The following is a 56,482-nucleotide window of genomic DNA, read 5'->3' on the forward strand; positions in this document are numbered from 1 at the left end:
TCGTCGGCCGCGCGTTGCTGTGCGGTGACGAGGACGAGGCGCTCGTCGGAGAGGCCTACGTCGACGACACCCGCCTGTTCTCCGGCACCGTGCCCGGCATCCGCGTCGAACCCACCCCGGCGATGCCCGGTCTTCGGGCCGCGATCGACCGGCCTCGCTGGTTCGGCGGATACAAGTGGCTGACGGGCCGGGCGATGCAGCTGGGTTCCCCCGCCACGGTCGTCACCCGCGACGGGGTAGCGAACCCCAGGGCCCTCAAGCGGTCGACCTTCTACCGGCACGACAAGAAGTGGAAGCTCGTCCGCTGAACCCTTCTCAGCCGACGTTCACGCCGTAATCCCGCGCGATGCCCGCCAGGCCCGACGCGTAGCCCTGGCCGATGGCGCGGAACTTCCACTCCCCACCGTGGCGGTACAGCTCGCCGAAGACCATCGCGGTCTCGGTGGACGCGTCCTCGGTGAGGTCGTAGCGGGCGAGCTCCCGGTTGTCGGCACGGTCGACGACGCGGATGAACGCGTTGCGCACCTGGCCGAACGACTGGCCGCGCGCGTCGGCATCGTGGATCGACACCGGGAAGACGATCGACTTGACCTCCGCCGGAACGGCGACGAGGTCGACGTTCACGCTCTCGTCGTCGCCCTCACCCTCCCCGGTGAGGTTGTCGCCGGTGTGCTCGACCGAGCCGTCGGGCGAACGCAGGTTGTTGTAGAAGACGAAATGCTGGTCGGACAGGACCTTGCCGTTCTCACTCGTCAGCAACGCGCTGGCGTCGAGGTCGAAATCCACGCCGGTCGTCGCCCGCACATCCCAGCCGAGACCCACCGTCACCGCCGTCAGGTTCGGCGCCTCCTTCGACAGCGAGACGTTGCCGCCCTTGGCCAAGCTGACACCCATACCGAATCCTTTCGCTCGATGGTCCTTCTGCCGCCACCCTAGTGAAGATCGGACGAGTCGGGCAGCGACGTGTGAAGGCCGCCGCCCCCGGGTATGCGCCGAGCACCGGACGACGGCCGGGGACGGCGTTCCCGGCCATTCGGTGTGTACAGCGGATGTCGCGCGAGTGAGAAGAGGGTCGGCTGTGGTGATTCGGGTCGCGTCGGTTCCTGCATCACACGTCTACGTCCGGCATCTCGCGTGCCCGGAGGGTGACGACGTGATCCGGTTGGCGGACCCGATTCCGGCCGACGGCCGCAAGGTGCCCGGTGGCTGGTGGCCGCCGTTGATGCTCGAACCGGGCTGGGTGAGCGACCACCACGAGGAATTCGACGTCTTCCACGTCCATTTCGGCTTCGACGCGATCGGCGCGGAACAATTGCAGGACGTCGTCGCCGAACTCGCCGAGCATCACAAGCCACTCGTGTACACAGTCCACGATCTGCGCAATCCGCACCACCCGGAGCCGGGCGAGCACCACAAGCAGCTCGACGTGCTGATTCCCGCTGCGGACGAACTGATCACCCTCACACCGGGCGCCGCCGAGCAGATCCGTCTGCGCTGGGGGCGGAAGGCGACGGTCCTGCCGCACCCGCACGTCGTCGAGCAGCCCTGGCTCGAGCGACCGCGCCGTAACGACGGACCGTTCGTCGTCGGGGTCCACGCGAAGAGCCTGCGGGCGAACATGGATCTGTTCCCCGTACTCGACACGCTCGCCGAGACGATGCGATCCCTGCCGGGCGCCGTACTGCAGATCGACGTGCACGACGAGGTCTTCGATCCCGACAACGCGTACTGGTACAACCCGGAAGCCGGGTCGCGCATCCTGCGGTACGGCGAGCAACCCCACGTGGACGTGCGTGTCCATCCGTACTTCTCCGACGACGAACTGTGGCAGTACCTCTCGGACCTGTCGGTGTCGGTGCTGCCCTACCGCTTCGGCACTCACTCGGGCTGGCTCGAGGCGTGCTACGACCTCGGCACCGCGGTGATCGCCCCGAGCTGCGGCTTCTACGGTGAGCAGCGCCGGTGCGGCGTGTACACCTTCGACGAGAACACCTTCGACGCCGACTCCCTCGACCGTTGCGTGCGTGACTTGTACGAGACCAGGGATTTTCCGCGAGCCGCCTGGCCGCAACGCATGGATGAGCGTCGTGCACTCGCCCGTGCGCACCGCGACATCTACCTACGCGCGACGGGAGGGCGGAACGGATGACGTCGCCCTCGTTGCGTGTAGCCCTCATCGCGTCCAACAGGTATCCGATTCGCCAGCCCTTCGCGGGCGGACTCGAAGCACACGTGTGGCACCTCGCGCACGCGCTCGGCAAGGACGGGCACGAGGTGACGCTCTTCGCCGCACCGGGCTCCGACCCCACACTTCCGGCCGAGTTCCTCGAAGTGCCCTCGTTCGAGGTCGGCGAACTCGCGCGAAGCGACGTGTCGATGCCGCCGGCAGACGGTTTCCTCGGCGACCACCACGCCTACCTGTCGCTGATGCTCGATCTCGCCGGACCGTCCGCCGATGCCTTCGACGTCGTGCACAACCACAGCCTGCACTACCTGCCGATCGCGATGGCCCGGACACTGCGTACCCCGCTGCTGTGCACCCTGCACACGCCGCCGACGCCCTGGCTCGAGTCGGCGATGGCCACACCGGGTGGATGTCCGGGCACATTCGTCGCGGTCAGCCGCCACACCGCGGCGGCGTGGGAACACGCCACCCCCGGTCCGGTCGCGGTCGTGCCCAACGGCGTCGACCTCGGGGCATGGCCCGTCGGCCCGGGGGGTGACGACCTGATCTGGTTCGGCCGCCTCGTACCGGAGAAGGGTGCACACCTTGCGATCGAGGCCGCGCGGCGAGCCGGCTACCGAGTGCGGATCGCCGGGCCGATCAGCAACCGCGAGTACTTCTCCCGACACGTCGAACCGTTCCTCGGCCCCGACGTGACCTACCTCGGTCACCTGTCCCAACCCGATCTCGCTGCAGCGGTCGGCAATTCGGCGGCATCTCTCATCACCCCGCAGTGGGACGAGCCGTACGGGCTCGTCGTCGCCGAGTCCCTCGCGTGCGGGACACCCGTGGTGGCCTTCGCTCGCGGCGGGATCCCGGAGGTGGTGGACGAGAGCAGCGGATGCCTCGTCGCGCCGGACGACATCGACGGCCTCGCTGCGGCGGTGCCCTGCGCGGTCGGCCTCTCCCGTTCCTCCGCCCGGGCCTGCGCGGAGGAGCGCTGTTCGGAACGCACGATGGTCGACGCGTACGTCTCGCTGTATCGGGAGCTCGCAGGAGCGGCATGATCGGCTACTACATCCATCATCACGGGCACGGGCACCGTACCCGCGCGAGCAGCATCTGCGCGCATCTGCAGGCGCCGGTGACGGCGTTGTCGTCGGCACCGCTCGGCAGCGCGTCGGATGCCTTCGACGACGTGGTGCTGCTCCCCCGCGACGACCTCGCCGTCGGACCCGACGGCCCACGACGTCCTGCACTGGGTTCCCAGCCATGACGACGGTCTCCGCGAACGCATGCACGCGCTGGGTTCGTGGATCGCCGCGACGCGGCCGAGCCTGCTGGTGGTGGACGTATCGGTGGAAGTGACGCTCCTCGCCCGGCTGTACGGCATCCCCGTGGTGGTGCTGGCGATGCCGGGCGAACGCACCGATACCGCGCACACACTCGCGTACCGCATCGCCGACCACATCGTCGCGCCGTGGGCACAGGAGATCTACGACCCGCACTGGCTGCGCCCGTATATGGACAGGACATCGTATGTCGGGGGCATCAGCCGGTTCGACGGTCGTCCGGCACCCACCCGGCCGTCCGCCGAGAAGCCGCGGGTGCTCGTGATGAGCGGCAGCGGCGGGTCGTCGATCACGGTCGACGATCTGCTCCGCTTCTCGGCCCGCTTCCCGGAGTACACGTGGGAAGGTCTCGGGGTCGCCGGGGGTCCGTGGGTCGACGACCCGTGGCCCGTCCTCGCGGGAGCCGATGTCGTGATCGGGCACGCGGGACAGAACACCGTCGCCGACATCGCGGCCGCCGCACGACCTGCAGTCGTCATCGCCGAACCCCGTCCGTTCGACGAACAGCACTCCACCGCAAAGGCTCTCGAGAAGTCCGGCCTGGCAGTGGGACTCGACGGCTGGCCCGAGCCCGGACGTTGGCCCGAACTGATCGAATGGGCACGCGGTCTCGACCCGATCGAGTGGAAACGCTGGCAGGTCGATGGCGCTGCGGCGCGGGCCGCCGCAATCCTGGACGAGCTCGCGGGGGCGCCGTGACCGTCTCGGTCGTCACCGTCGCCGCCGGTCGCAGCACGCATCTGCGGCGGCAACTCGACGGCCTCGCGCGCAGCACCCGAACACCCGACGAGCACATCGTCGTCGCGATGGGTGATCCGGAGGTCGCCGATGTGGTCGCTGCTGCGAAATCGCCGGCGCGGGTGGTGCCGATGGATGTCGGTTCCGGGCGCCTACCGGTCGCGGAAGCGCGGAATCTCGGAGCCCGTGCGGCGTCGTCCGACCTGCTGGTCTTTCTCGACGTCGACTGCATCCCGTCCCCCGAGCTGCTCGAACGGTACATCGACGCAGCCGTGCGCCATCCCGCCGCGCTTCACTGCGGTCCCGTCACCTACCTGCCCGAGCCGGGACCCGGCGGCTACGACCTCGCCCGACTCGGTGACTCCGTCGATCCGCACCCGGCCCGCCCGTTTCCACCCGACGACGAGATCGTGCTGAACGACGCACACGAGATGTTCTGGTCGCTCTCGTTCGCAGCCCGGCCACTCGTATGGGACCGTATCGGCGGCTTCTGCACCGCGTACCGGGGGTACGGCGGGGAGGACACCGATTTCGGTCAGAAGGCCGCGCGCGCCGGAGTCCCCATGGCATGGGTCGGGGGCGCCCACGCCTTCCACCAGTACCACCCGGTGTCGAATCCGCCGGTCGAACATCTCGACGACATTCTCGTCAATGCCACACTGTTCCAGCAGCGTTGGGGCTGGTGGCCGATGCGGGGCTGGCTCGACGAATTCGAGCGGACGGGACTCGTCTCCTTCGACCCCGACACGCAGCGGTGGACGAAGGTGCGGACGACCGGCCCGTGAAGACTTCTCGTGCCGTGTGCTAATTTCGGCACCGTCATTGCGACGACGCACGAGGAAGCCGGTGTGATTCCGGCGCGGTCCCGCCACTGTGACCGGTAGAGCGATCTCCGGGAGCCAGATACTCACGTCGCCGTACCTCCTTGCCCGGGGCGGACTTCCCCGAGAGAGGGTGTCATCGCCATGCGTGTACGCGCAGCCTTTCCGACGCTCCTTGTCGCGCTGACCTCCGCAAGTCTTCTGCTCGCCGGATGTTCGACGGCGCCGTCCGATGCCGAGAACGCTGCCCCGGACGGGTGTATCACCGACTTCGACCCCTCGGTCGACTATTTTCCCGACAAGTCCGAGATCGTCGACGCCGAGAACTTCTCGATCACCTACGAGAAGAGCTACCAGGTGCTTACCGTCGACGAGCCGTTCACGGGTGCACAGCCGGAGTCGTACGTGCTGGTCAAGTGCGGTGCACCTGCCCCGGAGCTGTCGGGCGATCTGGCCACGGCCCAGCAGATCCAGGTGCCGATCACGAGCCTGTACTCCGGCTCGACCACCCACCTACCACTGGTGACCGAACTCGACGAGCTCGATGTGCTCACCGGCGTCTCGAACGGTTCGTATGTCTCCGACACCACCGTGATCGAACGCATCGAGTCCGGTGACATCGCCGAATACGCAGCGGGCGGCACGATCGACACCGAAGCCGTCGTGCTGGCCATGCCCGACGTGGTGATGACCGGTGGCACCGACGACCCCGCCTACACGCAGCTGCGCGAGGCCGGGATCGGCGTGGTCGCCAACGCCGAATGGCTCGAGGCATCGCCGTTGGGGCGGGCCGAGTGGATCAAGGTCGTGGCTGCACTCACCGGCAAGGAGGCCCGGGCCGCCGAGGTCTACGACGGCATCCGCGACCGGTATCTCGACGTCGCGGCGAAGGCCGCGGGCGTCGAGACCGTGCCCGTGCTGCCCGGCGGGATGTCGCAGGGCACCTGGTACATGTCCTCCGGCGGCAGTTACATGGGCCGGTTGTTCAGCGATGCCGGTGCCCGCTGGCCGTGGCAGGACGTAACGACCACCGGCTCGCTTCCCCTCGACTTCGAAGCCGTGGTCGCGCAGGCCGCCGACGCTCCGACCTGGCTCGTGGTCGACAACAACTGGACCTCCATCGGTGATGCCCTCGCCGATGACGAGCGCTACGGATCGCTCGCCGCGGTCGACACCGGCCGGGTCTGGAACGCGAACAAGGCACTCGGACCGAACGGCGGCAACGACTTCTACGAGCGCGGCGTACTGCGTCCCGATCTGATCCTGGCGGATCTCGTCGCGATCCTGCATCCCGATCTTCTACCCGACCACGAGTTCACGTTCTATCGGCAACTGCCGGCATGACCGCAGTGCTGAGGACACCCGAGCCGACGGTCGGTCGACGGCTGGAAGTACCCCCTCGGGTAGGTCGTGTCACCGTCGTGTTCGTGACTCTCGCGGTCGCAGTCGCCGTCGCGACGGTGCTGTCGGTGACCCTGGGGTCGGTGACGGTACCGCTCGACGAGACCGTGCGGGTGTTGGTCGGCGGTTCCGCGACGGATGACCGCTGGGACATGGTGGTTCGCGACCTGCGTCTGCCGCGCACCGTCACCGCGATCGCGGTCGGCGCCGCCCTGGGCATCGCGGGTCTGCAGATGCAGACGTTGTTCCGCAACGCTCTCGCCGACCCGTTCGTTCTCGGTGCGAGTTCCGGCGCCGGTCTCGGTGTCGCCGTCGTGGTGGTGGCCGGGGGTGGCGGCGCCGGCGGGTTCACCGCGGGGCTGGCCGGCCTCGGCCGTGCCGGTGTGGTGGTCGCCGCGGCGCTCGGGGCGGCCGCAGTGCTCCTACTGATCGTGGTGCTGGCGCGATGGGTGACATCCGCGGTGACGCTGCTGCTGATCGGGGTGATGCTGGGGTCGGCGACCACCGCGGTGGTTTCCGTCCTCCTGGTCTACGCGGATCCGCAACGGAGCCAGCAGTTCCTGGTGTGGGGGCTGGGCAGTTTCACGGCGACGACCTGGTCCGACCTGAAATTGCTCGTACCCGTGGTACTCGGGGGAATCGCCGTCGCCCTGGTGACGGTGCGTGCCTTGAACGCTCTGCTCCTCGGCGAGGGTTATGCCCGTTCGATGGGCATCGACATCCGCACCGTCCGGTTGACGACGGTGGTCTCGGCAGCATTGCTGGCCGGAGCCACCACGGCCTTCTGCGGCCCCATCGGGTTTCTCGGCCTCATCGTTCCCCACCTGGCGCGCATGGCGTTCGGCACCTCGGACCACCGGGTTCTTCTGCCGGGTGTGGCGCTGCTCGGCGGGGTACTGGCACTGATCTGCGGGATAGTGAGCCAGATGCCGGGCACCGATACCGTCCTCCCACTCAACGCCGTCACGGCGATCGTGGGCGCGCCCGTGGTCATCGCCGTGCTGATCCGCTCACGTCGTGGAGCACTGGGGGCGGCGCTGTGACCCCCGGCGTAGAACTGCGTGATCTGACCGTCGGCTACACCCATCGCCGTGCCTTCCGTAAGAGGACGGTCACGGAGATCGCGGCGAAGGTGAACGCCGTTGCTCGACGGGGTGAACTGACCGCGCTCGTCGGACCGAACGGCGCGGGCAAATCGACTCTGTTGCGCACACTGTGCGGACTGCAACCCCCGTTGCACGGCCGGGTACTCGTCGACGGTGAGGACCTCGCCACGGTACGCCCCGCCGATCTCGCGACCCGCATCTCCGTGGTCCTCACCGACCGCATCGACCCGGGCCTGCTGACCGTGCGCGAACTCGTCGCCCTGGGCCGGACTCCCCACCTGCCGACCGGCGCCCGGTTGTCCTCCGAGGACCGGGCTGCGGTGGACCGGGCCCTCGACGCTGTGGGAGCTGCGTTGCTGGCGTCCCGGCAGTTCGGCGAATTGTCCGACGGCCAGCGCCAGCGGAGTCTCACCGCCCGGGCGCTCGCCCAGGATCCGTCGTTGCTGGTGCTCGACGAACCCACCTCGTTCCTCGACGTTCCGTCCCGGGTCGAGCTCGTCGACGTGCTGGGACGCCTGGCGCGCGAGCAGAATCTGGCGGTCGTGATGTCCACCCACGAACTCGAACTCGCACTACGGGTGTCCGACCGGATGTGGCTGCTCGACGCAGACCGCACACTGACATGCGGCACCCCCGTTGCCCTGGCCGAATCCGGCCGTATCGGAGCGGCGTTCGATCGCGGACGCATGCGGTTCGATCCTCGTAGGATGGTGTTCGACCTGGAAGCGGAGGACAGCCGTGTCTGATGCGATCGGGGTTCTCGAGCGAATCGCCGTATGGAGCCCGTACTTCCGCGTGAGTACCGGACCTGCCGACGACAGATGGCGTCCCACCGCAGATCTGGCCGACCCCGCGACCCGCGACGCTCTGGTGGCCGATACTGCCGCGCGGATGGGCACCGACGAACCGCGCGTGGCGGCATCGACCCTCTTCTTCGGATACGTCGCACGCGTGTGGTCGGTGGCGATCGGTTCCGTCGTCGACTCCGGACGATGCATCCGGCTCGATCCCGGGCAACTCCTGTGGCGCAACGACGCCGGACTGCACCTGCACATCACAGAACCCGGATTCGGCGACGACGTCGTGACGGAAGTCCTCGACCGCCAGATCGAACCCCTCGTCCATGCGTGGCGCGACGTGGTGGCAGGCGGCCTGTTGTGGGGCAACACGGCATCCGCCCTGATCGGCGCCGGGCGGATGATCGGTTCGGCTGCACAACCTCTCGTCGGTGCTGCACTGTCCGATCCGCGTCTCGCCGAAGCCCTCGACCCGGCGACCGGCCGACGTCGCAGCTGCTGCCTGTACTACCGCACACCCACCGGCGGGGTGTGTGGCGACTGCGTCTTTCCCACCCCGCCGAAGGACCGCTCGAAGGAGATTCCGTGACAGTCGTTTTCGATCCCGAGATCATCGATACCGAGGACGGCGGGCGCGAACAGCGCTGGCCCCTGCCGACCGACGAGGACAGCCTGCTGCGCCTGATCCGGCTGTTGTTCGAGAACTACTGGAACGACATGTGGTTCGGTCTGCTCATCGAAGGTTCGGCACTGGAGGTCGCGGCCCCCGACGCGCCGAAGAAGATCGGCATGTACGACGGGTACGTCACCGTCGATTTCGGCCGGTGGCATTTCCATCTGTGCATCGGCGAACACACCGCGAGTGGGCCGGAACTCGGCCGGATCCGCCGCTGCGGCCGCGCCGAGCTGTACCGCAGGATCGGCAAAGACGACACCGTCACCTCCTGGGGTCTGCGCATGTTCAACGGCCGGGACGAGCAGATGCTCACGATCATGCTGCCCACCCCGTTTCTCACCAACACCCAGCAACTGACGGAGGAACCGGTCTGGGAGCACCTCGAGGCGTGGGACCGCATCCGCGCGGAGTTTCTGGGATTGGACCCCGATCCGCGCGACCGCACAGGCAGGGGGTTCCGGCACACATGAGAGGCACGCCCGCTCCTGCTGCGGCGGCCTCCAGCTCCCCGCAGGCATCGACCTCGCGGATACATGCCGGCCGGAACACACCCGGTCACCGGGCGGCCTCGATGCCGACCGAGCGGTGGGGCAGGACCAGCGGAGTGCCTGCGACGGGATCGGTGATCACGGTGGCCTCCACACCGAAGACCTCGCGCACCATCTCGGGAGTGATGACGTCGCTGGGAGGTCCGGCGGTCACCAGCGTCCCCGCTCGCATCGCCACAAGGTGATGGGCGTAGCGACTGGCCATGTTGAGGTCGTGCAACACCAGCACGATGGTGCGCCCGAGGCGGTGGTTCAGGGAAGCGAGCAGGTCGAGCACCTCGATCTGATGGGCCAGGTCGAGGAAGGTCGTGGGCTCGTCGAGCAGCATGATCTCGGGATCCTGGGCCAACGCCAGCGCGATCCACACGCGCTGGCGTTGGCCACCCGACAATTCGTCGATCGGGCTCTCGGCCAGATGGTCGACGCCGGTCGCCGCCAGTGCGACAGCCACCGCCCGGTCGTCTTCGGCACTCCACTGACGGAACCACCGTTGATGGGGATGCCGGCCCCGGCCGACGAGATCGGCGACGGTGATGCCGTCCGGGGCGAGGGGCTGCTGCGGCAGCAGACCGAGGGTGCGGGCCAGCGTGCGCGCCGGCATCTCGGTGAGCTCGGTACCGTCCAGAAGGACTCTGCCGTGCTGCGGCGACAGCAGACGGGCCAGGCCCCGCAACAGCGTCGATTTGCCGCACCCGTTGGGTCCGACGATCGCTGTGATACGGCCGGCAGGCAGGCTCGTGGTCACCTGGTCGACGATCAGCGAGGAGCCGTAGCCAAGGCTGAGCTGCTCGGTCGTCAACGAGACCGACCGGGTCGTGTGTGCCGGCTGCGGTGTCATCCGGCGGCTCCGATGCGGTGGGCGCGGGCGAGGAGGTAGAGCAGGACCGGCGCTCCGAGGATCGCCGTGAGGACTCCGACGGGCATCTCCGACGGCGCGAAGATCGAGCGGCCGGCCAGATCGGCGCCGACCACCAGGAGGGCGCCGACGGCAGCAGAGGGCGCAAGGCCGACCTGCCGCTCGGCGAGGATGCGGCGGGTGATCTGCGGCGCCACCAGGGCGACGAATCCGATGGGGCCGGCAGCTGCGGTCGCCATCGCGGCGAGAACTACTGCAATCAGCAGCAACAGCACCTTGCGGCCTCGACCTGCTCCGCTCAGGGTACGGGTGAGGTCGTCGCCGAGCTCGAGCAGCCGCAGGTGCCGCGACCCCACGATCAGGGCCGGGACCGTCGCCGCCAGCGCGATGACGATGATGGTCACGTGCAGCCCGCTGCGATCGGCCAGGCTGCCGGTCAGCCAGGCGGCGGCACTCATGGCTCGGTGGATGTCGGAACGGGTGAGCAGATAGGAGACAGCCGAGGAGAGCATCGCTGCGACACCGATGCCGACCAGCACCAGCCGGAAGCCGTGCAGACCGCGACGGTAGGCGATGAGCACGATCATCAACGCAGCCAGAAGCGCGCCGGCCAGCGCACCGAACACGAGCTGCAGACCGCTGCCTCCCACGACGAGCAGCACGGTCAGTGCGCCCATCGCGGCCCCGGAGTTGATGCCGATGATGTCGGGGCTGACGAGCGGATTGGCGGCAATGCGCTGCAATATGGCCCCCGAGAGCGCAAAAGCCGCGCCGACACCGAGCCCGGTCGATGCCCGGGGCAGGCGGTCGCCCAGCACGACATCGCGCTCGATGAGGGTGCCTCCGCCGCCCACGATGGTGATGGCGTCGGAAACCGAGATCGGGTACACGCCGAGGACCAAGGAAGCCGTGGCGACCGCAACGGCAGCCACGCCGGCGAGGACGGTGAGCAGCACCGAGGAGCGGCTGACCCGAAAGGAGACCGAGGTACCTCGCGGGGTCACCGAGAGCGTGTCGCGGGTCGGACCGCGGCGCACCAGCGAACTCATGTGCCGACCACCTTGCGGTTGCGGACCAGGTAGAGGAAGAACGGGGCGCCGACCAGGCCGGTGATGATTCCGACCTGCAGCTGTTCGGGCCGGACCAGGACACGTCCGAGGATGTCGGCGATCAGCAGCAGCATGGGCGCGAGCACGATGGTCCAGGCGAGCACCCAGCGGTAGTCCGGGCCCGTGATCATCCGTGCGATGTGGGGTACCACGAGCCCGATGAACCCGACCGGACCCGCGATAGCGGTGGCGCCGCCCGCAAGCAGGACTACGGCGAGAGCACCTGCGGTGCGGTCGATCCACATACGGGCACCGAGGCTGCGGGCGAGATCGTCACCCAGAGCCAGAGCATTCAGCGCGCGGGTCAGGCCCACGGCAAGGACGACGCCGGCAGCGATGAACGGCGCCACCGCGGCCAGAGTTTCACTGTCCGAACGGGTCAACGATCCCACGACCCAATAACGGAAGTCCTCCATCGTGGAGGCGTCCTGGAGCGTGATCATCGTGGTGACCGCGCCCAGGAGCGCGGTGAACGCCGACCCGGCCAGCGCGAGCTTCACCGGTGTGGCACCACCCGGCCCGAGCGAGCCGAGCAGGTAGACGAAAACGGCGGCCACCGCGGCTCCTGCGAAGGCGAACCACACGTAACCGGCAGCGCTCATGATGCCGAGACCGACCATCGCCGAGACCACCGCCAGTGCCGCACCGGCGTTGATGCCCAACAGGCCGGGACCCGCCAAGGGGTTGCGGGTCAGACCTTGCATCACCGCGCCGGCGACACCGAGCGCCATCCCGGCCAGCAGCCCGGTCACGGTCCGCGGGATGCGGATATATCGCACCACACGCTCGACGTCACTGTCCGCTGATCCTGTCACGGCCCCGGCCACGTCGGAGAGACCGACCGGCAGGGTGCCGAACAGGACCGAGCCGAGGGTCGCGGCCACCAGGACAATCGTGGCCACCGCGAGGCCGAGCAGACGAGTACGGTTGCCGCTCAGCAGGCCGGAACGCACGACAGGCGCGCCGGCAGCCGTGGCCGGACCGTCCGCAGATCGCTCTGGGGTGGTTGCCGCCGTCGTCACCGCCTACCTCACTCGCCCCCGTCTTGTCCGGTCTCGTCCGGGACGGCCGGGAACAGGTCGGGGTGCAGCAGCGAGGCCAGCAGCTCGATTGCATGGGCGATCCGGACTCCGGCGGCGCGGTCCGCGAACAGGAACGGATGCACGGCACCGTTCCGCACGGCCGACAGGCCCGCGAGCGCCGGGTTCTGCATGATCGTCTGCGCCTCCTCGGCGCCGTCCTGGCGGGTATAGGAGGCATCGCAGCAGGTGCTGGTCACGATGACATCGGGGTCGCGACGGATCAGCTCTTCGAGGTCGATCGCGACGTGGCGTCGCTCGACAAGGTCGGCAAAGGCGTTCACACCCCCGGCCTGCGCGATGATCCGGTTACCGAAGTCGATGCCACCGGCGACGCGGATGCCACCGCCCTCGTCGAGCAGGACGATCGCGACGCTCGGGCGGTCCGCCCCCGCCAGCACCTGGTCGACCGCCGCGATGCGCTGCTGTTGGTCGGCAATGACCTCCTCGGCGCGCTCCTCGACGTCGAACAGGGCCCCGAGGTCGCGCAGGTCGTCATAGATCGTCTCGACGCTCACGGTGGCGGGGTCGATCGCCTCGTCGGACAGTCCGTCCGCGCTGGGGCACAGCGGGCTGAGGATCCAGCTCCGAATGCCGAGCCGGGCCAGACTTGCCCGCGTGCCGAAGCTCTCGTCGCCGGCGCCGTCCTCGGTGAACACGTTGTTGTAGCCCGACAGGACGAAGTCGGGCCCGGTGGCCAGAAGCGCCTCACGGCTGGGGAGCTTCTCGACGTACGGCACCTGCTCCTGGGCATCTGCGTACTCGGGCAGCACCTGAGCGTCGAGGAAGGCGGTCTCGATCAGACGATCGCTGATCCCCAGCGCATGCGCGATCTCGATGGCCGGCTGGTAGGCGGCATACACGCGCTCCGGTGGCGCTTCCACGGTGACGTCGATCCCGCAGTTCTCGACGGTCCTGGAGTCGGCCGACGCGGCGATCTCCTTCTCGTCTGCGCTACATGCGCTCACGCTGATCAGTGTCAGACATGCGGCGGCGACGGTCAGTGTCCGACAGTTCAGCGAAGTCACGCGACGGCCTCCCTCTCGATGTGCTGGGGGATTCGGCACTCGGGCAGCATCGAGGCAGGGAGGGCGCGGGTCGCAGCGACCCGATCACTGATTTCCGGTGCGTGGGCGATAGCGATAGCGATAGCGCGCCCTCCGGGAGGAGCCGGACGCCGAGGAGGCACAGCGGAGACAGAATGAGAGAGAGATGGGTGCACGGCTTCGCGCAGCCTTTCTCGGGGTATGCCGCCCCGATGCCGAAAGGTACGAATGGGGTGAGTATCTGGCTCGCAGACGCTTGTCGAAGCGCCGCTCACAGTGGCGGTACCGCGCCGGATTCACACCGGCTTCCTCGAATCCCATTGCGATGGACGCACCGAGGCTAGCAGGAGCCGGCCATGCCCGATCTTCCGGCTCGTCCGAAGCGGGAGCCGGGCGCGGCGCAGGTCGGTGGTGGTGCAACGCCACTCGAACGGCGTAGCGGTCGTGTCCTGTTCGTCGTCGGTACCACCGCGGTGCGGGAGACCGACATCATCGCCATGCCCTGTCCGGAACCGGAGAACAGACCCGAGGGGCATCACCGTTATCCTCGCGGGGTGGACTCACGGATGCCGGTGCTTGCGCAGGTGCGCGGTGCTGCCGTGGCGTCGGTGTCGGGAGCGGTGAGTATCGCTGCCCACGGCATGGCCGGTGGCGGCATGCCGCCGAGCCAATCAGCAGTGGTGCTGCTGCTGGCCGCGTGCGCGGGTGTCGGTGCCGCGGTCGCCGCCTTCGACGTGCGCGACCGGAACCGGACGTTTCTCCTCGCGGCGCTGACCGCCGGACAGGTGGTCGGGCACACCACCCTCACGGTGGTCGACGACCACGCGCACGATCTGGGACTGTCGTCCGCGATGTTCGCCACCCACCTTGCCGCTGTTGCGGTTTCCGCGGCTCTGGTGCGCGCCGTCGAAGGTGCGTGCCTGCACGTACTGGCGGCCTTCACCCGCGTGCTGCTGGTGCTCGTTTCTGTCCCGCCGGTGCAGACCGTCGTGTGGTCGGCGACGCCGATCCATCGGGCGACGCTGTCGCTGTGGTTGTCGGCCGGCACCGCCGCCGGTACGCGCGGACCGCCGACCGCGGCGTAGTCGGTTTCCCTCCCGATCACTCTGCTGCGCCCGTCACCGGCGCGGGAGAACACGCGATCGCCGGCGGCAGGGCCGACCTCCCTCTCTTTCCGCCGTCCCGCCTCCGCCCTCCACCGGAGGGTCGAACGCAGGGCGTGCGTGCCCTCAGCGGCATCGACCGGATTCGATCTGCCCGAGTCCCCTGATGCCCGCTTTCCTGACGGCGGCTTCGTCGACCGCATCTCCCGTGGCACACGTACTTCCACGTGAACCCACACGGGAAACGCGCAGACGGCGACCGCCCTACGACAACCGAATCGAGACACACTCATGTCCGTTCCCGAACTCGACCGCGGTACAGACGCCGCGGACGACACCGCCGCGGCACACGCCCGGCCTACAACGAAGAACCCTCCGCCGCTTCGCAGCATGCGGCCGCTGATCATGCGACTCCACTTCTATGCCGGGGTTCTGATCGCCCCGTTCCTGCTCATCGCGACGATCAGCGGTGGCCTCTATGCGATCGCTCCGACTCTCGAACAGGTGCTCTACCGCGACCTTCTGCACGCGGACACCTCCGGTCCGGCATTGCCGGTCGCCGATCAGGTACGGGCAGCTCGACAACTACGGCCGGATCTGACCGTCTCGGCGGTGCGCCCGGCCTCCGAAGCCGGTGAGACCACCCGGGTGCTGTTCACCGACCCGTCGTTGGGGGAATCCGAACGCACCGCGGTGTTCATCGATCCGGTGACCGCATCGTCGACGGGCGAATCGGTGGTCTACGGCAGCAGCAGTGCACTGCCGGTACGCACCTGGATCTCCCAGCTGCACCGGCATCTCCATCTGGGAGAGCCCGGCCGGCTCTACAGCGAACTCGCCGCATCCTGGCTCTGGGTGGTTGCCCTCGGCGGGATGTATCTGTGGGTGCAGCGCTATCGGACACAGCGCATGCGGGACATGGAATCTGCCCGTCTGCTGACCGTCGACCGCAACGCGCAAGGACGGAAGCGCACTCTCGGTCGGCACGGTGCTACCGGCATGTGGATCGTCATCGGATTGATCTTCCTCTCCGCCACCGGGTTGACCTGGTCGAAGTACGCCGGTGAGAACATCGGTGAGCTGCGCACCACGTTGAGTTGGACCACCCCGTCCACAGATGCCGCACTCGGTGCCTCCGCTGCCGCCGGGTCGGGGGGACACGACGATCATGGTGGACACGGCGTCGCGTCCGCCGACCCTCGGACACTCGACCGCACCATCGACTTCCTCGACGCGGCGCTCATTCTCGCGGCCGAGAACGAATTCGGCGGCCGAGTCGAGATGAGCATCCCGGCCGATGAGCACACCGCCGTCACCGTCACCGAGACACGCCAGCCCTGGCAGTTCGTCACCGATGCCGTTGCCGTGGACCCCGCCACCGGCGCGGTGACCGACGTGAACCGGTTCGCCGACTGGCCCCTGGCGGCCAAACTCACCGCCTGGGGTATCGGACTGCACATGGGCATTCTGTTCGGCCTGCTCAATCAGGTGGTGCTGCTCGGTCTCGCGATCGCCTTGGCCACGGTCATCGTGTACGGCTACCTGATGTGGTGGGAGCGCCGCCCTGCGCGCGGATCGCGCCGGATCCCCCGTCCCCCGCTGCGCGGTGCGTGGAGGCGTGTCCCTCCGGCCGCGGCAATCGCAGTGGTGGCTGCGACAGTAGTCGTCGGCTGGTTCGTCCCGCTGCTCGGTCTGAGCCTGCTCGCCTTCCTCGTCGTCGACGTCGTCGTCGGCCTCCTGCAGCGCCGACGCTCGCCCGAGTCCTCCCACGAGGCGACCTCCGCGACCGGCTGAGTCTCGTCGTCCCGGCTCGTCGGCTCGGACCCTGCCACGGGGTCCGAGCCGACCCGGCGGTCCGACTCTTCCGAATTCGTTCACGGAAGACTGCATTCCGGTCTCGGAGGTCGTCGTCGAGTCCACACGTCCCGACAGTGGGGACGATCCTTGTATAGTCGGCGCTGCGATCGGTTCGCCGCATGTCGTCGTGAGGAGCCCCGAAGACCTCGTGTGCGCGCCGAAGCACCCGATGCCGACAGGTACCGGGTGTGAGAGGGAACCCGGTGGGAATCCGGGACTGTCCCGCAGCGGTATGCAGGAACGACCGCCGTCACCCAGCACTGGACACCGAGTCCGGGAAGCGACGGCCACTAGGTCCATCTCGACGGAATCGGGATGGGTGCCTGCAAGTCCGAAGACCTGCCGATCGTGTCGGGCACGCCGTGCCCGGCGGTATGCCGCCTCGTGGAATGGGCGCGTGCACCGATCGGCAACACCTCGACCACGGGTCGAGATCACGGGGCTCGTTTCGGGATGCGCGTACGTCGGGCGGTAGACCACCAACGACGAACACCGGAGAAAACCTGATGTCTGCTCCGACAGCATCCCCGTTCACCGCCACCGTGCTCGGATCCGCGCGAATCGGACCGAACCGCGAACTGAAGAAGGCCACCGAGGCCTACTGGGCCGGGCGCCTCGACCGCGGCGGCCTGGAATCGGTTGCCGCGCAACTCCGCGCCGATACGTGGTCCCGTCAGCACACGGCCGGGCTGGACTCGATCCCGGTCGGGACGTTCTCGTACTACGACCACGTCCTCGACACAGCAATCATGCTCGGGGCGTTGCCTCCCCGGGTCGCGGGTATCGCCGACGACCTCGACCGCTGTTTCGCCGCAGCGCGCGGGACCGACGATATCGCCCCGCTCGAGATGACCAAGTGGTTCGACACCAACTACCACTACCTCGTCCCCGAGATCGGACCCGGCACAGTCTTCGAACTCGACGCCACAAAGATCCTGGGTGAGATTGCGGAGGCACGCGAGCTCGGTGTGCCGGCCCGCCCCGTCGTCCTGGGCCCACTGACCTTCCTGCTGTTGTCGAAGCCCGTCGACGGGCAAGGACCGCTGCTCGATCGGGTCGACGAGCTCGTTCCCCACTATCTGGACCTGTTGGCGCAGATCGCCGACACAGGGGTCGACTGGGTGCAGCTCGACGAACCGGCGTTGGTCCGCGACCTCGACAGACCCGCTCTCGATGCGATCGGACGGGTGTACGACGCCCTGGCGCAAGCACAGAAGCGGCCGGCGATTCTCGTCGCGTCGTACTTCGGCAGCCTCGGTCCGGCGCTGGAGCGACTCGCACACACCGGAGTCGAAGGCCTCGCCGTCGACCTGGTCGCCGGTACCACCACCGGAATCGCAGGTCTGCCCGAGCTCGCCGACAAGCTCGTGGTCGCCGGTGTCGTCGACGGCAGGAACGTATGGCGCACCGACCTCGAACAGGCCTTGTCGACGCTGGCCACACTGCTCGGTTCCGCAGCGGCCGTTGCGGTGTCGTCGTCGTGCTCACTACTGCACGTGCCGTACACGATCGATACGGAACCGGATCTCGACGAGTCGCTGCGCACGTGGTTGGCCTTCGGCAACGAGAAGGTCTCGGAGATCGTCACTCTCGCCACCGCTCTGCGTACGGGACGCGACGCCGTCACCGACGAACTCGACGCTGCCCGTACCGCCGCACAGGTGCGGGCCTCGGATCCGCGCCTGCGCAACGATCGGGTGCGCGGTGTCCTCGCATCGATCTCCACCGATCGCACCCGCACACCCGCCGACCGTCGGCGCGAGATCCAGCGTCGCCATCTCGATCTGCCGTTGTTGCCGACGACCACGATCGGCTCGTACCCGCAGACGACCCGCATCCGGGTGACCCGCGCAGCGCTGCGCGCAGGCGAGATCGACCACGGCGAGTATGTGCGGCGGATGCGGGACGAGATTTCCGAAGTGGTTGCGCTGCAGGAGGAACTGGGACTCGACGTTGTGGTGCACGGCGAACCGGAGCGCAACGACATGGTGCAGTACTTCGCCGAGCAGCTCGACGGGTTCTTCGCCACCGCCAACGGCTGGGTGCAGTCCTACGGCACGCGGTGTGTGCGGCCGCCGATCCTCTACGGTGACGTCGCACGCCGCGCGCCGATGACCGTCGAGTGGATCGTCTACGCCCAATCCCTCACCGACAAGCCGGTCAAAGGCATGCTCACGGGCCCCGTCACGATCCTGGCGTGGTCGTTCGTCCGCGACGATCAGCCGCTCGCCGAGACCGCCGACCAGATCGCGCTCGCCATCCGCGACGAGACCGTGGACCTGCAGGCCGCCGGGGTGCGCATCATCCAGGTCGACGAACCTGCACTTCGTGAACTCCTGCCGCTGCGCGCGTCGGAACAGCCCGACTACCTGAAGTGGGCGGTCGGTGCATTCCGGTTGGCGACATCCGGTGTCGCCGACTCCACGCAGATCCACACCCACCTGTGCTATTCGGAGTTCGGAGAGGTGATCGAGGCGATCGCCGGACTCGACGCCGATGTCACGTCCATCGAGGCGGCCCGCTCGCACATGGAGGTCCTCGACGATCTCGACGCCGCCGGGTTCGACCTCGGTGTGGGCCCCGGCGTGTACGACATCCATTCGCCGCGGGTACCGAGCGAGGACGAGATCACAGCACTGCTGCGCACGGCTCTGCAGGCAGTGCCCGCCGACCGACTGTGGGTCAACCCGGACTGTGGGCTCAAGACCCGCGGTACGACGGAGGTCACGGCCTCACTGGCGAATCTCGTCGCCGCTGCCGCCACCGTGCGTGCCGAGCTGAACAGATAGCTACCGCACCAGAAGGAGGTCCTCGACGATGTCCGCCCATCGCACACTCGAATCCCTTGACCAGGGAGCAGAACTGGCGGGTACACACTGCGGATGACATGACCACGAACGACCACGGTCCGCAGCTGTCGTGAACGTGCCGCCGAGCCTCCGTTGTGATCGCGGTGCTCGTCGTCGCCCGAACTGCTCGACATGCAGTCCTTGTGAACTCGGAAGCGCGAAATGGTCATCGGTGCGCGCTGTTACGCGCTCCGATGACCGTTTCGCGCTCCGACCCTCAGGTGAACGGAACACCCCCGGTGACGGCGACGGTCTCGCCGGTGATGTAACTCGACTCCTGGGAGGCGAGGAAGACGTAGGCGGGCGCGAGTTCGGCGGGCTGGCCGGGACGTCCGAGCGGGGTGTCCTTGCCGAACTGCCCGTAGGCGTCCTTCGGCATCGTCGCAGGGATGAGGGGGGTCCAGATCGGTCCGGGTGCAACGGCATTGACACGGATGCCCTTGCTCGCCACGTCCGAGGCGAGGCCCTTGGTGAAGTCGACGATGCCGGCCTTCGTGGTCGCGTAGTCGAGCAGTCCGGGCGACGGGCTCACCGCCTGGATGGACGTGGTGTTGACGATCGTCGAACCCGGCTGCATCGCGGCGACCGCGAACTTCGACAACCAGAACAGAGCGTAGAGGTTCGTCTTCATCACGCGGTCGAACTGCTCGGTGGAGATGTCGCCGATGCCGCCGGGTTCGAGATGCTGGTAGGCCGCGTTGTTGACGAGGATGTCGATGCCGCCGAGTTCGGACACCGTCGTGTCCACGAGCCGCCGGCAGAATTCCTCCTCCCGGATGTCCCCGGGCATACGCACCGCCCGTCGGCCGGCGCGCTCGACGAGTTCGGCGGTCCGCCGCCCGTCCGCGTCCTCGTCGTCGAGGTAGGCCAGCACGACGTCGGCGCCCTCCCGGGCGAAGGCGATCGCGACCGCCCGACCGATACCGGAATCGCCTCCGGTGATCAGTGCGCGCCGACCTTCGAGTCGTTTGCTCCCCCGGTACGTCTCCTCACCGTGGTCGGGAGCGGAGACGAGATCGGCGGTCGCCCCGGGGTAGGCGATCTCCGGTTGTTCCTCGAGCGGTGGGACGGGATGCTGCTCTCCCGGGTGCTGCATGCTGTATTGGTCCTTCTCCGGCATTCTCGCCCTCCCTCGATCGAGTTCGTGAACGGCAATACCCGGTCCTCGACGGCATCACACCGGAGCCGGCCCCGACGGGGTGCGTCGGGATCCGATTGCAGGTGAACGGCATGAGCGAGGTCACATCGGCGTCCGGCGCATAATGGCCACTCATGTGTCGGAACGGAGAGGCTGAGGCATGAGCGCGGACCTGTCGGCTTATCGGAACGACTTCGCCCGAATCGAGAACAAGGTCGCCGGTGAGTTCGACGCCGGTCGCCATGGCCGGGTCCTGGCGGGCTGCGTCGTCGTCCTGACGGTGTGCCTGTTGCTGCCGCAGACGTCGTCGGCGTGGTCGTGGACGGTCTTCGGCAGCTGGTTCGGCGACACCGCCCCCGTGGCTGTGCCGCTGCGGATCTTCGCGGTACTGGCCCTGGTGTTCGGTGTGGTGATCTCCACGCTGGCGTTGTGGTTGCGGCGGTGGAAGCTGGCGTCGCTCGCGATGCTCGGCTCCGGCCTGTCGTCGTTCTTCGGGTTGCTCGCCTACTGGTCGCAGGCAGGGATGATCACGAACGCACCGCATCATCCGACCGTCGCGTTGATCGCCGAATGGCTGGTGATGATCGTGATGACGTGCCAGTGGCTGCCGGTCGTGCTGAGCCGGTCGCCCACGGACGTGCCGCCGCGACCGCATCCACTCCAGGCCGGTCGGCGGTAGGTCAGCGGTCGACGAGCGAACCCATCTTCTTCGCCAGGAACTCGATGCTGCGGCGCGGCATGAATCTGGCAAGCAGGTCGAGCATCGTCGCGTCCTTGCCGATACACACGCGGAAAGCGCCCTTCTCGATCGCATCGGCGATCCGGCGGGCGGCTTCGGCGGACGACGTGATCTTGACGGACGCATCGGTGCTGCGTCCCGGGATCGCGGCGCCGGAGTTCTCGGCGATCCCCGTGCGGACGGCTCCGGGGAACACGAGCGTCACCGCGACCTTCGTGGTGCGGAGTTCGGCGTAGAGACCTTCGGTGAGAAGTTTGACGGCGGCCTTGCTCGCGCCGTAGACCGACTGGCCCGGCACGGGCACGAAGGCTCCCATGCTCGAGACATTGAGCAGGCTCGCTTCGGGCCGGGTGAGCAGTGCGGGCAGGAACGCCTTGCACATGTGCACGACACCCCAGTAGTTGACGTCGAGGACCTTGTTCATCTCGTCGTACGGCAGCTCCGCGAACGGGACGAACTTCTGGATGATGCCGGCGACGTTGGCGACGCCGTCGACCCGTCCGTGCGCAGTGGTCACCTCGGTCACCAGCGCTTCGACGGCAGCGCGGTCGGAGACGTCGACCGTATGGGTGGTGAGACGGTCGTCGTACGCAACCGCCAATGCACGGGTGCCGTCGAGCGCCTCGGTGCGGAGATCGACCGCCGCGACCCGCGCACCACGCACGAGTAGTTCGAGGACGACGTCGCGTCCGATCCCGTTGCCTCCCCCGGTGACGACGAAAACCTTGTCACGGATCTGCATGCTGCCTCCTCGTGTCGTTGGATCCAGTCGATCCGGCCCGTCGCACCGTCGCCACCCGAGGTGTGCGGGCCGATATCTGCGGGTACCCCTTCGGACACGAGTCTGCCCAGCGTACGGAGGTGGAAATGACGACGTCGAAGAAGAAGGACGACGAGGTGCTCGAGGACCCGCCGGGTCCGGTCGATCACGGCCGCGACGGCGGCATGGCGACCCGGGAGAACGCTCCGGATGTGGTGGAACGCTCGGACGAGAAGGACGACCGCCCGACACCCGATACGACGTGAACGGCCACGAGGACGCCGTTCGGACCGATAGGTTGGGTACATGCAGTTCGCCGCACCTGCAGATCAGTACGACCGATTCATGGGCAGGTACGCCCCGACGCTCGCGCCGGCGTTGGCGGATGCCGCCGGGGTGACGGCGGGACGGCGGGTCTGCGATGTGGGCTGCGGGCCGGGTGGACTCGCCCGGGAACTCGTCGCGCGGGTCGGTGCCGCGAACGTCGCAGCGATCGACCCTGCACCTCAGTTCGCGGCCGCATGCCGGGACATCGCACCGGAGATCGACGTACGTGTCGGTGTGGCCGAACACCTTCCCTGGACGGAAGGAGAGTTCGACTCCACGATGGCCTGTCTGGTCCTCGGGTTCATGAGCGATCCCGAGGAAGGTGTGCGGGAGATGGCGCGGGTGACACGCCCCGGGGGCACCGTGGCCGCATGTATGTGGGACACCACGGCGGGCGGAATGACGATGCTTCGTATCTTCTGGACCGCGGTGGGAACGGTCGATCCCCACGCTCCCGGTGAGACGACGATGGCCGGAACTGCCGAGGGCGACATAGCCGAGCGATTTCGCCGGGCAGGCCTGACCGAGACGGTCGACGGCGCGCTCTCTGCACGCGCCGAGTACGCCGACTTCGACGACTTCTGGGAGCCGTTCACGTTCGGCATCGGACCGGCAGGCCGATATCTGGCGACGCTTCCCGACCGGCAACGCCTCGCGGTCCGTGACGCGTGCCGGGCAGCCCTTCCTTCCGGCTCCTTCTCGCTCGACGCCCGAGCCTGGTATGCACGGGCCACGGTCCCGGAAAGCCCTTCTACTGCGGTCTGATCCCGTCCGTTCGGGCGAGCCGACGGCCACCACGAGAGGAAGTGCATGGGACGCATCCGGAAACGCCGGTTCGCAGCACTCACACTGGTCGGTCTCGTTCCTACGACTCTGCTCGGTGCGGGCATCGCACGCGGCGACCTGCCGATGAATCTGGCCATCTCCGGTCAGGACATCTCCGGGACCATCGGACTGGTCGAAGCCGAAGGGATCCAGGTGTTTCCCCGTCGCGTCAGCAGTTCGGCAGGCGACCTTCCCACAGCTGCGCTCCGGGTCGAGTCGTCGGTGCTGTCCGACGTCTGCCTGGCCACCATCGCTCACGGCGTGCCGGTCCTGGGTGACGTGACGATGACGATCCGCGTTCCGGGACCCAACACCACCGCGAGGAGCGTGGTGCTCGACGCCGTCTCCGTCGGCGGGTCGATAGATGCCGCCGACGTCCGTCTGGGTGTCGACGTCTCGAATCTCGCCGAGGTGGAGACCTCCCTGACGCCGGGCATGGCGATGGGCGGCTCGGTGATGACCGAGGCGCGAGTCCGCGCGGTATCCATGACCGCGACCTCCATGAGCGTGCAGGGCCTGCAGATGGACGTCCGGACCGGAGCCCACGAGTGCTGACGACCGCTACCGGCACTCGGCGGGAACGGTTCCGCGAGTGGCGACACGAACGCCCCTTCACCGGCGCGACGCTGCTGTGTGTCTCGGCGGTGCTCCTGCTGTTGCCCGCCTACACCACCTTCCGCGTCGGAGACGTCCTGGTGTCGATCAGCACCATCTCGGGCGTCTCCACCCTGTTCCTCGGAGCGCTCATGGCGTTGTGCGGCGTGGGAGTGCTGGTGCGGCCGGGCCTCCGTGTTCCCGCAGGCGTCATCGCGATGCTGGTCGCGCTCGTGGCGCTACCCGCGGCCAATTTCGGAGGGTTCCTGCTGGGCACCCTGTTCGGAGTGGTGGGAAGCAGTGCGGTCCTGGCGTGGACCGCTCAATCCCGGCGCAGCAGGTAGGTGTCCATCACCCATCCGCGCGCCCGTTTCGCGCGGATGCGGGCCTCACGAATGACGGGGAGTGTCTCGGCGAGCGGACCGTCGACGAGTTCTTCGTCGCTCGTCCCGAGATTCGCACCCCACCAGATGTTCCACCGGCCTTCGAGGTCTGCACAGGCAAGGCCGCCGTCGAGCATCACCACGACGTTCGCGGCACCCCCTGCGACATCCCGCATCAGCCTGCGTCCGGTGGTGACGGTGATCGGCCCGCCGATGGTGTTGAGCACCAGACGATGCCGGGCCGCCAGCAGTTGCACACTGCTGACTCCGGGAACGACGTCGTAATCGAACCGCACGTTCCCTCGCCCGAGGATGCGGTCGACGACACGAATCGTGCTGTCGTACAGGCTCGGGTCTCCCCATACGAGGAATCCGACGGTTTCGTCGTCCCGAACCTGTTCGAGCAGAACGGATTCGTAGGCTGCGGCGCGGGCGGCGTGCCAGTCGCGCACCTCGTCGCCGTACCGGTCCGGATTCCGGTCGCGGGGCGGGTCGGCCACCACGATCACCCGATGCGCACCGGAGGTGTGGCGGCGCAGGATGTCCTCGCGTACCTCGACGAGATCGTCCACGCCCCGGTTCTTGTCGGCCACCAGGAAGACGTCGACGCTTTCGAGGGCGCGCACCGCCGCCACCGTGAGATCGTCCGGTCCTCCGGGTCCGATACCGATGAGCCGAACTCTCAAGCGCGGTCCTCGAGATCACCTTCGACGTCGAGATAGGCCTGCTGCAGGCTGTTCACCGTCTCGGGGTCCGGTTCGGCCCACAACCCTCGATCGGCTGCCTCGGTGAGGCGTTCGATGATGCCGCGCAACGCCCACGGATTCGCTTCGCGGAGGAACTCCTGGTTCTCCGGGTCGAGTGCATAGTTCTGTGCGAGCGATTCGTACATCCAGTCCTCGACCACGCCGGCGGTGGCGTCGTAACCGAACAGGTAGTCGACGGTGGCGGCGAGTTCGAACGCGCCCTTGTAGCCGTGCCGGCGCATCGCGCCGATCCACCTCGGGTTGACGACCCGCGCCCGGAAGACCCGCGCGGTCTCCTCCGCCAGTGAGCGTGTCCGCACCGCGTCGGGTGTGGTGGAGTCGCCGATGTACGCCTTCGGGTCGGTGCCCGTCAGTGCCCGCACCGTCGCGACCATGCCGCCGTGGTACTGGAAGTAATCGTCCGAGTCGGCGATGTCGTGTTCACGGGTATCGGTGTTCTTGGCCGCCACCGCGATCCGGCGGTAGTTCGTGCGCATGTCGTCGGCGGCCGCAACTCCGTGCACACCGCGCCCGTAGGCGAATCCGCCCCACGCCGTGTAGACCTCGGCGAGATCGGCGTCGGTGCGCCAGTTGCCGGAGTCGATGAGCTGCAGGATGCCCGCACCGTACGAGCCGGGCTTCGACCCGAAGATGCGGCGCACCGCACGATCGGCGTCGCCGTGCTCGGCTTCGTCGCGCCGGGCATGCGCTCGCACATAGTTCTGTTCGTCGGGTTCGTCGAGGGCGGCGACCATGCGGATCGCGTCGTCGAGCATGCCGATGACGTGCGGGAACGCATCGCGGAAGAAACCGGAGATACGGACGGTCACGTCGATGCGCGGCCGGTCGAGTTCCTCGAGCGGAATCACGGTCAGTTCACGGACCCGGCGCGACTCGGCGTCCCATTCGGGACGCACTCCGATCAGTGCGAGCACCTCGGCGATGTCGTCGCCGGCGGTGCGCATCGCGGATGTCCCCCACACCGACAGGCCCACCGACTGCGGGTACTCCCCCGTATCGGCGAGATACCGCTCGATCAGGTTGTTCGCGAGTGCGACGCCGGTGTCGTACGCGAGCCGGCTCGGCACGGCCTTCGGGTCGACGGTGTAGAAGTTGCGGCCCGTCGGCAGCACGTTGACCAGGCCACGGAGCGGCGAGCCGGACGGTCCGGCAGGGACGTACCCGCCGTCGAGGGCGTGCAGGACGGCGTCGAGTTCGGCGGTCGTGCCCGCGAGGCGAGGCACCACCTCCTCGGTGGCGAAGGCGAGTACGCGAGCGACCTCGGTATCAGGATGGCCGAGGACGGATTCGACGATGCGCGAAGCGGACTCGGTACGCCAGTCGTCGTCCTCCATGGCCTGCACGAGCGACCGCGCAACGCCTTCGATTCCGTCGACCTCGGCCAGTGGGGCCTCGGGCTTCAGTCCGAGTGCCGTGCGCAGACCGGGCACGGCGTTGCTCTTACCGCCCCATACCTGCGCGGCACGCAGGATCGACAGCACCAGATTCACCCGCGCCTCCCCGACCGGCGCGGCGCCCAGGACGTGCAGGCCGTCGCGGATCTGGGCGTCCTTGACCTCGCACAGCCAGCCGTCGACGTGCAGCAGGAAGTCGTCGAACTCGGCGTCGTGCGGGCGGTCGTCGAGCCCGAGATCGTGATCGAGTTTCGCGGCCTGGATCAGCGTCCAGATCTGAGCCCGGATCGCGGGCAGCTTGGCCGGGTCCATCGCCGCGATATTGGAGTACTCGTCGAGCAGTTGCTCCAAACGCGCGATGTCACCGTACGATTCGGCGCGCGCCATCGGCGGGATCAGGTGATCGACGATGATCGCGTGGGCACGGCGCTTCGCCTGTGCGCCTTCGCCGGGATCGTTGACGAGGAACGGATAGATCAGCGGCAGATTGCCGATGGCCGCGTCGGTCGCGCACGCCGCGGACAGGCCCGCGTTCTTCCCGGGCAACCATTCCATCGAACCGTGTTTGCCCAGGTGAACCACGGCATCGGCACCGAAGCCGTGCTCGACCCACTTGTACGCGGCGAGGTAATGATGCGACGGCGCCATGTCGGGATCGTGGTAGATCGCCACCGGGTTCTCGCCGAAACCGCGCGGCGGCTGGATCATCAGCACCACGTTGCCGGCCTGCAGGGTCGCCAGCACGATTGCCTGGTCGTCACCGCTGCCGTCGACGAACAGCGACCCGGGGGCCGGCCCCCACGTCTCGGCGATGGCGTCGGTGAGCTCGGCCGGAAGATCGCCGGTCCACGCGAGATAGTCGGACGTGGTCACGCGCACCGGGTTTCCGGCCAGCTGGTCGGCGGTGAGCCATTCCTCGTCCTGTCCACCGGCATCGATCAGGGCGTGGATGAGGGTGTTGCCGGCCTCGGTGTCGTCCTCGAGGTCCATGCCGGGAAATCCGTCGCCGAGGTCGTATCCGGCATCGCGTAGAGCGCGCAGCATGTGGATCGCCGACACCGGGGTGTCGAGACCGACGGCGTTGCCGACCCGGGAATGTTTGGTCGGGTAGGCGGACAGCATGATGGCTATCCGGCGCTGCGGCGGCGGTACGTGTCGCAGTCGTGCGTGCGCCACCGCGATACCGGCGACGCGACGGCACCGTTCCGGGTCGGTGACGTAGCGGGGCAGTCCGTCGGCGTCGAGTTCCTTGAACGAGAACGGCACCGTGATGATGCGGCCGTCGAACTCGGGGACCGCGATCTGCGTGGCCGAATCCAGCGGCGACACACCGTCGTCCGACTCCGCCCAATCCTCGCGACTCCAGGTCAGGCACAGGGCCTGCAGGATCGGGATGTCGAGCGCGGCGAGCGCCCCGACGTCCCATGCCTCGTCCTCACCGCCGGCACTCACCGTGGCGGGTTTGGTTCCACCGGCTGCCAGCACCGTCACGACGAGCGCGTCGAGGGTACCGAGTTCGGCGAGGAGATCGGTGGGTGCTCCGCGCAGCGACGCGCAGTGGATCACGACGCCGCGGGCCGTGCCGGTGGCGTCGATGGCGTCGGCGAGATCGTGCGCGAACTGGACGTTTCCGCTGGTGTGGTGGGCGCGGTAGAACAACACGCCCACGCGGGGCAACTCTTCGCCCGCCGGCCTCGCAGGCCGGTCGAGCACGCCCCATTCGGGCAGTTCGGCAGGCGGTTCGAAGCCTTCACCGCCGAGCAGCACGGTGTCGGTCAGGAAGGCGTGCAACTGATCGAGATTGGTGGGTCCGCCGTGCGCGAGATAGCGATGTGCCTCGGCCGCAACGCCGATCGGAACCGTCGAATACTCCATGAGTTCGGCGTCGGGTGTTTGTTCACCGCCCAGGACGACGACCGGCACCCCGGTTGCCAGCACGGTGTCGAGTCCGTCCCGCCAGCTGCGTGCGGAACCCAGTATCCGCACGACGACCAGGCCCGAACCGTCGAGCAGCGCGGGAAGTTCGGTGGGCACGTCGAGGCGCGACGGGTTGCCGAGCACCCAGTCGGCACCGCTCGACCGGGCCGACAGCAGGTCGGTGTCGGACGTCGACAACAAAGTCAGGCGCGTCACGACGCAACCCGAAAACACAGGCGTACAGCCATGTTCAGTCTCCAAAACCCTCGTGGACCTCACGTGCCGTGGCCGGTCTCCTGGCTGACGGGTCGTCGCTGCTGCGCCGACCTTCCCGGACCGAGATCCAGTGGCCTCCGTACCGGCGGACCGGTACGGACGAGGGCGAGCAACTATCCGCTCACAGTGGCGAGGGCCGCGCCGGTTTCTCACCGGCTTCCCGAGCACCACGGCAAACCGAGAGTAGCGCACGTTGCCGGGAAGGTGTGCAAGCATGTGCGTCCGTGGATGCTCTCCCACCCTCTCTTCCTCCCGATCGGTGTCCCGGAATCCTCCGCCCGCACGTCGCTGCGGACGGGGCGCTGGTGCGCCTGCGTGTGCCCGGAGGACAACTCCCCGACGGCGCGCTTCGGGCATTGTCCGCGGTCTCGGTTGCCTGTGCGGACGGCGACGTGCACCTGACGTCGCGTGGAAACCTGCAGATCAGAGGTATCGAACTCGACGAGTGCGGAGGCGTGCCGTCGGCCCTGTCCGAGGCTGTGACCGCGACGGGTCTGTTGCCCTCGGCGAGTCACGAACGGGTGCGCAACATCGTCGCGTCTCCCCTCACGGGGCTCTGCGGAGGACTCGCGGATGTACGTCCGCTCGTCCGTGAACTCGATGCCGGGTTGTGTGCCGATCCGGCGCTCGCCGACCTGCCGGGACGGTTCCTGTTCGGCATCGACGACGGTCGCGGGGATATCGCCGCGATGCGCTGCGATCTGACCGCAATCCTCCGCGACCCCGCCGTGTCGACGATCGTGATCGGCGACCTCCGAGGACCGACGGTGCCGCTCGCGCAGGTGCCGGCGACACTGATCCGGCTGGCCCGGCACTTCGCCGGGATCCGGGATTCGGTGTGGCATGTGCGCCAACTCCCGCGTGCCGGAGCCGAGATCGGGGGCCGGGATCCAGCGCCCCGTCCACCGGCCTGCACGATGCCGTACGGCACACTCGGCGGCGCGGTATCGGTGCTGGTCCCGCTCGGAATTCTCACCCCGGGCATGGTGGCCGCCCTGCCGGATCGGGGTGTCGTCGTCACACCCTGGCGAGGACTGGTTCTTCCGGCGGAATCGAATCCTGTTGCGCTACGGGAAGCCGGCTTCGAGACCGCTGCCGAATCGTCGTGGCAGCGGGTGACCGCATGCACGGGAGCACCCGGGTGTAGCCTCGCCGAGGGTGACACCCGAGCGCTGGCTCGCCGGCTCGTCGCCGGAAACACAATCGATTCCCGAATTCATGTCGTCGGCTGCGAACGCGCCTGCGGCGCGCCGCACTCGCCTCATCGCCTTGCCTTCGCCAGGAGCACACCGTGACTCTTCCACCGCCGCACCCTGCCCACGCGTCCGCGCCGCCTCGCCGGTACGACTACATCACCGACGGTGCCGAGATCTACGTCCGGTCGTTCGCGACGATCCGCGCCGAATCGGATCTGACCGCGATCCCCGCGACGGCGGAGAAGGTCGCGGTCCGGATGATCCACGCGAGCGGACAGACCGATCTGGCACGGGATCTCGTGATCCATCCCGATCTTGTTCCGGCCGCACGCGCTGCGCTGAACGCGGGCGCTCCGATCCTCACCGACGCGAACATGGTGGCGTCGGGAGTCACCCGCACACGACTGCCCGCCGGCAACGACGTGGTGTGTCTGCTCGCCGATCCGCGTGTCCCCGAACTCGCCGAGCGCTGGGGCACGACCCGCTCCGCTGCGGCGGTGTCCCTGTGGGCCGACCGCCTCGAGGGTGCAGTCGTCGCGATCGGTAATGCCCCGACGGCCTTGTTCCATCTCCTCGAGATGCTCGACGCCGGCGCCCCCCGGCCGGCCGCGATCGTCGGGGTGCCCGTCGGGTTCATCGGCGCCGCCGAATCCAAGGAAGCGCTGCTCGACCATCGGCTGCAGATACCCCATCTGGTGGTGCGGGGCCGCCGCGGCGGGTCGGCGATGGCGTCGTCCGCGATCAATGCACTCGCGCAGGAGAAGGAATGAACGACACGGTGTCCGGCAGGTTCTACGGAGTGGGCCTCGGCCCCGGCGATCCCGAACTCATCACGCGTAAGGCCGCGCGGTTGATCGCCGAGGCGGACGTCCTCGCCTACTATTCCGGCACGCACGGCCGGTCCATCGCCCGGTCGATCGCCGCCGACCTCATCCCGGACGGGATGATCGAGGAACTGCTGGTGTACCCGGTGACGACGGGCACCACCGATCACCCGGGCGGGTACGACGGCGCGATCGCCGATTTCTACGACGAGTCCGCCGCCCGGCTGGCCGCCCATCTCGACGCGGGACGCACCGTGGTGGTGCTGTGCGAGGGCGACCCGTTGTTCTACGGCTCGTACATGTATCTGCACGACCGCCTCGCGCCGCGATACCCGACGGAGGTGGTACCGGGTGTGACGTCGGTGTCCGCTGCTGCGGCTGCCGCAGCCGAGCCGATGGTCCGCCGCACCGACGTGCTCACCATCCTGCCGGGCACGCTTCCCACTCCGGAGCTGGCACGTCGGCTCGCCGACACCGACGGTGCGGCGATCATGAAGCTGGGCAGGACGTTCCCCGCCGTCCGGGAGGCGCTCGCCCAGTCCGGTCGACTCGACGACGCGGTCTACATCGAACGCGCATCGATGGACCGGCAACGCATCCTGCCGGTCGCCGAGGTCGACGCGGACGCGGTGCCGTACTTCTCGGTGATCCTCACCGCCGGTGACCGTGCGCCGAAGAACCGCGAGATCGGCGACCGGTCCCGGCCGGTCGCCGTGGAGTCGCCGGAAGCGGATGTGACGAACGAGTTGCTCGTCGTCGGGCTGGGACCGGCCGACGAGAAGTGGCTGACACCCGAAGCGGCGGACGCGCTCGCGCAGGTCGATCACGTCGTCGGTTACGGACCGTACGTCGACCGCGTTCCGGTTCGCACCGGGCTGCACCGTCATTCGAGTGGCAACACCGTGGAGGTGGACCGCGCGCGATTCGCGCTCGATCTCGCCCTGTCCGGCGAGAAGGTCGCCGTGGTCTCCGGTGGTGACGCCGGGGTCTTCGGCATGGCGTCGGCGGTCTTCGAGGCCGCGCAGGACGAGAAGTACGCGTCCGTACCGATTCGCGTCCTGCCGGGTGTCTCCGCGGTGCAGGCCGTGGCAGCGCGCGCCGGCGCCCCGATCGGTGGTGACTTCGCGGTGATGAGCCTGTCGGATCGCCTCAAGCCGTGGAACGTGATCGAGAAACGACTGGCGGCGGTCGCCGAGGCCGATCTCGTCCTGGGTATCTACAACCCGGCGTCGCGCTCGCGCACCACGCAGGTCGCCGATGCGAAAGCGGTACTGCTGAAACATCGTCCGGCCGATACCGTCGTCGTGATCGGGTGCGATGTGGGACGGCCCGGCGAGTCGCTCGAGGTCACGACGCTCGAGAAACTGGATCCGGCGAGCGTCGACATGAAGTGCCTGCTCATCGTCGGCGCGGCGGGTACGTCGGTGACGTCGACCGGTGCCGTGTGGACGAAACGGTCGGTCGACGTTCGGATTCCGGAATCGTCCACCACCGCGTGACGTGCGGTGTCCACCCCGGATCGTCGACAGGTTCGCTCTCCGAAACGGGGTTCGCCCCTGCTGCGACCGTGGCGAACCCCGCTTCGGTGCGCGCGGATGAAACGCTATCCGAGTCCGTGGCGTTCGCGGGCGGGGTCGTAGAGGTGCGAGCAGGCGACGTCGGGTTGCTCCCGTACCCCGAGTGCCCGTCCGACGACGATCACCGCGGTGTGCTTCAGCCCCGCTGCCTCGACGCTGTCGGCGATGTCCGCGAGGGTGCCGCGCAGCACGATCTGGTTCGGGCGTGATGCGAACGCGACCACCGCGACGGGGCAGTCGGCACCGTACTCCACCGTGAGTTCCTCGGCTAGGACGCGGATGCGCGTGATCGCCAGGTGCAGGACGAGACTTGCCCGGAGCCCGGCGACCCGCGCGAGCGCCTCGGTGTCGGGCATGGCGGTGGAGCGGGCCTGGGTGCGGGTCAGCACGACCGTCTGTACGAGTTCGGGGACGGTCAGTTCGGTACCGAGCGCCGCGGCCGCCGCGGCGTAGGCCGGAACACCGGGCGTGACGTTCCAGGGCACACCTGCGGCGTCGAGTCGTCGCGTCTGTTCGGTGAGCGCGGAGTACAGTGACGGGTCGCCGGAGCACAGCCGCACCGCATCGAGCCCGCGCCGGTGTGCGTCGACGAGGTGGGCGGTGATCTCGTCGAGGTCCAGATGTTGCGTGTCGATCAGTTCGGCGTCGTCACGGCAGTGCGAGAGGGTCTCGGCATCGAGATAGGTACCGGCGTACAGAACGACCGGGACCTCGCGGAGCAGGTTCACCGCTCGTAGCGTGAGCAGGTCTGCCGCTCCCGGTCCGGAGCCTACGAAATGGACTGTCATCGTTCACCTTTCACTGCACTCCATTGCACCACGGGCCGTTGCGCGCGCCAGCCGGTGAATGTTCCGATCGGATCGGCGTGTTCGACGGACAGGCGCACGAGTTCACCGCCGTGCACCTTCCACCACCGCACCAGGACGGCCTCGGTCTCCAGGGTCACCGCGTGCGCGACGAGCCGTCCGCCGGGAGTCAGTGCGTCCCAGCACGCGTCGAGCACGCCGTCGCGGCTTCCTCCCCCGCCGACGAAGATCGCGTCGGGTGCTTCGAGACCGGCGAGCGCAGCAGGGGCGGGCCCGCGGACGACGCGGACGGCGGACGGCACACCCAACGCGGCGGCATTGCGTTCGATCGCGTCGGCGCGACCCGCATTGCTCTCCACCGAGATCGTGTGGCAACGGGGATCGGTGCGTGCCCATTCGATTCCGACGGAACCGGCACCGGCACCGACGTCCCACAGCAGCTCCCCCGGACGCGGCGCGAGAGCACACACGGCGGCGAGACGCACGGTCCGCTTGCTGAGCTGGCCGTCGTGTTCGAACAGCTCGTCGGCGAGACCGGGCGCTGCCGACAGCCCTGCGGAACCGTCGGCCTCGATGCACAGCAGACTCAACGACGGAACCGATGCGTTCACGAGATCGTCTGCTGTCGAATCGATCCGGGATTCTGCATCCGCTCCGAGATTCGACAGCACCGAGACACGGGAGTTGCCGAACCCGCCGTCGGACAGCAGCGCCGCGACGTCCGGCACCCGCGCTCCGTCGACGAGAACCACGAGCCGCCGGCCGCGGGTGAGAAACCTTCGCAGTGAGTCGATCTCGCGTCCCACCACGGTGACCGTCTCACATTCCTCCGCAGACCAGCCCATGCGGGCGCGGGCGAGCGCCACCGAGGACACGGCGGGGATCACCCGCACGGCGTCGCGGCCCAGTCGACGGATCAGGGTGGTGCCGATCCCGGAGACCAGCGGATCGCCCGACGCGAGGGCGACGACATCCCTGCCTGCGTGCCGCTCGAGGAGATCGTCGAGGCCCGGCAGCAGCGGCGACGGCCACTGCTCGCGCATCGCACGCCCGGCGGGGACCAGGTCGAGGTGCCGCCGGCCGCCGAGCAGAACGTCGGCGGCGAGTATTCGTTCCCGGACGGCCGAGGGCACGCCCGGCCACCCCTCCGCCCCGATACCGACGACGGTGATGCGTGAACCCATGGCGGTGAACCCTAACCGACGGCCTGCGGCTACACTCGGCCGCGGCAAGACAATCGAAGGTGCCCCTCACGGGGATAATCGGGAAGCCGGTGAGAATCCGGCACAGGCCCGCTGCGGTGACCCGGGAGTCGTCGATCATGCGCGTACGCGCAGCCACTGGACCACACGTCCGGGAAGGCGATCGCACGGCGTCCGACCGGGAAGTCCGAATACCGGCCTTCGAACAGCTTGCCGTGGAGAACATCCCAGCGGGAGCCTGTGGAGGTCGAAGTGCACGTGTATCCGTTCGGTGCGGTGGTCGGTTCCGACGACCTCGCGCTGGCCCTGACCCTGTGTGCGGTGTCGCCGTCGATCGGCGGTGTGCTGGTACGCGGCGAGAAGGGCACCGCGAAATCGACGACGGTGCGTGCGCACGCCGCACTGTTGCCGCCGGTCACCGTCGTCGAGGGATGTCGGTTCTCGTGCGATCCGACCGCACCCGATCCGTCCTGTCCGGACGGCCCTCACCCTGCCGATGCGGCCGCGCATCTCCGGCCGGTGCGGCTCGTGGAACTACCCGTCGGGGCGGCGGAGGATCGCGTCACCGGCTCGCTGCATCTCGGCAAGGCGCTGTCCGAACGCAGGGCCGAGTACGAACCCGGTCTCCTGGCCCTCGCCCATCGGGGTGTGCTGTACGTCGACGAGGTCAACCTCCTGCACGACCACCTGGTGGACCTGCTGCTCGACGCCGCCGCGATGGGCCGCTCCACCGTCGAACGTGACGGTGTGTCCGTCGAACACGCTTCCCGGTTCGTGCTGGTCGGAACGATGAATCCCGAAGAAGGCGAACTGCGTCCGCAACTCCTCGACCGTTTCGGGCTCGCCGTCGACGTGGCCGCGCCCCGCGACCCGCAGGTGCGTGCCGAGATCGTGCGGCGGCGGATGGCCTTCGACGCCGATCCCGCCGGATTCACCGCCCGGTGGGCGGATCGGGACGCCGAATGGTCACGAGGCATCGTCGCCGCGCGCGAACTCGTCCCGCAGGTCGTGCTGAGCGACGACGCGCTGGTCTCGATCGCCGAGGTGTGCGCGGCCTTCGACGTGGACGGCATGCGCGCCGACCTCGTCACCGCTCGCACCGCGATCGCACACGCGGCGTGGCACGGGCGTACCGAAGTGACGCGCGAGGACATCGCGGCAGCGGCGCGGCTGGCATTGCCGCATCGGCGGCGGCGCAATCCCTTCGATGCACCCACGAGCAGCGAGGATCTACTCGACGAACTGCTGGGCGAGGACGACACCGACCCGGATCCCGATCCGGGCCCCGACGATCCCGGTGGCGGTGAGAGCGCACCCGGCGAGACTGCGGGCGATGTGTCCTCCGACTCGGCCGGCCGATCGTCCTCCACGCTGTCGTCGGCATCGGATCCGTATCGCACCAGGGTGTTCTCCGTCGACCGGGTCGGACACGGTGCGGCCGGTCGCCGGTCGCGGGCGGTCACCACGATCGGCCGTACCGTGGGCAGCCGCCGCGGCGATTCCGGTCCCGTCCACCTGCCTGCGACGATTCGCACCACGGCGTTCGCCGACAAGGACGGTTGGCAGCTTCGCCGGAAGATCGTCGAAGGCCGCGAGGCCAATCTGGTGCTGCTGTGCGTCGATGCCTCCGGCTCGATGGCGGCACGCAATCGCATGGTCCAGGTCAAGACGGCAGTCCTGTCGTTGCTGCTCGATGCCTACCGTCGCCGCGACACCGTCGGTCTCGTGACCTTCCGCGGCACCGGAGCGACGGTCGTGCTGCCGCCGACGAATTCGGTGGACGTGGCCGCCGCGCGCCTGCAGGAACTCCCCGCCGGCGGACGCACGCCGCTGGCCGAGGGCCTGATCGAGGCGGCCGAAACCGTGCGGCGCCATTCGCTGCGCGATCCCGATCGCCGCACGCTTCTCGTCGTGGTCACCGACGGTCGCGCCACCGCCGGCCCCGACGCCGTCCGTCGTTCGCTCGAGGCCGCGGACGTGATTGCCGCTCAGGGAATCTCGTCGGTCGTCGTGGACTCCGAGACCGGCCGGTTCCGGATGGGGCTCGCGATGCGTCTGGCCGAGCGCCTCGGTGCCGAGTATGTACCCGTCGGTGAGGTGGACGCCGACGCACTTGCCGGAATCGTCAGGGAAAGGGCCGCCTGATGCCCCAGGGACAACCCACCGTCGTGCCCGACGACGGTCTCACCACCCGCCAGCGTCGCAACCGGCCTCTGCTGATGGTCAACACCGGTGACGGAAAAGGAAAGTCGACAGCGGCTTTCGGTCTCGCTCTGCGGGGATGGAACCAGGGATGGTCGGTCGCCGTCTTCCAGTTCGTCAAGTCCGCCAAGTGGCGACTCGGCGAGCAGACTGCCTTCGAGACTCTCGCCGGCCTGCACGACGAGCGGGGTACCGGTGGTCCCATCGAGTGGCACAAGATGGGGTCGGGCTGGTCGTGGTCGCGTAAGGAGGGCACCGAGGAGGATCACGCCGCCGATGCGCTCGCCGGGTGGCGCGAGATCCAGCGACGTCTCGCCGTGGAACAGCACGGGTTGTACGTGCTGGACGAGTTCACGTATCCGATCGACTGGGGCTGGATCGATATCGACGAGGTCGTCGAGACGTTGACCTCGCGACCGGGGCGCCAGCACGTGATGATCACGGGTCGCCGGGCCCATCCGAAGCTCGTCGAGGTCGCCGACCTCGTGACGGAGATGACGAAGGTGAAGCATCCGATGGACGCGGGGCAGAAGGGCCAGCGAGGGATCGAGTGGTGAGAGTTCCACGTGTGGTCGTCGCCGCACCCGCGTCCGGGCACGGCAAGACGACTGTCGCCACCGGTCTCATGGCCGCTCTGCGACGGGCCGGACACATCGTGTCGGGCCACAAGATCGGTCCCGACTACATCGATCCCGGTTACCACTCGCTCGCCACCGGGCGGCCCGGTCGCAATCTCGACCCGCACCTCGTCGGCGAAGACCTCGTCGCCCCCCTCTTCCTGCACGGCGCCGCCGGCGCGGACATCGCCGTGATCGAAGGCGTCATGGGGTTGTACGACGGGATGATCGGCACCGACGGGTACGCGTCCACCGCCCATACCGCGGCCCTGCTGTCCGCGCCGGTGATCCTCGTCGTCGACGTCTCGCACGCCTCCCGGTCGATCGCGGCGATCGTGCACGGCATGGCGTCCTACGATCGCGGCACCCGGATCGCCGGTGTGATCCTGAACAAGGCCGGATCCCGGCGACATTCGGACGAGGTGATCCGCGCTCTCGAACCGACCGGCATCCCGGTCCTCGGAGTCCTCGGCCGCGACGACGGCATCACCGTCCCTTCACGGCATCTCGGACTCGTGCCGGCCGAGGAACGCGGTGAGGCGACAGCGCAGGTCGATCGGCTCGCGGCGCAGATCGCCGAGCACATCGACCTCGGTGAGATCGTCGGTATCGCCTCGATGGCACCGGACCTTTCCGCCACGGCCTGGGATCCGGGATCCTCCGCGGAGAACGGACCGGTGATCGCCGTCGCCGGTGGCCGGGCCTTCACCTTCCGGTACACCGAGACCGAGGAACTGCTGCGAGCCCACGGATGCCGGCCCGTGGCATTCGACCCGCTCCGTGACGAACGGCTTCCCGCCGGCACCGCAGGCATCTACCTCGGTGGGGGCTTCCCCGAGGTACATGCCGCCGACCTCGCCGCGAACGCGCCTCTACGCGCGCACCTGCGCGACGCGATCGCGGCGGGGGTTCCGACCGTCGCCGAATGTGCCGGTCTGCTCTATCTCGGTCGTGACGTCGACGGGCACGAGATGGTGGGCGCGCTCGACGCCTCGGCGCGGATGACACCGCGCCTGACACTCGGCTACCGCACGGCGATCGCCCCGCAGGACACTCTTCTCGCTCCTGCCGGCAGCCGCGTCACCGGCCACGAATTCCACCGCACCGTGGTCGATTCCGGCGCGTCCCCGGCGTGGCTGCTCGACGGCCGGCCGGACGGCGTCGCGACCGCGACCGTGCACGCCTCGTATCTGCACACGCACTGGGCCGGCCATCCCGAGCTCGCACGACGATTTGCAGACGCCGCACAGGCAGCGGAACCCGCGCCCGAACCCGTCTCCACACCGGCACGTCGTCGAACACACGAACCCGACCTGCACCATCACGGCGACCGCGACGCGACCGAAGGCCTGGTCGACCTGGCCGTCAACGTCTCGCGCCGGCCACGACCGGCCTGGCTCGACGACGCCCTGCGTTCCTCGCTCGACCGTCTCGATCGTTATCCCGACCCGAGCGACGCCCGCGCCGCCCTTTCCGTCCGCCACGGCCGCAGCCTCGACGAGGTTCTCCCGACGGCCGGAGGCGCCGAGGCGTTCACGCTGATCGCCAGGGCGCGAGCATGGCGGAGACCGGTGGTGGTGCACCCGCAGTTCACCGAACCGGAAGCGGCGCTGCGGGTGGCCGGGCATCGCGTCACGCGGGTCGTGCTGCGCCGCGAGGACGGGTTCGTCCTCGATCCGGCTGCGGTTCCGGAGGACGCCGACCTGGTCGTCGTCGGCAATCCCACCAATCCCACCTCGGTGCTGCATCCGTCCGGCACGCTCCTGGCACTGGTGCGACCGGGACGGGTCGTCGTCGTCGACGAGGCGTTCATGGACGCCGTTCCGGGCGAGACGGACTCGCTGACGGACCGGCCCGTTCCGGGGCTCGTGGTGTTGCGGTCGCTCACCAAGACCTGGGCGATCCCGGGCCTGCGCGCCGGATATGTCGTCGGCGACCGCGAGGTGGTCGCGGATCTCGCTGTGCAGCAACCACCCTGGTCGGTGTCGAGTCCCGCCGCGGCCGCGATGATCGCGTGCGCGTCCGACGAGGCGGCACGCGAGACCGCCGTCATCGCCCGGGAGATCGTCGCCGACAGGGCGGTTCTCGTCGACGCGCTCTCCGGTCTCGGGATCCGCGTGGTCCCGGCCGCTACGGCCCCGTTCGTGTTGGCGGAGGTATCCGAGGGGACTCGGGAGAAGCTTCGGGAGAGGGGCTTCGCGCTGCGTCGCGGCGATACCTTCCCCGGTCTCGGAGACGAGTGGGTGCGCATCGCGGTGCGTGATGCCGCCACCACGGGGGCGCTCGTCGAGGCGTGGAGAACGATCCTGTGAAACACAGGGCCCTCGGGCTGGTGCTCGGTTACGCCGCCGACCAGGTCTTCGGCGATCCGCAGCGGTGGCATCCCGTGAGCGGCTTCGGGACGTTGGCGCGCGCCACCGAGAGCCGGCTCTATGCCGACAACCGTGCCTCCGGGGTGGTCTTCACCTCGGTGCTGGTGGGTTCCGTCGGAGCGGTGGGGTACGTCGCCGACCGCGCGACCCGCCGTCGCCCGGTGCTGTCGATCGCGGTCACCGCGCTCGCGACCTGGATCGTGCTCGGGGGCCGTTCGCTCGGGCACGAGGCCCGGACGATCGATGCCCAGCTGCGCGAGGGTGATCTCGCCGCGGCGCGGCGGCAGGTGACCCACCTGGTGGGTCGCGACCCGTCCCGGCTCGACGAGAACGGGATCGCCCGCGCCACGATCGAGTCGGTTGCCGAGAACACCTCCGACGCCGTCGTCGCGCCGCTGTGGTGGGGCGCGATCCTCGGTCCCGCCGGCCTGCTCGGCTACCGGGCCGCGAACACCCTCGACGCGCGTGTCGGCCACCGCACGCCGCGTCTCGAACGGTTCGGATGGGCCTCGGCGCGGTTCGACGACCTGCTCAACCTTGCCCCGGCGCGGCTGACGGCTCTGCTGGCCGCGGCGCTGGGGGACGACTCTCGGGGTGCGATGGGTGCGTGGCGGCGGGACGCGCACCAGCATCCGAGTCCGAACGCCGGACCGGTCGAGGCGGCGTTCGCCGGCGCTCTCGGCATCAGGCTCGGCGGCGCGAACGTCTATCACGGAGTGGTCGAGGACCGCGGCACGCTCGGCGACGGGCCTGCGCCGTCGCCGAGCGATATCGGACGGACCGCTCGGCTCGCCTCGAAGGTGGAAATCGGCGCCCTGGTGACGGCAGTCGCCGTCGCGCTCGCGTGCCGTCGATAGCTCCTTCCCGACCCTTCGCCCCCGGTCTTGTCGGTGGTTTCCCGCCCGAGGACACAGGTGTCACGGCATGTGGCGCAGGTCGTCGATGCGATGGTCGAATTCGCCGTCGGTGTCGTCGACCGCGTCCTCGAGGCGTCCGTTCTCGAGCGGCCGGTACACGAAGACGGTGTTCAGACCGACCTCGCGGGCGGCGCGGAGGTCGTAGGGATGCGAGGCGACCATCGCCGCGCGGGACGGATCGACTCCGAGATAACGGCAGGTGCGTTCGTAGAGGAAGTGCTCGGGTTTGAAGGCGCCGAACAGTTCGGCCGTGAGGATGACGTCGGCCTCGAGTTGCCGGTCGCGGAAGAGTGTCACCATCGTGGCCATATCGGTGTTCGACAGGGTCGCCACGACGGCCTGCGAACGGAGTTCCTTCAGTCCGGGTCGCACGTCCGGCCACGCTTCGAGGCGTTGCCATGCCCGCGCCGTCTCGATGCGCACATCGTCCGGAAGCTCGATCCCGAACTGCTCACACACGTCGCCGAGTCCGTCGACGTAGGAGTCCTGCACGCGATACCAGTTCTCCACCGACTGGTCGAGACGGAGGATGCGCTCGTAGTAGTCCTTCCTCCAGGCCCGGACCAGGTCGCCCACGGTCGCCGGATCGGCATCCGGTCCGAGGGCATCGGCCACCGCGCGGGTGACCGGGGTGTAGAAGTCCATCAGGGTGCCCTGCACGTCGAAGATGTACGCGTCGTATCGGCTCACGCTCCGGAGCATGCCCGGTCACGTCCTCCCGAAACGAGCCCGCCGAAGACCCCACGCCGGTGTGACCCGCGTCGCATACTGGGACCGAAGCGTCGCGCCTTCGGGGGTACACCATGGACGACCTGGCCGAATTCCGTCACGATCTCGATCGCATCGAACACCGCGTCGCCGGTGAGGTGACCGTCGGCCGCTCACGCGTCCGGATCCTGGCGGGATGTGTCGCGCTGCTGGTGGTAGGTCTGCTGCTTCCGCAGGCCACGTCCGTGACGTCTCTGACGACCCTCGTGCGCTGGGATTCCGACTCCGTCGCCCTGCCGGTGCGGATCTTCGACGCTTTCGTGGTGGTGTTCGGCATCCTCGTACCGCTCGTCGCGTTGCTCCGTCGTCGCTGGGGTGCCGCAGCGATCGCGATGCTCGGTTCGGGCGCGGCGTCGATGGTGGGGCTGTTCGCCGTCTGGTCGCAGGCCGGGATGGTCGCCCACACCCCACACGCACCGCATGTGGGCCTGTACCTGTGCTGGGGCGCCGTGATCGCCTCCACTGCGGTGTGGCTGCCTGTCGTACTCTCCACCGCTCCCCTGCGCAGCGATCCTCCGATCACGGCCGGAGTTCTGACACCCCGGCACGACCGCTGATCTCGCGTCCAGCAACTTCACAGTGGCGCGCATCACACCTTCGGTGCAACACTGTAATCAGTGCAACACGCACCCCGGTCGCGTCCCCGGGAGGACATCATGCGACATTCACACATCCACGGATTCGGACGAACGGGCGGTTGGCAGCAGGCCGACGTCCCCGACGCGAGCGATGCCGCCGAGTGGTTCGCCGGCAGGCTCCCCGACGACTGGTTCACCGGACAGCCCGACATCGAGATCGACAGGGAGGAAATCTTCGTCGTCGGCCCCCTCGGGGTACCCGACGGCGCGAGCGACACCGAGATCGACGGACGCATCGCTCGGTTCCGCGAGACCACACGCGCCGACCGGATGCGCATCGCCGACGAGGCCGAGGCCCGCTACGGCCGCAAGGTGGCCTGGGGGGTGAAGATCGGCGACCGCACCGCCCTGTTCACCCACCTCGCCGTCCCGGTCATGACACGGCTGCGCCAACCCGAGCGGAAGGTACTCGACACTCTCGTCGACGCGGGGGTCGCACGGTCCCGTTCCGACGCACTGAAGTGGACCGTCAGGCTCGTAGGCCGGCACTCGGAGCAGTGGCTCCAGGAACTGCGGGAAGCGATGAAAAAGGTCGACGATCTGCGTTCCGAAGGTCCGCAGGTCTGACCTCCGAGACTCGGAGAACCCAGTCCCGCGCCGTCGTCACGGAATCCACCGTGGCGACCCCGTGGGGCGCGGCAGGCCGGCGCACGACGATCACGCGCACGCCCAGCTCGTCCGCCGCGTCGAGTTTGCCGCGGGTGAACGAACCACCGGAGTCTTTCGTGACGAGCGTGTCGATCCTGTTGTCGAGCAGAAGCTTCCGTTCGTCGTCCCTGGTGTAGGGGCCGCGCCCGAGCAGCACCGACCAACTCGGCGGCACGTCGGTCGTCACGGGGTCGACGACGCGGACGAGCACGTCGTGTGCAGCGAGCGGCCCGACGAAGCGGTCGAGCGTCTGCCGTCCCGTACTGAGGAAGATCCGCCGGCCGGTCGCGGCGTTACGGGCCGCGGCGTGGTGGTCGTCGACCCACGTCCACCGACCGTGCCGGTCGTGCCAGCCGGGCCTCTGCAGACGCAGCAACGGCACGTGTGCCACGGTGCATGCCGCAGCGGCGTTCGCACTGATGCCGGCTGCGAACGGATGGGTGGCGTCGACGACGGCTCGGATACCGCGCTCGCTCAGGTACCGGGCGAGGCCCTCGGCGCCACCGAACCCTCCGATGCGTACCGGGCCGACGGGCAGGCGCGGGTTGCGGACCCGGCCCGCGAGTGAGGACTCGAACTCGATCGCGTCGTCGTCCAGAGCAGCGGCGAGCGCGCGTGCTTCACCGGTTCCACCCAGGATCAGGACCGTCACCGCAGAGTCCCCGTCAGCACCGGCAGGGTCCGCTCGTCGGACAGCATGTCGAGCAGGGCATCCATGTCGAGGTGTTCGTCGACGAGGTCGGCGAGTGCCTCGATGCGGGACTCGCGTGCAGCCGGGAAACTCACCTCGCCGGTACGGATCTCACGACCCACCGCCGCGGCGACCTCGTGCAGCCACGCCCACCGCAGAGCATCCCCTTCGAGGGCACCGTGCCACATGGTGCCGAACACCGAATCCACCCGTACGCCACCGAGGAAGTCCGTGCCGCCGTCGACGGTGATGCGTCCGTGATGGATCTCGTATCCGGAGGCAGCGGCGTCCAAGGCCGAACCCCGGGGTAACCGCAGAACCTTGGCCGGGCCGAACGTGGTGCGCACCGGGAGCAGTCCGAGGCCCGCCGCGTGCGCGCCGGGCACACCTTCGACACCGTGCGGATCGTCGATGTGCGTACCGAGCATCTGGAATCCCCCGCAGATACCGAGGACCGGGTAACCCCGGTTCGCGTGTTCCACGATGGCGGTGTCGAGACCCCGCGAACGAAGCCACGCGAGATCCGCCAGGGTCGCGCGGGTTCCGGGCACGATCACCACATCGGTTCCGGCGAGCGCCCGGGGATCGTCGACGAAACGAACCCGCACATCCGGCTCCAGGCACAACGCGTCGACGTCCGTGAAATTGCTGACGCGCGGCAGCATCACGACACCGATGGTCACGGCGCCGTCGCCGTCGTGCGCGGGACGGGAGGTGAGGGCGAGCGAGTCCTCGGAGTCGAGCCACAGGTCGCGCTGCCACGGCAGCACACCCACTACCGGGCGGCCGGTGAGCTGTTCGAGCGAATCCAGCCCGGGCTTCAGGAGCGAGACGTCGCCACGGAACTTGTTGATCACGAAGCCGCGGACCAACTGTTGATCCGCGGCGTCGAGCAGAGCCAGCGTGCCGTACATCGATGCGAAAACGCCACCGCGGTCGATATCGCCGACGACGACGGTGGGCATCGAACCATGCCGTGCCAGTCCCATGTTCACGTAGTCGTGGGCACGCAGGTTGATCTCCGCCGCGCTACCGGCACCTTCGCACACCACCACGTCGAACCGGTCGCGGAGATCGTCGAACGCGCCGAACGCCGCCTCGGCGAGATGCCGTCGACCACCGGCGAATTCGCCCGCTTCCAGCACACCGGCCGGCCGGCCGAGGACGACGACGTGGCTGCGCCGGTCGCTACCGGGTTTGAGCAGTACCGGGTTCATCGCGGCCTCCGGGATCGCGCGTGCGGCCACCGCCTGGATCCACTGAGCGCGACCGATCTCCGCGCCCTCGTTCGTCACCATCGAGTTGTTCGACATGTTCTGCGCCTTGAACGGCGCGACCTTCAGGCCGCGCCGCAACAAGGATCGGCAGATCCCGGTGACGACAACGGATTTCCCTGCATCCGAAGTCGTTCCGGCGACGAGCAGGCCCGAACCCATGCGGTCAGGCCGGAATCGGCACGCGACGGGAGGCGCGTTCGGTGAGGTAGGCGAAGACCACGCCCAGCGTCGTCCACAGAGTGAGCTGCACGGTGAACGACGCCACCCGGAACTCCCACAGCAGCGTTGCGGGGAAGCCTTCCCCGACCTCGTCGACGCTCGGCAACGCGAGATATCCCAGGCCCACCACGACGAGGAATGCGACTGCGGGACCGGCGATGCGGACGGTGTGCAGATCCTGGGTGGCGAGCGCCTTGGCCACCGCCACGGCAACGGCGATCGCGACGAGTCCGAGGACCACCGAGGCGAGCCACAGCAGAGTGCGCTGATCGATCGTGGCGGGATCGCCGACGGCCGGCGGGTTGGCCGGATACTTCAGGAACGGAACCGCTTCGATCGCCAGCCACGCCCCGGCCGCACCGACCAGCCCGAGCTTCCAGCCCGGCATATCGGTGAGACGGCGCGCGAAGTGCAGCACCGACGCGTAGAGGGCACCGAGCGCGAGACCCGCCAGGCCGGTCGCGAGGAACAACCCCACCTTCTGGCCGGTACGGCCGACGAGAGCATCGTCGCCGTGACTGTGACCGTGGGATTCGCCCGCGGCCGTCGCATGATCGTGATCGTGCGAATGCGATTCGCCTGCAGCCTCTTCGAGCGCGATCGCCGATTCGATGTGAGGTTCGCCGACGACGAAGGCGACACCGCCCGCGAGCAGACCCGCGACGAGTCCGGCGAGCAGGCCCCTCAGTAACAACCGGGTGTAGGTTCCGGGCATCGTGATTCCCGTTCTCAATGGCACGGAAGACCGAGCAGGTGCCGGCCGTCGTGCATCAGTTCGTGCATGAACATGCCGGTGCGCGAGATCGCGCCCTGATCGAATCCGACCAGATAGAGAACGAGAAATGCCGCCACGATCACTGCGGCGAGAGCCACTGCGAGTGCGGCAGAGCCGAGCGACTCGCCGGGTGTATGGACAACAGCCATGACAATCCTCCAGGGATTTCGCGTCCCATTCGATTCCGTCATGTGCCGCGGGAGTTTTCTGGCTTCCGAAGATCTCGCGTTCTCCGGTTACAGTGGCGCGACCGCTCCGGTTTCCCACCGGATTGCCTACACCTCGGCACATCGTTACCGACGAACCTTCGCACCGCTCGGTCGGCGATGTCAAGCGGAAAGGACATACCTGCCGTGCCCCGATTGTTTCTCGTCGCACATGCATCCACCTGTGCGACGGAACAGGCCCGATTCCCCTGCGACGAGCCGCTCTCGGACAGAGGCCGACGCGAACTCGAGCGCGCCTCCGCACCGGTCGTCGACCGGTGGGTGTGTGCACCGGAGCGACGCACGGTCGACACCGTCCACGCCTTCGGGTTCCCCGCCGAGATCGACCCTGCCCTACGCGAGCTCGACTACGGCACGTGGGCCGGATCTGCGATGGACGACGTACCCGAGAGCGAGTTGGAGGAGTGGCTGACCGATCCGGCGGCAGCACCGCACGGCGGCGAATCCGTGGAAGACCTGCTCGGCCGGGTCTACACCTGGCTGGCGGCACAGGGCGACGGCTACGAACGTGTCGCAGCGGTGACCCACCCCGCGGTCGTCCGGGCCGCGACGGTGTGCGCTCTCGACGCTCCGGCGGCCGCGTTCTGGCGGGTCGACGTGCGGCCTCTGGACGTCGTCCGGTTGCACGGCCGACCGGGCCGGTGGACGTTGCGGCCGAACCGATTCCCGCGGTGAGCTACCACGTCACGTCCTTCTCGCACTGCTTCCCGTCGACCGTCGATTCCACCTGGACGGTTGCGTGCTCGAGCCCGTGCGACGACAGCGCGGTGCGCGCCGAGTCGAGGATCCACTGCGGGTCGTGGTCGCTGACGAGATGCACGGTGGCGACGTCCATGCCGGTGGTCAGCGTCCACACGTGCAGGTCGTGCACGCCGCACACGCCGGGCAGCGCGAGCAGGTCGGTGCGCAGGAGGTCGACGTCGAGGTGCGCGGGCGAGGTCTGGGTGAGAATCCGGAGCGACTCGGCAGCCAGTCGCAGTGCGCGCGGCACGACCCACAGGGAGATGAGCACACCGACGACGACGTCGGCGAGGCTCCAGCCGAAGATCATGACGAGTGCGCCTGCGATGAGGACGCCGACCGATCCGACGGCGTCGGCGAGCACCTCCATGTAGGCGCCGCGCACCGCGATGCTGTCCTTCGCGTCGGCCCGGAGCATGAGCATCACGACGATGTTTGCGGCGAGTCCCGCGAGGGCGGTGACGATCATGGGGAAACCGGGGAGTTCGGGGGCGTCCCCGATGCGGTCGATCGCCTCGTAGAAGACCCATCCCGCGACGCCGAGCAGCAGCACTGCGTTGACCATCGCGGTGAGGACCTCGGCGCGGTGCCAGCCGAAAGTACGCGAAGCGGCGGCACTTCCACGCCGGGCCAGAACGAGGGCGACCATGCCCATGGACACCCCGACGACGTCGGTGAGCATGTGCCCCGCGTCGGCGAGGAGTGCGAGGGATCCGATCAGGAGACCGACGAACGCCTCGAGCACGAAGAACGCGCCGAGGATGCCCAGCGCGAAGCCCATGCGCCGGATGACGCCGCGCGTGGGACCGGCCCCGCGACCGTGACCATTGCCGACGCCGTGTGAGTGCCCGTGACCCGAACCCATCGATCTCCCTCTCCGAAACCTCGGGCCATCGTATGCATGAATGCGCATATGTTTCAACGCCAGGTGCCCGGCGTGGGTGGAGGACCTGTCCGAGGCCCTATTCGTCCGGGTCGTAGGCCGGGTGTTCGACGGTGGGCGGAAGGGTCGCGATCGCGGAGATCCGCTTGAGTCCGGCGGTCTGCAGCAAGTCCACGATCAACGACCTCATCTGCGCGAACACCACCGTCGCCGACACCCCCGCCCCGGCGATGAGGTCGGGATCCATCTTCTTGGCGATGCTGCGCAGCACACGCGCGGCCTCGGCCTGATCGGGCTGCTCCCCCGGCTCCGCCAGAACCATCCCGCGGAGCACGTCCACCGCATCGGCCACCTCGACGAAACGCTGCACGAGCCGCGGATCGAGGATCTCGTCGTCGCGGACGAGGGTCAGCGACCGGCGCGCGAGCACCCGGATGTTGCGCATCGCGTGGTCGATGGGATCGGCTGCGGCGGCGAGCACCGCGAGTCTGCCCCGACTGTTCCAGTAGAGGGGCGAGATCCGGCTGATCTCCCGTCCGCCCGTGAGGTGGGTGCGCATCGTGTCGATCGCGGGCTGGGTGGCCCGCGCCTGCTTGAGTGCGTCCTCGATCGGTTTCGGATTGTTCTCGACGAGCCCGGCCTCGACCTTCCTCAGGACTTCGCTCGCCGTCGCGAGGACCTCGGCGGCGTTGCGCCGGGCACGCCGCACCGGATGGGTGGGGATCATGGCGACGACCGCGATCCCCGTGAGACCCCCGACCAGGGCGTCGACCATGCGATCGGGCCCCCCTGTGCCACCGGGCGGCAACAGCGTCGCCACGAGCACCGCGGAGTTCCCGGCCTGCATCGCGAAGATCGGGCCGCTGTTCAACGCGACCGCCGTACTCATCGCGATCGTCACGACGAGCGCGATCTGCCACGGTCCGCTGCCGATCAGCGAGACGAGCAGGTCGCCCACGCCGATCCCGACGGTCACACCGCAGACCAGTTCGACGGAACGCCGCAACCGGGCGCCGAGACCGAGCCCGAGGGAGACGACTGCCGCGATGGGCGCGAAGAAGGGCTGGGCGTGACCGACCAGATCCTTCGCCACCCACCACGCCAGACCCGCCGCCAGCGCGCACTGGATGATCGGCAGCGCCGACGAACGCAGCCGTTCGAACGAGTCGGTCAGGCGCCTACGGGCTCCTCGGCGGGTGGGACGGCGTCTGGCCGCGACGGACAGTCTGTTGGCCACAGACATGTACGGCGGCGTCTATTCGACGCCCAGAGCTTCCGCTGCCCGCGGGTCGCAGTCCTCGAGCAGGTCCAGGCAGCGGGCGTGTTCGTCCGTCTCGCCGATCGTCTTCGCGGCCCGGGCGAGCACGGCGACGCAACGGAGGAAGCCGCGGTTGGGTTCGTGGCTGTAGGGCACGGGACCGAAGCCCTTCCAGCCGTTGCGACGCAGCTGGTCGAGACCGCGGTGGTATCCGGTGCGTGCGTAGGCGTAGGCGGCGATCGTCTCGCCACCGTCGAGTGCGGCCTCGGCGAGGTACGCCCATGCGATCGAGGCGGTGGGATGGTCGGCTGCGACCTTCGCCGGGTCCTCGTTGTTCAGCAGGGCCGACTCCGCGTCGTCGTCGCCGGGGAGCAGGGTGGGCTGAGGTCCGAGAAGGTCACCGAAAGACGTCATGGGGTCATTCTGCCCTCCCGCCGCAAAGGCTCGATAGAGTCCCCGGGTAACCGCAGGCCGTCGAGCGAGGTGCAGCACGTTGTCGGACCCGAAGAACGAAGAGACACCCGAGAAGACTTCGACGACCCCGGATGTGGGAACACCGGACGGGGATACGGAGAACGAGCCTGCCGACAAGGTGATTTCCCCCGGGGAGCGGGAGGTGGCGACCCTCGGGCAGACCGAGTCCGTCGTGGTGGGCACGGCAGATCGGCGTGCAGCCGCCGACGAGCCGGAAACCCCCGTCTCCGACGAAACCGGGAAGCCGGATGCCGACGCCACGCCCCCGGATGCGGATGCGGACGAGACAGCAGACACGAACGAGAGCGACACGAACGAGAGCATCGCCACGGACGAGACCGTGGCGATGCCCGTCGTCGAGCGGAAGGCCGTCGAGTCCCGCCCGGCTCCCGAGCCCGAACCCGCGCCCGACGTCGCCGATATGCCGACGGTGCAGATCCCCGTTCGCAACCATGTGCCCAAAGCGCCACCGCAGCGCATCGCGCCGCGCGGTGAGGAACCGCCGGCGCAGCCCGAGCCTGTCCGGGTGGCGGTCCAGCCCACACCCACGCGCATCCCGCCCGCACGCGACAAGGGACGCCGACGGTGGCTGGGAGCCGCAGGGGCGGTAGCCGCGCTGGTGGTGGTGGCGATCGCCGTGGCCGCGGTGGTGGTGTTCGTGCAGCAACGCGCCGACAACTCCCCCGAGAGCCGCATCCGCTCGAGCATCGACACCTTCGTCGGAGCACTCGAATCGGGCGACCTCGCGACCCTGCAGGAGTCGACCTGCGGAGCGCTCTCCGACTTCTACGCGACGGTCGAACCGCAGAACTTCCGCGACATCCATCGACTCGCCGTCGAGCAGGGTGAGATTCCGGTGGTGACGAGCGTCGATCGCATCCAGATCACCGACAGCACCGCGATCGCCCAGGTCACCGCGCACACCGCGAACAATCCGTCCGATGTCACCGACCGCACCTTCGATCTCGCCCTCGACGGCGAGCAATGGAAGGTCTGCAGCGAATAACGGCAGCCCCGACCGACGGCGGCGCCGAACGCGCAGAAGTCGTCGATGCACTCGGCGTGTCGCGACGGCGCCTGCGCACCGACCGGACGACGCAGGGCGCCGACGAGAACGTCGGCGCCCTGCGTGCAGCGGTGGTTTCCTACTTGGCCGAGACCGAGCGTCCCGCCGACTTGAGGTCGTTGCAGGCTTCGATGACACGCTGCGTCATGGACGCCTCGGCCTTCTTCAGGTAGCTGCGCGGGTCGTAGGTCTTCTTGTTGCCGACCTCGCCGTCGATCTTGAGCACACCGTCGTAGTTGCTGAACATGTGTGCCGCGATCGGGCGGGTGAACGCGTACTGCGTGTCGGTGTCGACGTTCATCTTCACGACGCCGTAACTCAGCGCCTCGTCGATCTCCGACTTCAGTGAGCCCGAGCCGCCGTGGAAGACGAGGTCGAACGGCTTCGAGCCCGCCGGCAGACCCAGCTTCTTCGACGCGACGGCCTGGCCCTCGGCGAGGACGGACGGCTTGAGCTTGACGTTGCCCGGCTTGTAGACGCCGTGGACGTTGCCGAAGGTCGCGGCGAGCAGGTACTGGCCCTTGTCGCCGGCGCCGAGCGCGTCGACGGTCTTCTCGAAGTCCTCGACCGTGGTGTAGAGCTTGTCGTTGATGGCGTTCTCGACGCCGTCCTCTTCACCGCCGACGACACCGATCTCGATCTCGAGGATGATCTTCGCGGCCTTGGCGGCAGCGAGGAGCTCCTGGGCGATCTCGAGGTTCTCGTCGATCGGAACGGCCGAGCCGTCCCACATGTGCGACTGGAACAGCGGGTTCTGTCCGTTGTTCACGCGCTCCTGGGAGATCGCCATGAGCGGGCGGACGAAGCCGTCGAGCTTGTCCTTCGGACAGTGGTCGGTATGGAGGGCGATGGTCACGTCGTACTTCTCGGCGACGACGTGCGCGAACTCGGCAAGCGCGACGGCACCGGTGACCATGTCCTTCACACCCAGGCCCGAGCCGAACTCGGCGCCACCGGTCGAGAACTGGATGATGCCGTCGCTGCCGGCGTCCGCGAAGCCCTTGATGGCGGCGTTGATCGTTTCGGACGAGGTGCAGTTGATCGCCGGGAACGCGAAGGAGTGCTCCTTGGCGCGGGCCAGCATCTCGGCGTAGACCTCGGGAGTCGCGATAGGCACAGCGGCTGTCCTCCAGATGAGAGTCGATGGGCATCCCACCGGGATAGGGTGGGTGCCCGGGTTGTCCTTGCAGTATGTCAAGTGAGACGCCCGCTCGATACTCGGGCCGTCCCGGGGGGTGTCGGGATTCGGGGAGAGGTGGACGCCGCCGGTACCCTGGACCGCGTGACTGTGCTCGAAGCCTCGGAGTCCGTGACCAATCTGGCCCTGCTACCGGGGTTTCTGGATCCTGTCAATCTGCTCAATTCGTTCGGGACCTGGATGCTCATCGGGCTGCTGCTCGTGGTGTTCATCGAATCCGGCCTGCTGTTCCCGCTGCTGCCCGGCGACTCGCTGCTGTTCACCGCGGGCCTGATCGCAGCGGCCAAGTCGGCGGAGGTCGAACCGTTCGCCCCACTGTGGGTGCTCATGGTGACGATCCCGATCGCGGCGGTCCTCGGCGACCAGGTCGGCTATCTCATCGGCGCGAAGGGCGGAACCAGGCTGTTCAAGCCGGATGCGAAGCTCTTCAAGCAGGACTACATCGACGAGGCGCACCGCTTCTTCCTGCGCCACGGACCCGCGATGATCTTCCTGGCACGTTTCGTGCCGATCGTGCGTACCTATGCCCCGCTCGTCGCGGGCGCCGCGAAGATGCCCTACCGCGTGTTCATCACCTACAACGTCATCGGCGGCATCGTGTGGGGCGCCGGCGTGACGCTGCTCGGCTACCTGCTGGGACAGATCAGCTTCATCGCCGACAACATCGACATCATCTTCCTGGGCATCGTGTTCGTCTCGGTCATCCCGATCATCACCGAGGTCGGCAAGCGCATGCTCAGCTCGCGTCGGGCCAAGAACGGCCGGGCGCCGGTCGCCGAGGTCGACGACGCGACCATGCCGATCAACCGGCTCGAGTCCAAGTAGGACGAGTCCGACCAGGAACGGTCCGGGTAGGAACGGTCCGCACACCTCGGAAGGTGGATTCCCGCCCGTCGAACGAACGGGCCGGAATCCACCTTCTTCCCTATCGGGACCGGGACGCCGCGACGGCGTAGGCGGCTTCCATGAGCATCCACCCACCGAGCTGCACGGACATGTCGCGCTCGGGTACGGCCGACTCCCGGACGGTGCCGCCCGCGAACCGCGCCACCGAGGTGCCGAGGCCGGGCAGCCGCGCCTGCTGCGACCAGTCACGTCCGAAGACCGGCAGTTCCTCGACCTGCAGCCGGTTCTCCCAGGCAGCCTCCGCCGACGCCAGCACGATCCGTGCCGCGACAGTGCGGGCACGGACGTCGTCGCCGTCGACGACAGGCAGCGTGGTGGCGACCATCGCCAGGTAGCGGGCCAGGATCCCGTTGAACAATCCCCCGTCACCGCCTCCCCCGCCGGTGACGACGCTGCGTTCGGTGAGGTGGTCGTCGACCGCGGCGACGAGCGCGTGGACCCTCCGCCGATGGCAGGGATCGTCGAGTTGCAGGGCCAGCTCGGTCTCGAGGCCGAGCGTCACGCCCTGGCAGTAGCTGTAGATCGCGCGTTCGTGCACGCCGTCGCGGATGCCGTCCAGGACCAGACCGGTCTCGGGGTCGAGCAGGACGTCGTGGAGCCAGTCGGCCATCTCCTCCGCGCGGTAGACCCTGCCGGTGCGGGCGAGCAGCAGCGCCGCCGGACCGTTCGCGGGGGCATTGAAGAAGTTGTCACGCCGACGCCACGGGATGCCGCCGCCGCACTCCGGTTGCCAGGCGTCGACGAGCTCGTCGACGAGGGTCGCGATCGCGCCGCGATGGTCGACGTAGAGGTGCCGTTCGGCACGTTCGAGCGACAGGCCGAGCCACGCCATGTCGTCGTAGTAGTTGTTGGTCCAGCCGGTGATGTTGCGGAAGCGGTGGGTGCGCGCGAGCCGCACGACGCGGCGACGCCGGCGCGGGGTGGCGTCGCGCTCGGCAGCGTCGACGGCGGTATCGATCAGGTGCGCCTGCCACCAGTAGTGCCAGGACAAGAACAGTCGCTCGCGACGAACGGCCGGCCATCCGACCACGCCGAGAGCGGTGCCGGGCAACGCCCAGAGCCGACGGACATGCCGCGACACGATCGCTCCCTCGGCGGCATCGGCCCGTTCCGACCAGACTGCTGCTGCGGTGTTCATCACCCTCCACACTGCCCGACCTGCGGCCGTCCCGACGACGGTCCGCGCGACTTTCATCCCGGAATGCGGGCCGGGTGTTACCAGGCGTCCGAGAAATCGGCGTGCTGCCGGATCCACGCGTGCATCGCGATGCCCGCGGCGACACCCGCGTTGATCGACCGTGTGGAGCCGAACTGGGCGATCGAGACGGTCATCGACGCCACGTCGCGGGCCTGCTCGGTGACACCGGGGCCTTCCTGGCCGAACAGCAGCAGGCAGCGGCGCGGCAGGGTCGCGGTCTCCAGCCGCACCGAACCCGGAGTGTTGTCCACGGCCACGATCTCGAGGTTCTGCTCGGCCGCCCACGCGACGAGGGCGTCGACATCGGAGTGGTGGAGCAGATGCTGGTAGCGGTCGGTGACCATCGCTCCGCGCCGGTTCCATCGGCGTCGTCCGACGATGTGCACGGTGCCCACGGCGAATGCGTTGGCGGTGCGGACGACCGTGCCGATGTTCGCGTCGTGAGCGAAGTTCTCGATGGCGACGTGCAGCGGGTGGCGACGACCGTCGATGTCCGCCACGATCGCCTCACGGGTCCAGTAGCGGTAGGCGTCGACGACGTTGCGCCGGTCGCCGTGGGCGAGCAGCTCGGGGTCGTATCGCGGGTCGGTGGGCGGCTCGGTGCCGAACTCCTCGATCCACGGTCCGACGCCGTGCGGGTGCTCACCCCATTCGGTGGGTCCCGCCACGTCCTCGACGGCCGGCCCGGAATGCGTGTCGGTCACCGTCAGAACGTTTCGTTCGAACCCGCTGCGACGCGGAAACCGTGACCGGTGGCGTCGTTGGTGCAGGTCACGTCGGCTGCGGTGGCGGCACACGTGTAGCCGAGCTGCGAGAGCGACGATCCCGGAGGCAAGGTGGGGCTCGCACCGTCGGGCGAGAGGTAGACCGGCCCACCGGAGCACACGAACTCCCCTTCGCCGGAGTCCTGCACGCGGATGCCGAGTCCCCAGTTGACCATGCAGTCCTCCGGGCGCGGCGGGATCGGATCGGTGGGGCCTTCGCAGCCCGCCTCGGTGCGGGTGGGCAGCCGGACGATGCCGCATTCGAAGGTGCCGTCGGGGCTGCTGAAGTAGTACGACTCGTTGCGCTGGTATTCGACCTGCGCAAGCGGTGCCGGTTCCTCCGGGGAGGTCTCCGGCTCGGGAGCCGGTTCGGTCGTCGACGGGGTCGTCTCCTCGGTGGTGCTCGGAGCGACCGTCGTGGACGAGGTCGTCGAGGCAGCCGCCGAGGTCGTCGTCGACGTCGCTCCGGAGTCGGCCTCCGGCCCGTCCGCGGAGCCTCCGCATCCTGCGACGAACAGTGCCGCACCCGTGACGACTGCGACCGGCCACATCCGAATTCTCACGCAACACCCTTCCCGACGACGTGCGGGTGTCACTCTATCGAGCGGCGTCAGTGGCCGGTCAGGCGCCGGTTGACCAGGCGATTCATCCATCCGGGCGACACCTGGGCGAGCGTGGCGAGCACGGTCGCCTGCCGGCCCACGGGCCGATGCACCCGTCCCGAGCGCCGCGTGGGGCGGGTCGCGTCGAACACCGCGCGGGCGACGTCGTCGGCCCCGAGGTTCACGCCCAGGGAGCGTCGCGAGCCGATGTCCATCCCGTCGACCATGTTGGTGTCGACGAACAGCGGCCACAGTGCCTGCACCTTGATGTCGTGGCGCGCCCACTCGAGTTCGAGGGCTTCGGTCAGGCCCCGCACCGCGAACTTGGTGGCGCTGTAGGTGGCGAGGTCGGGTTGTCCGTAGAGCGCCGACGCCGAGCACATGTTCACGATCTGCGCGCCGGGGGTGTCGCGCAGGTACGGGAAGGCGGCGTGGCAGCCGAGGACGACACCGGTGACGTTGACGTCGACGATCTGCCGGTGACGGCTCGCCGGGGTGTCCTCGAACGGGCCGGACGACAGCAGGCCCGCATTGTTGACGAGGATGTCGAGCCGGCCGTCGGTGCAGAACTCTTCGAGTGCGCGGGTCCACGCGGAGGTGTCGGTGACGTCCAGGACACCGGTGACCACCTGCCCCGAGGGGATCGAGGCAGCTTCGTCGGCGAGGCTCGCGAGCCCTGCGGTATCGACGTCGAAAGCACCGACGCGGTGGCCGTGGCGGGCGAAGAGCAGGGCGGTGGAGCGGCCGATTCCGGCGGCGGCTCCGGTGACGACCACGGTGGGAGCGGACATGGCATCACCCTAATCGCGGGCGGGAGCCGACAGGACCGAGCGGGGATAGGCTGGGATCGGAGGAGCTGTGAATCGTCGTATCGTCGCTACTGTCGCATTCGTCACCGCGGGATATGTCGTCGTTCTCGCGTTGTGGCTGAACCTGTTCCTGCCGATCTCCGAACCGGGCACCGAGGGCTTCCAGGTGGTCTTCCTCGTCTGTCTGTACGGCACCGTGCTCGGCCTGTCCTTGGCGCTCGCGGGTCGGAGTCCGAAGGCTCTGCGCAGGATCGAACGCGAGGGTTACGAAGGGTGGGCGATCATCCGTTCGGCAACGCCGCTGGATCTCACCGCGACCGGTCAGTTGACCCGGCTCGATCTCGAACTCACGGTGCCGGGTTCGGAGTCCTATCGCGGCACCGTCGTCTACGAGGTCGACCGCCGTAACCTGCACCGCTACGCACCCGGCGAGGTCGTGAGCATCTGGGTGGATCCGCTCGACCGCGACCGGATCGTGCTCTATCCCTGAAGCTCCCGGCGTGTGAGTGCGAGCAGCCCCTCGACGAGCAGCAGCTGGGCCGCTGCGTAGGTGGCCAGGACGAATCCTTCCGCCGCCGCGCGGGCCTTCTCGTCCTTCAGCAGGGTGCGACGAACGATGATCGAGCCGTCGGAGAGCGTGAAGATCAGCCCGCCGAGACCGAGCCGGCTCCGCCGATCCGAGCCCGGCACGGGCAGCCCCGCGCGCACTCGCGCACCGGGGGCGAGGGCGGGATCGCCCGCGAGGGTGGCGGTGGTGGCGAGCAGCGCACCGTATCCGGTCAGCGGCGCGGCCACGGATCGGTTGCGGACGGCGAGCAGACCGGCCGCGCCGGCCAGCGCACCGGCGCGCTGCACCGCGACCGGCGTCGACACGCGCGCACCGTGCCGGGCGAGGATCGTCGAGTAGGCCGTCTGCATGGCACCGAAACAGGCTGCACCGCTCAGGATCCTACGGTCCTCGTCGGATCGGATCATGGCGATGTCGCCGAGGGTGGCCGCGGCGAG

Annotated in this window: 55 protein-coding genes, 1 pseudogene and 5 riboswitches (2 of these 61 only partly in view); of the genes and pseudogenes, 31 read left to right on the forward strand and 25 right to left on the reverse strand. The window is 68.6% G+C overall.

Annotated features, from left to right (window positions below; genetic code table 11):
• Positions 1-308, forward strand: the end of a protein-coding gene (locus A8G18_RS03355; protein ID WP_026003325.1) for a hypothetical protein. The gene continues 346 nt to the left of window position 1, outside the view; 308 of the gene's 654 nt are visible here — the last part of the coding sequence; its start codon lies off the left edge, out of view; it ends in the stop codon at positions 306-308.
• A gap of 7 nt (positions 309-315) precedes the next feature.
• Here A8G18_RS03355 and A8G18_RS03360 read toward each other — a convergent pair whose 3' ends face one another.
• Positions 316-894 (reverse strand): TerD family protein, encoded by a 579-nt coding sequence (locus A8G18_RS03360; RefSeq protein ID WP_016934313.1) that lies wholly within the window; start codon positions 892-894, stop codon positions 316-318.
• Positions 895-1,081: 187 nt separating this feature from the next.
• On the opposite strand from A8G18_RS03360, the gene A8G18_RS03365 reads away from it, so the two are divergent.
• The 9 genes and pseudogenes from A8G18_RS03365 (at position 1,082) to A8G18_RS03405 (ending at position 9,525) form a co-directional block, all read left to right on the forward strand.
• Positions 1,082-2,149, forward strand: a complete 1,068-nt coding sequence (locus A8G18_RS03365; RefSeq protein ID WP_064062788.1) for a glycosyltransferase family protein — start codon at positions 1,082-1,084, stop codon at positions 2,147-2,149.
• Positions 2,146-3,231 (forward strand): glycosyltransferase family 4 protein, encoded by a 1,086-nt coding sequence (locus A8G18_RS03370; protein WP_064062698.1) that lies wholly within the window; start codon positions 2,146-2,148, stop codon positions 3,229-3,231. The genes A8G18_RS03365 and A8G18_RS03370 overlap by 4 nt, the downstream gene beginning before the upstream one ends.
• A pseudogene (locus A8G18_RS03375) lies at positions 3,228-4,215 on the forward strand (glycosyltransferase). Before A8G18_RS03370 ends, A8G18_RS03375 begins: the two are co-directional and overlap by 4 nt.
• Complete coding sequence (locus tag A8G18_RS03380) at positions 4,212-5,039, forward strand: glycosyltransferase family 2 protein (protein WP_064062699.1); 828 nt, start codon at positions 4,212-4,214, stop codon at positions 5,037-5,039. The pseudogene A8G18_RS03375 and the gene A8G18_RS03380 overlap by 4 nt, the downstream one beginning before the upstream one ends.
• A gap of 18 nt (positions 5,040-5,057) precedes the next feature.
• Positions 5,058-5,179, forward strand: a riboswitch (cobalamin riboswitch).
• A 40-nt stretch (positions 5,180-5,219) separates the two neighbouring features.
• On the forward strand, positions 5,220-6,419 hold the full coding sequence (locus A8G18_RS03385; protein WP_064062700.1) for an ABC transporter substrate-binding protein: 1,200 nt from the start codon (positions 5,220-5,222) through the stop codon (positions 6,417-6,419).
• A gap of 83 nt (positions 6,420-6,502) precedes the next feature.
• Positions 6,503-7,519 carry a FecCD family ABC transporter permease gene (locus A8G18_RS03390; protein WP_064062789.1) on the forward strand — a complete coding sequence of 339 codons (1,017 nt, stop codon included), beginning with the start codon at positions 6,503-6,505 and terminating at the stop codon, positions 7,517-7,519.
• A complete protein-coding gene (locus A8G18_RS03395; RefSeq protein ID WP_064062701.1) occupies positions 7,516-8,328 on the forward strand; it encodes an ABC transporter ATP-binding protein in 813 nt (270 codons plus the stop codon). Before A8G18_RS03390 ends, A8G18_RS03395 begins: the two co-directional genes overlap by 4 nt.
• Positions 8,321-8,968 (forward strand): (2Fe-2S)-binding protein, encoded by a 648-nt coding sequence (locus tag A8G18_RS03400; RefSeq protein WP_064062702.1) that lies wholly within the window; start codon positions 8,321-8,323, stop codon positions 8,966-8,968. Before A8G18_RS03395 ends, A8G18_RS03400 begins: the two co-directional genes overlap by 8 nt.
• On the forward strand, positions 8,965-9,525 hold the full coding sequence (locus A8G18_RS03405; RefSeq protein WP_064062703.1) for a DUF7676 family protein: 561 nt from the start codon (positions 8,965-8,967) through the stop codon (positions 9,523-9,525). The genes A8G18_RS03400 and A8G18_RS03405 overlap by 4 nt, the downstream gene beginning before the upstream one ends.
• 85 nt (positions 9,526-9,610) lie before the next feature.
• On the opposite strand, the gene A8G18_RS03410 is transcribed toward A8G18_RS03405, so the two are convergent.
• Genes A8G18_RS03410 through A8G18_RS03425 form a run of 4 tightly spaced genes read right to left on the reverse strand, consistent with a single transcriptional unit; the run spans position 9,611 to position 13,675 of the window.
• Positions 9,611-10,441: an ABC transporter ATP-binding protein gene (locus A8G18_RS03410; protein WP_064062704.1), complete on the reverse strand. Its 831-nt coding sequence runs from the start codon at positions 10,439-10,441 to the stop codon at positions 9,611-9,613.
• Positions 10,438-11,508 carry a FecCD family ABC transporter permease gene (locus tag A8G18_RS03415; protein WP_064062705.1) on the reverse strand — a complete coding sequence of 357 codons (1,071 nt, stop codon included), beginning with the start codon at positions 11,506-11,508 and terminating at the stop codon, positions 10,438-10,440. The genes A8G18_RS03410 and A8G18_RS03415 overlap by 4 nt, the downstream gene beginning before the upstream one ends.
• Positions 11,505-12,590, reverse strand: coding sequence for a FecCD family ABC transporter permease (locus A8G18_RS03420; protein ID WP_209446994.1), 1,086 nt, complete (start codon positions 12,588-12,590; stop codon positions 11,505-11,507). The genes A8G18_RS03415 and A8G18_RS03420 overlap by 4 nt, the downstream gene beginning before the upstream one ends.
• An 8-nt stretch (positions 12,591-12,598) precedes the next feature.
• Entirely contained in the window at positions 12,599-13,675 is a 1,077-nt protein-coding gene (locus A8G18_RS03425; RefSeq protein WP_064062707.1) for an ABC transporter substrate-binding protein, read from the reverse strand.
• A gap of 233 nt (positions 13,676-13,908) precedes the next feature.
• A riboswitch (cobalamin riboswitch) is annotated at positions 13,909-14,042 on the reverse strand.
• Between the two features lie 217 nt (positions 14,043-14,259).
• Here A8G18_RS03425 and A8G18_RS03430 point away from each other — a divergent pair.
• From A8G18_RS03430 to metE, 3 genes are all read left to right on the forward strand, one after another.
• The gene (locus A8G18_RS03430; RefSeq protein WP_084421442.1) at positions 14,260-14,778 is read left to right on the forward strand and encodes a hypothetical protein; all 519 of its coding nucleotides are present in this window, start codon (positions 14,260-14,262) and stop codon (positions 14,776-14,778) included.
• 309 nt (positions 14,779-15,087) lie between these two features.
• Positions 15,088-16,590, forward strand: coding sequence for a PepSY-associated TM helix domain-containing protein (locus A8G18_RS03435; protein WP_064062708.1), 1,503 nt, complete (start codon positions 15,088-15,090; stop codon positions 16,588-16,590).
• A gap of 222 nt (positions 16,591-16,812) precedes the next feature.
• A riboswitch (cobalamin riboswitch) is annotated at positions 16,813-17,014 on the forward strand.
• Between the two features lie 145 nt (positions 17,015-17,159).
• Positions 17,160-19,442: a 5-methyltetrahydropteroyltriglutamate--homocysteine S-methyltransferase gene (gene metE / locus A8G18_RS03440; protein ID WP_064062709.1), complete on the forward strand. Its 2,283-nt coding sequence runs from the start codon at positions 17,160-17,162 to the stop codon at positions 19,440-19,442.
• A 277-nt stretch (positions 19,443-19,719) separates the two neighbouring features.
• Here the strand turns inward: metE and A8G18_RS03445 are convergent, their stop codons facing one another.
• Positions 19,720-20,622, reverse strand: a complete 903-nt coding sequence (locus A8G18_RS03445; protein ID WP_064062710.1) for an SDR family oxidoreductase — start codon at positions 20,620-20,622, stop codon at positions 19,720-19,722.
• 178 nt (positions 20,623-20,800) lie between these two features.
• Here A8G18_RS03445 and A8G18_RS03450 point away from each other — a divergent pair, with 178 nt between their 5' ends.
• Positions 20,801-21,319 carry an Rv2732c family membrane protein gene (locus tag A8G18_RS03450; RefSeq protein ID WP_016934728.1) on the forward strand — a complete coding sequence of 173 codons (519 nt, stop codon included), beginning with the start codon at positions 20,801-20,803 and terminating at the stop codon, positions 21,317-21,319.
• A 1-nt stretch (position 21,320) separates the two neighbouring features.
• On the opposite strand, the gene A8G18_RS03455 is transcribed toward A8G18_RS03450, so the two are convergent.
• Positions 21,321-22,121 (reverse strand): SDR family NAD(P)-dependent oxidoreductase, encoded by an 801-nt coding sequence (locus tag A8G18_RS03455; RefSeq protein ID WP_064062711.1) that lies wholly within the window; start codon positions 22,119-22,121, stop codon positions 21,321-21,323.
• A gap of 125 nt (positions 22,122-22,246) precedes the next feature.
• On the opposite strand from A8G18_RS03455, the gene A8G18_RS22970 reads away from it, so the two are divergent.
• Genes A8G18_RS22970 through A8G18_RS03475 form a run of 4 tightly spaced genes read left to right on the forward strand, consistent with a single transcriptional unit; the run spans position 22,247 to position 24,229 of the window.
• On the forward strand, positions 22,247-22,405 hold the full coding sequence (locus tag A8G18_RS22970) for a hypothetical protein (RefSeq protein ID WP_016934726.1): 159 nt from the start codon (positions 22,247-22,249) through the stop codon (positions 22,403-22,405).
• Between the two features lie 40 nt (positions 22,406-22,445).
• Complete coding sequence (locus tag A8G18_RS03465) at positions 22,446-23,231, forward strand: class I SAM-dependent methyltransferase (RefSeq protein WP_064062712.1); 786 nt, start codon at positions 22,446-22,448, stop codon at positions 23,229-23,231.
• A gap of 45 nt (positions 23,232-23,276) precedes the next feature.
• Complete coding sequence (locus tag A8G18_RS03470) at positions 23,277-23,846, forward strand: DUF6230 family protein (RefSeq protein WP_016934725.1); 570 nt, start codon at positions 23,277-23,279, stop codon at positions 23,844-23,846.
• On the forward strand, positions 23,840-24,229 hold the full coding sequence (locus A8G18_RS03475) for a DUF6114 domain-containing protein (RefSeq protein WP_016934724.1): 390 nt from the start codon (positions 23,840-23,842) through the stop codon (positions 24,227-24,229). The genes A8G18_RS03470 and A8G18_RS03475 overlap by 7 nt, the downstream gene beginning before the upstream one ends.
• Here the strand turns inward: A8G18_RS03475 and cobF are convergent.
• Together cobF and cobN are read right to left on the reverse strand one after the other, a co-directional pair.
• Positions 24,208-24,954 (reverse strand): precorrin-6A synthase (deacetylating), encoded by a 747-nt coding sequence (gene cobF, locus A8G18_RS03480; RefSeq protein WP_064062713.1) that lies wholly within the window; start codon positions 24,952-24,954, stop codon positions 24,208-24,210. The two genes, A8G18_RS03475 and cobF, sit on opposite strands and share 22 nt — an antisense overlap.
• Positions 24,951-28,562 carry a cobaltochelatase subunit CobN gene (cobN, locus tag A8G18_RS03485; RefSeq protein ID WP_064062714.1) on the reverse strand — a complete coding sequence of 1,204 codons (3,612 nt, stop codon included), beginning with the start codon at positions 28,560-28,562 and terminating at the stop codon, positions 24,951-24,953. The genes cobF and cobN overlap by 4 nt, the downstream gene beginning before the upstream one ends.
• A 53-nt stretch (positions 28,563-28,615) precedes the next feature.
• A riboswitch (cobalamin riboswitch) is annotated at positions 28,616-28,809 on the reverse strand.
• A 118-nt stretch (positions 28,810-28,927) separates the two neighbouring features.
• Between cobN and A8G18_RS03490 the strand changes: the two genes are divergently transcribed.
• The 3 genes from A8G18_RS03490 to A8G18_RS03500 are packed head-to-tail and all read left to right on the forward strand — an operon-like array spanning position 28,928 to position 32,141.
• Positions 28,928-29,917 (forward strand): cobalamin biosynthesis protein CobG, encoded by a 990-nt coding sequence (locus A8G18_RS03490; RefSeq protein ID WP_084421418.1) that lies wholly within the window; start codon positions 28,928-28,930, stop codon positions 29,915-29,917.
• Entirely contained in the window at positions 29,914-30,588 is a 675-nt protein-coding gene (locus tag A8G18_RS03495; RefSeq protein ID WP_016935773.1) for a precorrin-8X methylmutase, read from the forward strand. The genes A8G18_RS03490 and A8G18_RS03495 overlap by 4 nt, the downstream gene beginning before the upstream one ends.
• Positions 30,585-32,141, forward strand: a complete 1,557-nt coding sequence (locus A8G18_RS03500; protein ID WP_064062716.1) for a precorrin-2 C(20)-methyltransferase — start codon at positions 30,585-30,587, stop codon at positions 32,139-32,141. The genes A8G18_RS03495 and A8G18_RS03500 overlap by 4 nt, the downstream gene beginning before the upstream one ends.
• A gap of 104 nt (positions 32,142-32,245) precedes the next feature.
• Here the strand turns inward: A8G18_RS03500 and A8G18_RS03505 are convergent, their stop codons facing one another.
• A complete protein-coding gene (locus A8G18_RS03505) occupies positions 32,246-33,007 on the reverse strand; it encodes a cobalt-precorrin-4/precorrin-4 C(11)-methyltransferase (protein WP_026003397.1) in 762 nt (253 codons plus the stop codon).
• The gene (locus A8G18_RS03510) at positions 33,004-34,209 is read right to left on the reverse strand and encodes a bifunctional cobalt-precorrin-7 (C(5))-methyltransferase/cobalt-precorrin-6B (C(15))-methyltransferase (protein ID WP_064062717.1); all 1,206 of its coding nucleotides are present in this window, start codon (positions 34,207-34,209) and stop codon (positions 33,004-33,006) included. The genes A8G18_RS03505 and A8G18_RS03510 overlap by 4 nt, the downstream gene beginning before the upstream one ends.
• Positions 34,210-34,249: 40 nt before the next feature.
• Positions 34,250-34,444: riboswitch (cobalamin riboswitch) on the forward strand.
• A 35-nt stretch (positions 34,445-34,479) separates the two neighbouring features.
• Between A8G18_RS03510 and A8G18_RS03515 the strand changes: the two genes are divergently transcribed.
• Genes A8G18_RS03515 through A8G18_RS03530 form a run of 4 tightly spaced genes read left to right on the forward strand, consistent with a single transcriptional unit; the run spans position 34,480 to position 40,275 of the window.
• Complete coding sequence (locus tag A8G18_RS03515) at positions 34,480-36,372, forward strand: VWA domain-containing protein (RefSeq protein ID WP_245207766.1); 1,893 nt, start codon at positions 34,480-34,482, stop codon at positions 36,370-36,372.
• Positions 36,372-36,986, forward strand: coding sequence for a cob(I)yrinic acid a,c-diamide adenosyltransferase (gene cobO / locus A8G18_RS03520; RefSeq protein WP_064062719.1), 615 nt, complete (start codon positions 36,372-36,374; stop codon positions 36,984-36,986). Before A8G18_RS03515 ends, cobO begins: the two co-directional genes overlap by 1 nt.
• On the forward strand, positions 36,983-39,358 hold the full coding sequence (cobBC, locus tag A8G18_RS03525) for a bifunctional hydrogenobyrinic acid a,c-diamide synthase/histidinol phosphate aminotransferase CobBC (RefSeq protein ID WP_064062792.1): 2,376 nt from the start codon (positions 36,983-36,985) through the stop codon (positions 39,356-39,358). The genes cobO and cobBC overlap by 4 nt, the downstream gene beginning before the upstream one ends.
• Positions 39,355-40,275: a cobalamin biosynthesis protein gene (locus tag A8G18_RS03530; RefSeq protein ID WP_064062791.1), complete on the forward strand. Its 921-nt coding sequence runs from the start codon at positions 39,355-39,357 to the stop codon at positions 40,273-40,275. The genes cobBC and A8G18_RS03530 overlap by 4 nt, the downstream gene beginning before the upstream one ends.
• A gap of 60 nt (positions 40,276-40,335) precedes the next feature.
• Here A8G18_RS03530 and A8G18_RS03535 read toward each other — a convergent pair whose 3' ends face one another.
• Complete coding sequence (locus tag A8G18_RS03535) at positions 40,336-41,037, reverse strand: haloacid dehalogenase type II (protein WP_064062720.1); 702 nt, start codon at positions 41,035-41,037, stop codon at positions 40,336-40,338.
• A 101-nt stretch (positions 41,038-41,138) separates the two neighbouring features.
• Here A8G18_RS03535 and A8G18_RS03540 point away from each other — a divergent pair, with 101 nt between their 5' ends.
• Together A8G18_RS03540 and A8G18_RS03545 are read left to right on the forward strand one after the other, a co-directional pair.
• On the forward strand, positions 41,139-41,660 hold the full coding sequence (locus tag A8G18_RS03540) for an Rv2732c family membrane protein (RefSeq protein ID WP_064062721.1): 522 nt from the start codon (positions 41,139-41,141) through the stop codon (positions 41,658-41,660).
• Positions 41,661-41,759: 99 nt separating this feature from the next.
• On the forward strand, positions 41,760-42,308 hold the full coding sequence (locus A8G18_RS03545; protein ID WP_016932306.1) for a hypothetical protein: 549 nt from the start codon (positions 41,760-41,762) through the stop codon (positions 42,306-42,308).
• Here the strand turns inward: A8G18_RS03545 and A8G18_RS22290 are convergent.
• From A8G18_RS22290 to A8G18_RS03565, 4 genes are read right to left on the reverse strand one after another with little or no spacing between them, the layout of a single operon-like run.
• Positions 42,211-43,041, reverse strand: a complete 831-nt coding sequence (locus tag A8G18_RS22290; protein ID WP_084421421.1) for a cobalt-precorrin-6A reductase — start codon at positions 43,039-43,041, stop codon at positions 42,211-42,213. The two genes, A8G18_RS03545 and A8G18_RS22290, sit on opposite strands and share 98 nt — an antisense overlap.
• On the reverse strand, positions 43,038-44,516 hold the full coding sequence (locus A8G18_RS03555) for a cobyric acid synthase (protein WP_064062723.1): 1,479 nt from the start codon (positions 44,514-44,516) through the stop codon (positions 43,038-43,040). The genes A8G18_RS22290 and A8G18_RS03555 overlap by 4 nt, the downstream gene beginning before the upstream one ends.
• Before the next feature lie 4 nt (positions 44,517-44,520).
• The gene (locus A8G18_RS03560; RefSeq protein ID WP_115311498.1) at positions 44,521-45,291 is read right to left on the reverse strand and encodes a CbtA family protein; all 771 of its coding nucleotides are present in this window, start codon (positions 45,289-45,291) and stop codon (positions 44,521-44,523) included.
• Between the two features lie 14 nt (positions 45,292-45,305).
• Positions 45,306-45,500, reverse strand: coding sequence for a CbtB domain-containing protein (locus A8G18_RS03565; RefSeq protein ID WP_016932310.1), 195 nt, complete (start codon positions 45,498-45,500; stop codon positions 45,306-45,308).
• 204 nt (positions 45,501-45,704) lie between these two features.
• On the opposite strand from A8G18_RS03565, the gene A8G18_RS03570 reads away from it, so the two are divergent.
• Positions 45,705-46,253 (forward strand): histidine phosphatase family protein, encoded by a 549-nt coding sequence (locus A8G18_RS03570; protein WP_084421424.1) that lies wholly within the window; start codon positions 45,705-45,707, stop codon positions 46,251-46,253.
• Between the two features lies 1 nt (position 46,254).
• Here A8G18_RS03570 and A8G18_RS03575 read toward each other — a convergent pair whose 3' ends face one another.
• The 3 genes from A8G18_RS03575 to A8G18_RS03585 all read right to left on the reverse strand — a co-directional run bounded on the left by A8G18_RS03575 (position 46,255) and on the right by A8G18_RS03585 (position 48,874).
• Positions 46,255-47,184 (reverse strand): cation diffusion facilitator family transporter, encoded by a 930-nt coding sequence (locus A8G18_RS03575; protein ID WP_064062726.1) that lies wholly within the window; start codon positions 47,182-47,184, stop codon positions 46,255-46,257.
• Positions 47,185-47,281: 97 nt separating this feature from the next.
• Positions 47,282-48,445, reverse strand: a complete 1,164-nt coding sequence (locus A8G18_RS03580) for an FUSC family protein (protein WP_172506060.1) — start codon at positions 48,443-48,445, stop codon at positions 47,282-47,284.
• A gap of 12 nt (positions 48,446-48,457) precedes the next feature.
• A complete protein-coding gene (locus tag A8G18_RS03585; RefSeq protein ID WP_064062727.1) occupies positions 48,458-48,874 on the reverse strand; it encodes a DUF3151 domain-containing protein in 417 nt (138 codons plus the stop codon).
• A gap of 79 nt (positions 48,875-48,953) precedes the next feature.
• Here A8G18_RS03585 and A8G18_RS03590 point away from each other — a divergent pair, with 79 nt between their 5' ends.
• Positions 48,954-49,940, forward strand: coding sequence for an Rv0361 family membrane protein (locus A8G18_RS03590; RefSeq protein ID WP_064062728.1), 987 nt, complete (start codon positions 48,954-48,956; stop codon positions 49,938-49,940).
• Between the two features lie 139 nt (positions 49,941-50,079).
• Here the strand turns inward: A8G18_RS03590 and fbaA are convergent, their stop codons facing one another.
• On the reverse strand, positions 50,080-51,117 hold the full coding sequence (gene fbaA / locus A8G18_RS03595) for a class II fructose-bisphosphate aldolase (protein WP_064062729.1): 1,038 nt from the start codon (positions 51,115-51,117) through the stop codon (positions 50,080-50,082).
• A 138-nt stretch (positions 51,118-51,255) separates the two neighbouring features.
• Here fbaA and A8G18_RS03600 point away from each other — a divergent pair, with 138 nt between their 5' ends.
• Positions 51,256-52,023 carry a VTT domain-containing protein gene (locus tag A8G18_RS03600; RefSeq protein WP_016932317.1) on the forward strand — a complete coding sequence of 256 codons (768 nt, stop codon included), beginning with the start codon at positions 51,256-51,258 and terminating at the stop codon, positions 52,021-52,023.
• A 100-nt stretch (positions 52,024-52,123) separates the two neighbouring features.
• On the opposite strand, the gene A8G18_RS03605 is transcribed toward A8G18_RS03600, so the two are convergent.
• The 4 genes from A8G18_RS03605 to A8G18_RS03620 all read right to left on the reverse strand — a co-directional run bounded on the left by A8G18_RS03605 (position 52,124) and on the right by A8G18_RS03620 (position 55,459).
• Positions 52,124-53,242, reverse strand: a complete 1,119-nt coding sequence (locus A8G18_RS03605) for a glycoside hydrolase family 76 protein (protein ID WP_064062794.1) — start codon at positions 53,240-53,242, stop codon at positions 52,124-52,126.
• A 77-nt stretch (positions 53,243-53,319) separates the two neighbouring features.
• Positions 53,320-54,006 (reverse strand): TrmH family RNA methyltransferase, encoded by a 687-nt coding sequence (locus A8G18_RS03610; protein WP_016932319.1) that lies wholly within the window; start codon positions 54,004-54,006, stop codon positions 53,320-53,322.
• 2 nt (positions 54,007-54,008) lie between these two features.
• Complete coding sequence (locus tag A8G18_RS03615) at positions 54,009-54,617, reverse strand: hypothetical protein (RefSeq protein ID WP_064062730.1); 609 nt, start codon at positions 54,615-54,617, stop codon at positions 54,009-54,011.
• Between the two features lie 59 nt (positions 54,618-54,676).
• Complete coding sequence (locus A8G18_RS03620; RefSeq protein WP_064062731.1) at positions 54,677-55,459, reverse strand: SDR family oxidoreductase; 783 nt, start codon at positions 55,457-55,459, stop codon at positions 54,677-54,679.
• Positions 55,460-55,526: 67 nt separating this feature from the next.
• Between A8G18_RS03620 and A8G18_RS03625 the strand changes: the two genes are divergently transcribed.
• On the forward strand, positions 55,527-55,967 hold the full coding sequence (locus A8G18_RS03625; protein ID WP_064062732.1) for a hypothetical protein: 441 nt from the start codon (positions 55,527-55,529) through the stop codon (positions 55,965-55,967).
• Here A8G18_RS03625 and A8G18_RS03630 read toward each other — a convergent pair.
• On the reverse strand, positions 55,958-56,482 hold the 3' portion of the coding sequence (locus tag A8G18_RS03630; protein ID WP_064062733.1) for a lysoplasmalogenase family protein. It continues 204 nt past the right edge of the window; 525 of the gene's 729 nt are visible here — the last part of the coding sequence; the start codon falls outside the window, past its right edge; the stop codon is at positions 55,958-55,960. The genes A8G18_RS03625 and A8G18_RS03630 overlap by 10 nt on opposite strands.

It is taken from the genome of Rhodococcus gordoniae, assembly GCF_001646655.1.
Lineage (GTDB): Bacteria > Actinomycetota > Actinomycetes > Mycobacteriales > Mycobacteriaceae > Rhodococcus > Rhodococcus gordoniae.

What these genes read in the sequence shown, in the direction of transcription:
- A8G18_RS03580 (WP_172506060.1), bottom strand. Translation starts at nt 48,445, where the DNA reads ATGTCTGTGGCCAACAGACTGTCCGTCGCGGCCAGACGCCGTCCCACC.
- A8G18_RS03450 (WP_016934728.1), top strand. Translation starts at nt 20,801, where the DNA reads ATGAGCGCGGACCTGTCGGCTTATCGGAACGACTTCGCCCGAATCGAG.
- A8G18_RS03370 (WP_064062698.1), top strand. Translation starts at nt 2,146, where the DNA reads ATGACGTCGCCCTCGTTGCGTGTAGCCCTCATCGCGTCCAACAGGTAT.
- A8G18_RS03455 (WP_064062711.1), bottom strand. Translation starts at nt 22,121, where the DNA reads ATGCAGATCCGTGACAAGGTTTTCGTCGTCACCGGGGGAGGCAACGGG.
- A8G18_RS03535 (WP_064062720.1), bottom strand. Translation starts at nt 41,037, where the DNA reads ATGCTCCGGAGCGTGAGCCGATACGACGCGTACATCTTCGACGTGCAG.
- A8G18_RS03540 (WP_064062721.1), top strand. Translation starts at nt 41,139, where the DNA reads ATGGACGACCTGGCCGAATTCCGTCACGATCTCGATCGCATCGAACAC.
- A8G18_RS03545 (WP_016932306.1), top strand. Translation starts at nt 41,760, where the DNA reads ATGCGACATTCACACATCCACGGATTCGGACGAACGGGCGGTTGGCAG.
- A8G18_RS03565 (WP_016932310.1), bottom strand. Translation starts at nt 45,500, where the DNA reads ATGGCTGTTGTCCATACACCCGGCGAGTCGCTCGGCTCTGCCGCACTC.
- A8G18_RS03585 (WP_064062727.1), bottom strand. Translation starts at nt 48,874, where the DNA reads ATGACGTCTTTCGGTGACCTTCTCGGACCTCAGCCCACCCTGCTCCCC.
- metE (WP_064062709.1), top strand. Translation starts at nt 17,160, where the DNA reads ATGTCTGCTCCGACAGCATCCCCGTTCACCGCCACCGTGCTCGGATCC.
- A8G18_RS03465 (WP_064062712.1), top strand. Translation starts at nt 22,446, where the DNA reads ATGCAGTTCGCCGCACCTGCAGATCAGTACGACCGATTCATGGGCAGG.
- A8G18_RS03445 (WP_064062710.1), bottom strand. Translation starts at nt 20,622, where the DNA reads ATGCCGGAGAAGGACCAATACAGCATGCAGCACCCGGGAGAGCAGCAT.
- A8G18_RS03575 (WP_064062726.1), bottom strand. Translation starts at nt 47,184, where the DNA reads ATGGGTTCGGGTCACGGGCACTCACACGGCGTCGGCAATGGTCACGGT.
- A8G18_RS03385 (WP_064062700.1), top strand. Translation starts at nt 5,220, where the DNA reads ATGCGTGTACGCGCAGCCTTTCCGACGCTCCTTGTCGCGCTGACCTCC.
- A8G18_RS03505 (WP_026003397.1), bottom strand. Translation starts at nt 33,007, where the DNA reads ATGACAGTCCATTTCGTAGGCTCCGGACCGGGAGCGGCAGACCTGCTC.
- A8G18_RS22970 (WP_016934726.1), top strand. Translation starts at nt 22,247, where the DNA reads ATGACGACGTCGAAGAAGAAGGACGACGAGGTGCTCGAGGACCCGCCG.
- A8G18_RS03410 (WP_064062704.1), bottom strand. Translation starts at nt 10,441, where the DNA reads ATGACACCGCAGCCGGCACACACGACCCGGTCGGTCTCGTTGACGACC.
- cobO (WP_064062719.1), top strand. Translation starts at nt 36,372, where the DNA reads ATGCCCCAGGGACAACCCACCGTCGTGCCCGACGACGGTCTCACCACC.
- A8G18_RS03435 (WP_064062708.1), top strand. Translation starts at nt 15,088, where the DNA reads ATGTCCGTTCCCGAACTCGACCGCGGTACAGACGCCGCGGACGACACC.
- A8G18_RS03555 (WP_064062723.1), bottom strand. Translation starts at nt 44,516, where the DNA reads ATGGGTTCGGGCCTGCTCGTCGCCGGAACGACTTCGGATGCAGGGAAA.
- A8G18_RS03615 (WP_064062730.1), bottom strand. Translation starts at nt 54,617, where the DNA reads ATGTGGCCGGTCGCAGTCGTCACGGGTGCGGCACTGTTCGTCGCAGGA.
- A8G18_RS03510 (WP_064062717.1), bottom strand. Translation starts at nt 34,209, where the DNA reads ATGGGTTCACGCATCACCGTCGTCGGTATCGGGGCGGAGGGGTGGCCG.
- A8G18_RS03605 (WP_064062794.1), bottom strand. Translation starts at nt 53,242, where the DNA reads ATGAACACCGCAGCAGCAGTCTGGTCGGAACGGGCCGATGCCGCCGAG.
- A8G18_RS03560 (WP_115311498.1), bottom strand. Translation starts at nt 45,291, where the DNA reads ATGCCCGGAACCTACACCCGGTTGTTACTGAGGGGCCTGCTCGCCGGA.
- A8G18_RS03470 (WP_016934725.1), top strand. Translation starts at nt 23,277, where the DNA reads ATGGGACGCATCCGGAAACGCCGGTTCGCAGCACTCACACTGGTCGGT.
- A8G18_RS03430 (WP_084421442.1), top strand. Translation starts at nt 14,260, where the DNA reads ATGCCGGTGCTTGCGCAGGTGCGCGGTGCTGCCGTGGCGTCGGTGTCG.
- A8G18_RS03620 (WP_064062731.1), bottom strand. Translation starts at nt 55,459, where the DNA reads ATGTCCGCTCCCACCGTGGTCGTCACCGGAGCCGCCGCCGGAATCGGC.
- A8G18_RS03415 (WP_064062705.1), bottom strand. Translation starts at nt 11,508, where the DNA reads ATGAGTTCGCTGGTGCGCCGCGGTCCGACCCGCGACACGCTCTCGGTG.
- A8G18_RS03500 (WP_064062716.1), top strand. Translation starts at nt 30,585, where the DNA reads ATGAACGACACGGTGTCCGGCAGGTTCTACGGAGTGGGCCTCGGCCCC.
- A8G18_RS03360 (WP_016934313.1), bottom strand. Translation starts at nt 894, where the DNA reads ATGGGTGTCAGCTTGGCCAAGGGCGGCAACGTCTCGCTGTCGAAGGAG.